We start from the raw sequence: 56,165 nt of genomic DNA, 5'->3' as shown, positions 1-56,165 counted from the left end.
CGGCCATCGCCGCGTTCATCCAGGGTCTCGACCAGGAGACCGTCGCCCGGATCTCGGCGCTCTCCGGCCCGGAGCCGGACGGCATCGTCTCGGTCACCGAGCACCTCTCGGAGAGCCGCGAGGAAGGGTCCGAACTCGACTACTACCACGCGGTGGTGGCGTCCTCGGAGGCCGTCGTCCCGGACGACCTGGACGTCCGGGTGGTGCCGGCCGGCAGCTGGGCCGTGTTCACCAGCACCGGCCCGTTCCCGCAGGCCCTGCAGGAGATGTGGCGGGACGTCTACACCCAGTGGTTCCCGTCCAACCCGTACGAATCCTGCTCGGGACCGGAGATCCTGCGCACCCGCTTCCTGCCGGACGGCGGCGGGGCGCAGGCCCAGCTCTGGGTCCCGGTCGAGCGGGCGGCTCGCTGAACAGCCCTGGGCCGGTGGGAGGTTGGATCTCCCACCGGCCCAGGGTCGGTGGGGGTCCGCCCGGCCCGGGGGCCTGTTAGGGTCCGCGCATGACGAAGCGTGTGCCCTTCCGGGGCGGGGAGAAGGAGAGCCTGTTCACGGCTCTCGACCGGCATCGCGACGCGGTGCTGTGGAAGCTGGAGGGGCTGGACGACGAGCAGTTGCGGCGGCCGGTGACGGCGTCGGGGACGAATCTGCTGGGCCTGGTGAAGCACCTGGGCGGGGTCGAACTCGGCTGGTTCTGCGAGACGTTCGGCCGTGCGACCGGGCCGCTGCCGTTCGACCTGACCGAGGACGAGGAGTCCGATCTCCGGGTGCGGCCGGACGAGTCCACCGCGGACGTGCTGACCTTCTACGCCCGTGCCCGGGCGGCGGCCGATCTCGTCATCGGGGAGCTGGAGTTGGACGACGTCGGCCGGGCCTGGTTCGGGGACGAGGTGTCGCTGCGCTGGGTGCTGATCCACATGACGACGGAGACCGCCCGGCACACGGGCCACATGGACATCCTGCGGGAGCTGATCGACGGGCGGACCGGAGACCACAGCCGGGGGTGACCGGGCCGGGGCGGCCGCCTTCCCCACCGGGCTGTCCGCCCCCTCGGCCACGTGTCTGCTCCGGCCGCGCGCCTGTTCCGGCCACGTGCCTGTTCCGGCCGCGGCCGGCTTTCGAGCGCGGTCAGCTTCCGAGCGCGCTGAGCGCGAAGGCCCGGGTGCCCGCGACGTGGCGGCGGGCGAGGTCGGCGGCGGCCTGCGGGTCGCGGGAGCGGATGGCGGCGAGCAACTGCTCGTGCTCGGTGCACATCGGGGTGGTGCTCTCGGGGCCGGAGGTGAGCCGGAAGAGGCGGCGCAGCCGGCCGTCGAGCGGGGCCATCATGTCCTGGAGCAGCGGGTTGCCGGAGAGCTCGACGATCGCCCGGTGGAAGTCGGCGTTGAGGCTCACGGTCTCGCGCAGCCGCCCCGCCTCGGCGGCCTTCCTGGTCCGGGTCAGGATGCGTTCGAGGGACTTGAGGCCCGCCGGGGTGGCGTGCTGGGCGGCCAGTTGGGCGGCGAGGGCCTCCAGGGACTCCCGTACGGCGAAGAAGTGCTCGGCCTCGGCGGGGCCGAACTCGGCGACCACCGCGCCCCGGCGGGCCTGGACGGTGAGGAAGCCCTCCTGCTCCAGCCGCTGCATGGCCTCGCGGACGGGGACACGGGAGACGTTCATCGTCTCCGCCAGCTCGCGCTCCACGAGCCGTCGGCCGGCCGGGTACTCGCCCTCGATGATCCGTTCGCGGAGCTGGACGTAGACGAGGTCCCGGAGCGACTGGTGGGCGTCGCCGGGGGTGTCGGGCATCGGGGCTCCAGTCGGGTGGGGGACCGCGCGGGCGGTGGGGGCAGTGCAGATCATTTCAGATCCGTTCGCCGGGCCCGGTGCCGGATCTGGTCCGCGGTGTCGGTGCGGTACCGGTGCGGATCCCGTGCTGGGGCCTGCTCGGGATCCGACCCGGGATGTCGGTCGGCAGCCGGCTCCGGCTGGCTCCATCTCGCTTCGGTCTCGCTTCCGGTCTCGTTTCGGATCCGTTGGCGGACACCTCTTGTTTGGTATTCGGTATACCAGCTAGCGTGCCCGTGTGACCCCCACCTCGCCCCTTCACCCCGCCCTCCTCCTGGACGCCACCCTGCCCGACGGCACCGCGGCCGACGTCCACCTCGCCGACGGCCGGATCGCCGCCCTGACCGCGCCCGCCCGGCGTGCGCCCGAGGCCGCCGGCCGGGGCCTGCGGCTGGACGGCGCGCTGCTGCTGCCCGCCCTGGTGGACGGGCACGCGCACCTGGACAAAACCTTCCTCGGTGCGCCCTGGCAGCCCCATCGTGCCACCGCCGGTCTCCGGACCCAGATCGCCTCCGAGCGGGAGCTGCGCCGCGAGGTCGCGGCGGCCGTGCCCGTCGCCGACCGGGCCGAGGCGCTGGCCCGGCGGATGGCGGCGCTCGGCACCGGATACGTCCGCTCGCACGTCGACGTGGATCCGGACACCGGGCTCGACCACCTGCACGCCCTGCTGGAGGTGCGCGAGCGCGTCCGGGACGTGATCGGCATCCAGCTCGTCGCCTTCCCGCAGAGCGGGGTGGTGACCGCCCCCGGCGTCGCCGACCTGCTGGACGCGGCACTGCGCGAGGGCGCCGAGCTGATCGGCGGCCTCGACCCGGCCGGTTTCGACGGCGACGTGGACGGCCAGCTCGACATCGTCTTCGGCCTCGCCGAGCGGCACGGCGCCGGCGTGGACATCCATCTGCACGACGGTGGCCCGGTCGGTGCCTCCCAGTTGCGTGACATCGCCGACCGGACGGCCGCCCTCGGGCTCGGCGGGCGGGTCGCGGTCAGCCACGCGTACGCGCTCGGGAGCGGTCTCGACTCCTCTGAACTCATGCTCACCGTACAGAAGCTGGCGGACGCCGGGGTGGCCGTGATGACCAACGGCCCGAGCCGCTCGATGCCGCCTGTGAAGCTGCTGCACGAGGCCGGCGTCCGGGTCTTCGCCGGCTCCGACAACATCCGTGACGCGTGGTGGCCGTACGGCACCGGGGACATGCTCGAACGCGCCACCGTCATCGGCCTCCAGGGTGAACTGATGACCGATCAGGAGCTTTTCCTCGCAGCGGACTTGGTGACGGAGAACGCCGCGGTGGCGCTCGGGCTGGCCGACTACGGGCTCGCCGTCGGCGCCCGTGCCGACCTGGTGGCGATCGCGGCCGGATCCGTCCCCGAGGCCGTCGCGGCGCACCCCGAGCGGCTGCTCGTCCTGCACGGCGGCCGGGTCGTCCTCGACCGCACGCCGCGGACCTGACCTTTCCTTTCTCGCCTTCCCCTCTTCCCCTCTTCCCCTCTTCCCCCTTCCCCCTTCCATCCGTTGGCCGGGCCCCACCCCGGTCGGCGGACCCCGCACCCCCCGCCCCTGCCGGAAGGACGCCCCCACCGTGAATGTCTCCGCAGAAAGATCCCAGGCCATCGCCCCGCCGGCCGGCCCGCAGTCGGCCCGGCAGTCGGCCTCGCAGTCGCCGCAACGGCTCGCGGGCGGCCTGATCGGCACCACCGACCTGGTCTTCTTCGTGGTCGCCGCCGCCGCGCCGCTCACCGTCCTCGCGGGCATCGCGCCCTTCGCGATCGGCGTAGGCGGTGCCTCTGCCCCCGCCGCCTACCTGATCTCGGGCGTGCTGCTGGTCCTGTTCGCGGCGGGCTTCACCGCGATGAGCCGCTACGTGCGCAACGCGGGCGCCTTCTACGCGTACGTCGCGCGCGGCCTGGGCCGGACGTTCGGCGTCGTCACCGCCTATGTGGCGGTGGTCTGTTACAACCTGATCACCCCGGGCGTGGCCGCCGCCTTCGGCTACTTCGCCGCCGGGCACATCGAACAGCGCACCGGCACGCACGTGCCGTGGTGGCTGCTCTCGGGCGGCTGCGTCGTGGTGGTCGGCGTGCTGGGCTGGCTGAAGGTGACGCTCAGCGCCAAGGTGCTCGGCGTCGCGCTGGTCCTGGAGGTGCTGGCGCTGCTGGTGATGGAGGGCGGGGTGCTCGCCGACCGGGGCACGGCCGCGTTCGACCCGGTCTCCTTCGACCCCTCGCTGCTCACCCAGGGCGGGGTCGCCGGGATGTTCGTGCTGGTCATCGGCGCCTTCACCGGCTTCGAGGCGACGGCGATCTACGCCGAGGAGGTGCGTGACCCGCGCCGGACGGTGCCCCGGGCGACGTTCATCGCGATCGGCTTCCTCGCCGTCTTCTACGCCCTCGGCACCTGGATCGTGATGGGCGCCTACGGGACGGACCAGGCCGTGGCGGCGGCCCGCGCCGCCGAGGGGCCGGACCTCACCTTCACCGCGGCCGAGCGCTTCGTCGGTGTCTGGCTCTCGGACTCGATGCACGTCCTGATCGTGGTCTCCGCCTTCGCCTCCGCGCTCGCCTTCCACAACGCGGCCGCCCGCTACCTGTACGCGCTCGGACGGGAGGGGCTGCTGCCGCGCCGGCTCGGGCGGGTGTCGGGCAGGTTCGGCTCGCCCGGTGCGGCGGTCGTGGTGCAGAGCTCGTTCAACGCGCTGGTGGTGCTGCTGGGCGCGGTGCTGGCGGCGGATCCGTATCTGGTGGTGCTGATGTGGTCCAACAGCATCGGTGTGCTCGGCATCATGGCGATGCAGGCACTGGCGGCGGTCGCCGTGTGGGCGTTCTTCCGGCGCGACCGGCGCGGGATGTCGGCGCTGCGGGTGGTCTGGGCGCCGCTGCTGGCGGCGGCCGGGCTGGCCGTGCTCACCGTCCTCGCCGTCTTCAACTTCGGTCTGCTGACCGGGGCTTCGGACTTGGTGAACGCGCTGCTGCTGGTGCCGCTGCCGTTGGTCGCGCTGGCCGGGTTCGCGGTGGCGCGGCACATCCGGCGGACCGATCCGGAGCGGTTCGCGCGGTTGACCGAGGTCGATGTCGAGCGTGGCTGACCCGGTGCGGTCCCCCTCCGCGCGGAGGGGGACCGCCGTCCGGTCTCAGCCCTCGAAGCGGCCGTCCCGGGCGACCACCCGTCCGGCGCGGACGACGAGTTCGCGCCTCGGCAGGTCCACCACCACCTGTGGCAGGCACTCGCCGTCGACCAGCATGAAGTCGGCCGGGGAGCCCGGCGTCAGGTCGGCGGCCGGCAGTCCGAGCAACTCGGCGCCCCCGGCGGCGGCGAGGGCGAAGCAGTCGGCCAGCTCCGCGTCCGTGCGGGCGTCGGTGGTCCAGCCGAGCAGATGCGCGCGGTGCAGCATGTCGGCGTTGCCGAACGGGCTCCAGGAGTCCCGCACGCCGTCCGAGCCTAGGCCCACCTTGACCCCGTGGGCCGCCAACTCCCGGAACGGCAGCACCTGGTGGGTGGAGGGCGCGACGGTGGTCAGGCCGATTCCGGCATCGGCCAGCAACTCGGCCAGCTCACTGAGCGCGCCGCCGGACAACTCCGGCACGCAGAACGCGTGGCTCACCACGACCCGGCCGCCCAGCCCGGCCGCCTTCGTCCGGGCGGCGATGTCACGCAGCGGGGCGAGGCCCCGGTCGCCGGTGTCGTGCAGGTGGACGTCCAGCTGGAGTCCGTGCTTCTCGGCGAGGCCGAAGACCTGGTCGAGCTGGGCCGGGCCTTCGCCGTCCTCGCCGACCCCGTCGAACCCGGCCGGGTCGATCCCGCCCACCGCGTCGATCAGCCCGCTCGCCGCCGCCTCGGCGAGCAGCGCCCCCGCCCCCGGCGTCCGCCGCACCCCGTGCTGCGGGAACGCCACCACCTGCACGTCCAGCGCCGGGCCCAGCCGCTCCCGTGCGGCGGCCAGCCCCGTCACGCCCGCCAGTCCGTACGCGGGCGCCACATCCACGTGCGCCCGCACCGCGCGCGTCCCCTGGGCCACCGCGTGCGCGAGCAGCCGGCCCGCGCGCTCGGTGAGCGGCGTCCGCTGGTGCTCGTACAGCTCCACATCGCCCCGTACGTACTCCGGCAGCCCGCCGGCCGGGCGCCGGCTGTACCAGGGCTCGCCCCACGCGGTCTTGTCCGGGTGGATGTGGGCGTCCACCAGCGTCGGCAGCGCGATCCGTCCGCGCCCCTCCACCACCTCCACCCGGGAGCCCTCCGGCACCGCGGCGACCAGCAGGCCGTCGACGGCGACCAGGTCGGCGACGGCGGCCGCGCCGAAGGGGCGGACGTCGCGGAAGACGGTAACGGTGGGTGGGGTCATGATTTCTCCTGATTTGGGGTGTTTTGCGGTCGGCACCAATCAACCCGACGGCGAGGTGGTTCGTCAACTCCCTTTTGCGATAGGGGAGATGGTGGTCGGCCCGGTCGCGCCCGGCCGGTGGGTGGCCGGGGGAGCCGGTCGACGGTCGGGCGACAAGTGACAACTAACAGATGACAGATAACGGATAACAGAATCTGAAATCTGTCATCCGTTATCTGTTCCCCGTTCCCCGCAGGCGCCCCCGTTCGGCGCAGCAGCGGCGGGCCGAGAGCTGCGGGCGGCCGCATGCTGGGGCGGGGAAGGGGGCCGGCAAGCTGAGGAACGGGATCAACGATGGTCAAGGCGTTGGGGTTCGTCGACTACGGCGGGCCGGAGAATCAGGAGTTCCTGGACCGACCGGTGCTGGAGCCCGGACCGGGCCAGTTGGGAATCACCGTGCGGGCGGCCGGGGTGAACCCGGTGGACTGGAAGATCCGCACCGGACGGCTGGGGAAGAACCGTACGCTCCCGGCCGTGCTGGGGCAGGAGGCGGCGGGGGTGGTGGAGCGGGTCGGTCCAGGGGTGGAGGGCTTCACCCCGGGAGACGAGGTGTTCGGTCTCGCGGCCGCCGGCGGCTACGCGGAGCAGACCCTGCTGCTCGCCGCGATGAGCGCGCTGCGGCCGCTCGGGGCCGGGTTCGATCAGGTGGCGGCACTGCCGGTGGCGGCCGCGACCGGGGACGACGGAGTGCGGGACGTCGGGCTCGGTTCCGGCCGGACGCTGCTGATCCTCGGCATCGCGGGCGGCGTCGGCAGCGCCGCCGCGCAGATCGCCCGCAGCCGGGGCCTGCGGGTGATCGGCACGGCGAGCGACACCAACCGGGAGTACGTGGAGTCACTGGGCGCGGTGCAGGTGCGGTACGGCGACGGGGTGGCCGAGCGGATCAGGGCCGCGGCGCCGGACGGCGTGGACGGCATCCTCGACCTGGTCGGCGGAGACGATCTGCGGGCCGCCGCCGAGACGCTGGCCGACCGCGCCAAGCTGGTCAGCACCGTGGACCCGGACACCGTCGCCGAGCTGGGCGGGCGGTACATCACCCGCTCCACCACCTCGGAGACTCTCGCCGCGCTGGCCGCCCTGGTGGCCGCCGGAGAACTGGACCCGCACATCACCGGGCGGTACCCGCTGAACCGCGCCGCCGAGGCACTGGCGCTGGTGGAGTCCGGGCACGCGCGCGGCAAGCTCGTCCTGGACATCGGATGAGGCCCCGGACCCCGGCCGAGGAGGAGAGCGGACGATGAAGATCAACGAGGTGACCGTCGGCGGTCCCTGCTGGGTGGAGCACGCCAGCGCCGACCCGGGCGCCGCCAAGCGGTTCTACGGCGAGCTGTTCGCCTGGCGGGCCGAGGCCGGCGAAAGCCACGGGACGGACGGCTACACCTTTATGACGCTGGACGGCGCGACCGTCGCCGCCGTGACCCCGCTGGAGGGGGAGGGGCAGCCGACGGCCTGGACGGTCTCCTTCGCCGTCACCGACGCGGACGCCTCCGCCGCCAAGGTGGCCGCGGCCGGCGGGAGCGTCCTCGCCGGACCGGCGGACGTGTCGGACCTCGGGCGGTTCGTCGTGGCCGCCGATCCCTCCGGCGCGGTCTTCGCGCTCTGGCAGGCGCGCGGCCTGCCGGGCGTCGGCCTGCTCAACGCCCCCGGCGCGCTGGGCTGGGTCGAACTGCTCACCAGGGACACCGCGGGCGCGACCGCTTTCTACCCGGCCGTGTTCGGCTGGACGGTCAACCCGTCCGACACCTACACCCAGTGGGGCCTGGCTGGCCTGGACTTCGGCGGGATGATGGCGATGGGCGAGAACTTCCCGCCGCAACTGCCGCCGTACTGGCTGCCCTACTTCGCGGTCGCGGACGTCGACGGGACGGCCTTCCGGGCCGGCAGCCTCGGCGCCGATGTGCTGATGCCGCCGACCTCGGTGCCGGACGGCCCGCGGATCGCGGTCCTGCGGGACCCGGTGGGTGCGGTGTTCGGCGTCTACCCGGCAGGCACCGAGGGCTGACCACCCGCGCCGCCCGTACCGTCCGTATCACCCGCGCCGCCCGCACGGCCTGCCCGGTCTGCTCGGTCCGGGCGGTTCGCCCGGCGCGCCCGGTCGCGCCAGAGGGCGACCACCGAACCCGCCGTCACCAGCAGCGCCGCGGCCGGCACCACGTCGCCGACCCGGTCGTACCAGGTCAGCGTGGTGGGCGCGGTCAGCGGCAGCCGCACCGTCAGCGCGCCGGTGCGGTCGGTGCCGAGCCGGGCCAGCTCGCGCCCCTGGGCGTCGAAGGCCGCCGAGACACCGGTGAGCGCGGCCTGGACGGCCGGACGCCCGGTCTCGGCGGCCCGGATCGCGGCCAGCGAGACATGCTGTTCGGGCGCCCAGGTGTGCTGGAAGGTCGAGGTCGACGACTGGTAGACCAGCACCCGTGCGCCGTCCCGGGCGGCCGTCCGGGACATGTCGGGGAAGGCCGACTCGAAACAGATCAGCGCGCCGACCGGCAGTGGGCCGCGGCCTCGGTCGGTGGCCGGCAGCAGACGGAAGGCGGTGCCGGGCGCCCGGTTCTCCCCCGCCGCCCGGCTGACACCGGCGATCCAGCCGAGCACCGGCCGCAGCGGGATGTACTCGCCGAACGGGACCAGCCGGATCTTGCGGTAGCGGTCCACGATGCCGGTCGGCGAGACCAGGACGGCGTCCTTGGAGATCCGTCCGTCGGCCTTGCGGGCGTCCTCGCCGGCCAGGATCCCGGCGCCGGTGTCGGCGGCGAGTCGGCGGAGCCGGGCCAGTGCGGCGGGGTCCCGGTCCAGGTCGGCGGTGGTGCTGCTCTCGCCCCAGACGATCAGGTCGACGGGTCGCCCGCCCAGGGCGGCGGTGGCCTCGGCACTGGCCTCGAACCGGGCCTGCGGATCGTCGACGATGCCGGGCTGGACGAGTGCGACCGTCACCGCCCCGGCACGGGCGGGCGCCGTGCGCAGCGCGAACAGCAGCGGCCCGGCCGCCAGTACCACGACGGTGGCCAGGGCGGCGAGGGCGCGCGGTCGCCACCCGGTGGCCGTCAGGACGATCAGCACCCCGGTGTTGACGGCCACGACGGCGGCGCTGACCAGCCAGATCCCGCCGGCCGAGGCCAGCGCGAGGACGGTCGGGTGCTGCCACTGGGTGGCACCGAGCAGTGCCCACGGGCCGCCGAGCGCGTGCCAGGACCGCGCGTACTCGGTGGTCAGCCAGACCGCCGGGACGACCACCAGTGCGAGCATCGCCCGACGGGCGGTCAGCGGCGGGTGCAGCAGCCGGTGGACGGCCAGGCCCACCCCGGCCTGCAGGGTGCCGAACAGCACCGCGAGCACCGGCAGCGCCGGTCCGACGGACGGGATCAGCCAGTACATCGTGGTGAGGATGAACCCGGCCCCGAACCACCACCCGCGCACCGCGGCCTCCCGAGCCCCGGGCGCCCGCTGCATCAGCAGCAGCCCGGGCACCAGCGCGACCCAGGCCAGCGAGGCCAGTCCGGGGGCCGGAAACGCCAGCACCGGCACCGCCCCGGCCGCGAGCGCCGCCACCCGGGCCCGGTACCGCCGCCCCCGGCCCGAACGGTCCGAACGGCCCGCCGTGTCAGGCCTGCTGGGGACGGGCCTGCTGGGGACGGGCCCGGCAAGGGCGGGACGACTGGCGGCGGGGCGGCGCGACATGTCCCGCATTGTCCACTTCGGAGCCGATCGCTGCCAGATGTCGGTCCACGGCGACACGTGTAGGCCCAGCCCGCTACCACGAGGAATGAAAGGGCGAAAGGGGCGAATCGGCAAGATCGTAAGCTGATCAGGAAAGCAGATGAATTGAGGTCAGTCGAGGTGTCCCGCCATGCGGGTGATTGTTTCTGGCGAACGGGGCAACCGCAGTCAAATTCGTGTACGGATTGGGAAGTGAAAGCGCGAGGTGCAGCCGCACGGGGGATTTGCTCGCCACGGAAGGAAGCGGTACGTGAGCCCGAAAATCGACCCCTACTCCAAGACCGTCGAGGACTTTCTCAAGAACGTCAGAAAGCGCTACGACGACGAAGCAGATTATTTCAAGGCCGATTTCGAAGCGGCGATCGAGGGCGTTCAGCCGCGTCCGGATGGCACGTCGGACGACGTCTGGAAAGACTGGGCGGACGCGAATGTCGACACCCTGTGCGACTTCTTCCAGGAGTGGTACGACTGGGGGCTGAAGCAGTACTTCCAGGACGGGCTGAACTATATCGAGAAGTTCAGCTGGATCAATTACAATAATTGCGCCGGAATGTATTTCGTGACCGAAGGGTCGGGGCGCGAGATGCTGGCCGACTTTACGCATCTACAAGGCATGCAGATGGATGACCCGTCATCGAAGAGCCTCGTTGACAAGTGGAAGGAGGACCTCGGTCCGAAGGTCATGGCCAACTACAAGGAAGGAGACTGGTCGACCTTCAATAAGTTCTTCATCAGGGAACTGGCGCCTGGTGTGCGGCCGATCGACGGCGAGGACGACCCCAGTGTGGTGGTTGCCCCGACCGACTGTGTCATCAACATGATTGTTGATGAGCTGACGGAGTCGACGCGGATCCCGTGCAAGGGGGTGACCATGAACGTCCGGCAGCTGCTCGACGGCTCCGAGTACGCGACGTACTTCACCCGCGGCAGGCCGGCGAACCCGGGCGGCGGCACGGCCGTGTCGTGCATCCTGATGCCCGACACCTACCACTGGTATCACGCCCCGGTGAGCGGCCAGGTGGTGGAGGCCCGCGATGACATCGGCGGCGACTACTACGGGATGCGGGACTTCCCGGAACTGCTCAACAAGGGAAACGTCGGATACGGGTACGACTACAGCATGTTCGATTACTTCCGCCGTGGGTACGTCATCATCAAAACGCCGTATTTTGATCACAAGGGGAATCCGGACGGTGACGGCTATGTCGCCCTGGTGCCCGTAGGCCTCAACTCGATCGGCTCCGTGAAGTTCCTCGACAAGTTCAGGGACATCACAAAGGAGTCGACTCCGGTAGAGGTGCAAAAGGGCAATCAGATCGGCTACTTCCAGTACGGCGGGTCGTTGAACATCCTGCTGTTCGAGAAGGGGCGGTTCCCCGCACTGCAACTGCTCATGGGGCAGCGCATCGGGGTCCTGGAGGAATCGAGGCGGACCGAGCGTCTCTTCGAAAACTTCCGCCGCACTCGGCCGCGGCGTGTTCCGCCGACTTCCTGACCCTGATTCCGAACGGAAGGTGAACCATGTCTCGCAGCCCCGTGTACAAGATCCCCGCCAACGTCTCCAGCACGCAGACGATCCACTTCTACCCAGACCCCGAAAATCCCGATGATGCCGACGTCCAGAAGAAGGTCCGCTCCTACGCCGGATATGCGGACGTCGACGGCCCGGGCGCAGCGCAGAGTCATTTGTTCTACTGGTTCTTCGAAAGCCAGACCTGCGACCCCAACCTCGACCCCAAGGACCAGCAGGACCTGATCGAAAAAACGCCGCTGCTGATCTGGCTCAACGGCGGGCCCGGCGCCTCCTCCTTGGCGGGACTGTTCATTGAGAACGGGCCGCTGCGCATCGGTGACGACGCCGCCGGGACAGTGTCGGTGAGCCCCGACACCTGGAACCAGGAAGCGCACGTCGTCTTCTGGGACCAGCCCATCGGCGCGGGATACAGCTACTGTGACGACCCGAAGAAGTATGTCGAGGACGAGGAAACCCTCAGCCAGATGTTCTGGCAGGCCCTGCAGGAGTTCTTCACGACGTACCCGGAGTACGTGAAGTGCCCCCTGTATGTCTGCGGTGAGAGCTACGCGGGCAAGTACGTGCCGGCGATCGCCCTGAAGATCGACGAACAGAACAACAAGCAGGCCGGAAAACACATCGAACTGAAAGGGATCGCCGTAGGCAACGGATGGATCAAGCCGGAACTGTCGATCCGCATCATGATCGACTACGCCTACGTGTCCGGATTCATCGGCAAGAACCAGAAGAAGATCCTGGACGACCACTACGCCACATTCCAGAGCGTCCTCGAGGACGGCGAGAAGACCAAGGACGCCAAAAAGCTGAAGCAGGCCACCGACCTCGGCAACGGCCTGGTGAACGCGGTCCTGGCCTACGGGGGCAACTTCGACGTCTACGACGTACGGCGCTGGGACGACCTGTCCATGGGAGCGCTGCACCCCTACCTCGACAGCGCAGAGGTCCAGAAAGCCCTGCACGTCAACAGGAAATGGCTGTGCCAGGACAATGCCGGCCCGGTGGCCACGGCGCTGAAGTGCGACAACATGGCCGACGCCTCCCCCTTGTACGCCAAGCTCATCGGCAAGGGCTACAAGACCCTCCTCTACACCGGGAACTTCGACACCGCCTGCGGATATCAGAGCACCGAGGAGATCCTGGACGGCATCCTGACGCCGCCCGACGACTGGCGCAAGGCCAAGCGGCTGATCTGGAAGCAGGCACAGGGGAACCCGAAGGGGTTCGTCCGTACCCTCAAAAACGTGACGCAGGTCTCTCTGCCCGACTCCGGACACGAAGTGCCGGCCTACCAGCCGCAGATCTGCCGGGAAATGCTCTACACCTGGCTCTCCGACCTTCCCTTCCACGGCCAGAACCCCGAGAGCGTGGCCCAGGACATCCTTGACCGGGCCCAGAAGGACGCCGACAACGAAACGGGATGAGCAACACCTGGGCGCAGCCGGGGGCCACGAGAACCCGCGCCGGTCCACCAGGGAATGAAGGCGTGCGGTCCGTGTTCGTGAGCCGGATCACCGGCGGATCCTGACTCGATATCAGCACCGTCCGCGGAGATGGCCGGCCCCTCGCAGTCGAATCACGAGGGGCCGGCCATCAACGTACGGACCGGGCCCAGAGCCCGGGAGCCACGCGGTCAGGCCTCACCGAGGCGGGTCACCGGACGCCCGTCAGCCCTCGTCGCCGCCCTCCAGGTCGCCCTCGGTCTCCAGGAACGCGGCCTGGAGCTGCTCGATCAGCGCCGGGTCGGGCTGCTCCCAGAGGCCGCGGCTGGCCGCCTCCAGCAGACGCTCGCTGATGCCGTGCAGGGCCCAGGGGTTGGCGCCGGCCAGGAACTCGCGGTTGACCGGGTCCAGGACGTACTCCTGGGTCAGCTTCTCGTACATCCAGTCGGCGACCACGCCGGTGGTGGCGTCGTAGCCGAACAGGTAGTCCACCGTCGCGGCCATCTCGAAGGCGCCCTTGTAGCCGTGGCGGCGCATCGCCTCCATCCAGCGCGGGTTGACCACCCGGGCGCGGAAGACCCGGGCGGCCTCCTCGGTCAGGGTGCGGGTGCGGACCGTCTCCGGGCGGGTCGAGTCGCCGATGTAGGCGGTCGGGGCCTTGCCGGTGAGCGCGCGGACGGTGGCGACCATGCCGCCGTGGTACTGGAAGTAGTCGTCCGAGTCGGCGATGTCGTGCTCGCGGGTGTCGGTGTTCTTCGCGGCGACGGTGATCCGCTTGTACGCGGTCTCCATCTCCTCGCGCGCCGGGCGCCCGTCCAGCCCGCGCCCGTACGCGTAGCCGCCCCAGACCGTGTACACCTCGGCGAGGTCGGCGTCGGTGCGCCAGTCGCGGCTGTCGATCAGCTGGAGCAGGCCCGCGCCGTACGTGCCCGGGCGGGAGCCGAAGACGCGGACGGTGGCCTTGCGCTCGTCTCCGTGCACGGCGAGGTCGGCCTGGACGTGGGCACGGACGTAGTTGTCCACGTCCGGCTCCTCCTGGGCGGCGGCGAGGCGCACCGCGTCGTCCAGCAGGGCGACCACGTGCGGGAAGGCGTCCCGGAAGAAGCCGGAGATGCGCAGGGTGACGTCGATGCGCGGGCGGCCCAGCTCCTCCAGGGAGATCGCCTCCAGGCCGGTGACCCGGCGCGAGGCGTCGTCCCAGACCGGGCGGACGCCGAGCAGCGCGAAGGCCTCGGCGATGTCGTCGCCGGCGGTGCGCATCGCGCTGGTGCCCCAGAGCGAGAGCCCGACCGAGGGCGGGCAGGCGCCGTCGTTGTCGGCCCGGTACCGCTCGACCAGCGAGGCGGCGAGCGCCTGCCCGGTCTCCCAGGCGAGCTTGCTCGGCACGGCCTTGGGGTCGACGGAGTAGAAGTTGCGCCCGGTCGGCAGCACGTTGACCAGACCGCGCAGCGGCGAGCCGGACGGTCCGGCCGGGACGAAACCGCCGCCGAGCGCGTGCAGGACGGCGTCCAGCTCGTCGGTGGTGGCGGCCAGGCGTGGCACGACCTGGGTGGCGGCGAAGGCGAGCACCTCGTGCACGGCCTCCGGCAGCCCGGCGGCGACCTTCTCGACCGCCTCGGGCGACCAGTCCTCGGCCTCCATCGCCTCGACCAGGGCGCGGGCCTGCGCCTCGGCCGCGTCGGTGGCGCCGAGGGTGAGCGCGGCCTCGTCCAGGCCGAGCGCCTCACGCAGGCCGGGCAGCGCGCTGACCCCGCCCCAGATCTGCCGGGCACGCAGGATGGCGAGCACGATGTTGACCCGGTCGGTGCCGGCCGGGGCCTGGCCGAGGACGTGCAGGCCGTCGCGGATCTGGGCGTCCTTGATCTCGCAGAGCCAGCCGTCGACGTGCAGCAGGAAGTCGTCGAAGCCGTCGTCCTCGGGGCGCTCGTCCAGCCCGAGGTCGTGGTCGAGCTTGGCGGCCTGGATCAGGGTCCAGATCTGCGCGCGGATGGCGGGCAGCTTGGCCGGGTCCATCGCGGCGATGTTGGAGTGCTCGTCCAGCAGCTGCTCCAGCCGCGCGATGTCGCCGTAGGAGTCGGCGCGGGCCATCGGCGGGACGAGGTGGTCGACCAGGGTGGCGTGGGCGCGGCGCTTGGCCTGGGTGCCCTCGCCCGGGTCGTTGACCAGGAACGGGTAGACGAGGGGCAGGTCGCCGAGGACGGCGTCCGGGCCGCACTCGGCCGACAGCGCGGCGGTCTTGCCGGGCAGCCACTCCAGGTTGCCGTGCTTGCCGAGGTGGATCACCGCGTCGGCGCCGAAGCCGCCGTCCGCCTGGGCGGCCGCGATCCAGCGGTAGGCGGCCAGGTAGTGGTGCGACGGCGGGAGGTCCGGGTCGTGGTAGATCGCGACCGGGTTCTCGCCGAAACCGCGCGGCGGCTGGATCAGGACCAGCAGGTTGCCGGAGCGGATGGCGGCGAGCACGATGTCGCCGTCCGGGTTCTGCGAGCGGTCGACGTACAGCTCGCCGGGGGCCGGGCCCCAGTGCTCCTCGACGGTGTCGCGCAGGCCCTGGGGGAGCGTGGCGTACCAGCGGCGGTAGTCGGCGGCGGGGATCCGGACCGGGTTGCGGGCCAGCTGCTCCTCGGTGAGCCAGTCCTGGTCGTAGCCGCCGGCCGCGATCAGGGCGTGGATCAGGGCGTCACCCTCGTGGAGCGCTGCCTGTCCGGTCGTCTCCGAGCCGGCTCGGGCCGGGACGTCATCGGCGTCGGTGTCCAGACCCGGCAGGTCGTGGCCGAGGTCCATGCCCTCCGCGCGGAGCCGGTGCAGCAGCCGGATCGCACTGGCCGGGGTGTCCAGGCCGACCGCGTTGCCGACCCGGGCGTGCTTGGTCGGGTAGGCGGAGAGGACCAGCGCGAGCCGGCGCTCGGCGGCCGGGATGTGCCGCAGCCGGGCGTGCTTGACCGCCGTCCCGGCGACCCTGGCGGCGCGCTCGGGGTCGGCGGCATAGACGGTGAGGCCGTCCTCGTCCAGCTCCTTGAAGGAGAACGGGACGGTGATCAGCCGGCCGTCGAACTCGGGCACGGCGATCTGGGTGGCGGTGTCCAGCGGGGAGAGGCCGTCGTCGCTGGCCTCCCACTGTGCCCGCGACCAGGTCAGGCAGAGCGCCTGCAGGATCGGCCGGTCCAGCGCCGCCAGCGCGCCCGCGTCCCAGGCCTCCTCGTCGCCGCCGGCCTGCGCGTCGGCCGGGCGGGTGCCGCCGGCGGCCAGCACGGTGGTGACGAGGACGTCGGCCGTGCCGAGCGCGGCCAGCAGCTCGGGCTCGGCGCCGCGCAGCGAGGCGCAGTAGTAGGCCTTCGCCTGCGCACCCTGGTCCTCGATGGCCCGGCAGAGGGTCTCGACGAACGCGGTGTTGCCGCTCATGTGGTGGGCGCGGTAGTAGAGCACGGCGACGGTCGGGCCCTCGCTCGTCCGGGCCTCGCGCTCCAGCGGGCCCCAGGCCGGCGCGGAGGCGGGCGGCGCGAAGCCGTGACCGGTGAGCAGCACGGTGTCGGAGAGGAACGCGCCCAGCTCGGCCAGGTTGGCCGCGCCACCGTGGGCGAGGTAGGCGTGCGCCTCGGCGGCGATGCCGGCCGGGACGGTGGACAGCTCCATCAGCTGGGCGTCGGGCGCCTGCTCGCCGGTCAGCACGACGACCGGGCGGGGGCCGGCGAGCAGTGCGTCCAGGCCCTCCTGCCAGGCGCGTCGGCCGCCGAGCAGGCGGACCACGACCAGGTCGGTGCCCTCCAGCAGGGCGGGCAGCTCCTCGGCGGAGAGCCGGGCCGGGTTGCCGAGGCGGTAGCGGACCGGGCCCTCGGAGGCGCGGGCACTGAGCAGGTCGGTGTCGGACGTCGACAGCAGCAGGATCATGCGAAGGCCCTCCCGGCCTCGATGGCGGGCACGGGGACGCGCAGGGGCGCGGGCATGCGGCAGCGCAAAGCTTCAAGCCTTCCTCGGGGTCCGCGCCCCGGGCCGGTGGAGGACGGCAGGAGTTCCTGGCTTCCACGGCGGTTGAACCGTGGTCACAGTGGCGGGACCGCACCGGGCTTGCACCGGTTTCCTCCCCTGCGCCGTCGCTGGCGTGCGGGCGGTCCGCGGGGACCGCCCGCCAGCATCGTACGGGGTGCGGCCGACCCGGGGGAGAGTGATCCGGACCGCAGCCGGGGTCACGGCCGGGCGGGAGGCGTGGATCCGGCCTGGGGGGGAGCGGCGGGTGCGGTCGGGCGGCAGCCCGTGGACGCGGCCGGGGGAAACCGGCGGAGTGACCGGACGGAGGCCGTGGGCGTGACCCGGCGATGTGACCCGGCGGAGGCCGTGGGCGTGACCCGACGGACGGAGGCAACCGATCGGATCATCTGTATGCTCGCGGCCATGCCACCGACACCCGACGCCACCGTGCCGGGCGCCGCGGTGCCCGACCGGGGGCGCGCGGACGCCTGTCCAGGAGCCCTTCGTCTGCACACCGCCGATGACGGAGCTCTGGCCCGGGTGCGCATACCCGGCGGTCTGCTGACGGTGCGTCAGGCGCTCGCGCTGGCCGACGCCGCCGACGCGCTCGGCGACGGCGACCTGGAGACCACCTCGCGCGGCAACGTCCAGTTGCGCGGCCTCGCTTCGGACTGCGGACGCGAGCTCGCCGACCGGCTGCGCGCCGTCGGCCTGCTGCCCTCCGAGACCCATGAACGGGTCCGGAACATCGTCGCCTCCCCGCTCGCCGGGCTGGACCGGGCGGGCTTCGCCGATATGCGGGCCTGGGTGCGGGAACTGGACGGCCGGCTCTGCGCGAGCGCCTGGGCGGCCGGTCTCTCCGGCAAGTTCCTCTTCGCGCTGGACGACGGGCGGGGCGATGTCGCCGCGCTCGACGCCGATGTGACATTGATCGCAGGCCCGGGCGGTACGGCGCTGCTGCGCCTCGGCCGGGCCCCCGTCGCGCGGCCCGTGCCGGCCGGGCGGGCGGTGGACGCGGTGCTGGCCGCGGCCCGCGGCTTCCTGGACGCGCTGCGGGCGCACGGCCGCAAGGCCTGGCACCTGCGCGAGGTGCCCGATCTCCTGCTGGACCTGCTGGCCGGGCTGCCCGACCTGTCCGGCCTGCCCGATGCGCCGGACCTGCCGGACGCCCCCGCGGGTGTCGTGCCGCTCCCCCCGGTGGGCGGGGCACATCCCGAGGTGGGCGTGGTGCCCGGCGGCCTGTCGGTCGGGATGCGCTTCGGCAGGGTCGGCTCCGACCAGTGGCGGACCCTGGCCGACGCCGCCGAGGGCGAGCTCAGACTGACTCCCTGGCGCGGCGCCGTCCTGCCGGGCGCCCCGCCCGGGCGACTGCCCGCGCTGGCCGCGGCCGGCTTCCGTACCGAGCCGGGATCGCCGTGGGCGCGGGCCACCGCCTGCACCGGACTGCCGGGCTGCGCCCGGTCGGTGGCCGATGTCCGGGCTGACGCGGCGCGGGCGCTGGACGTGATGAGCGGCGCCGGCCTGCCCGTGCACTGGTCCGGCTGCGAACGGCGCTGCGGGCACCCCGCCGGCCGATGGGTGGACGTGCTGGCGACCGGGCAGGGCTACCGGGTGACGGTGACCGACGGAACGTCGGGCGTGAAGAGCGGCGAAACGAGTGACGTGACGAGCCATCTGACGACACACCCGACGAGTCACCTGACGAGCGGCGTGACGAACGTGACGAACGACGTGACGAACGAGGAGATGGCCGAGGCGGTCGCCGAGGCCAGGAGGACCACGAAGTGATCGAGTACGAGAAGGACGGCGCGTCCATCTACCGCCAGTCCTTTGCCACCATCCGCGCCGAGGCCGACCTGGCCGCCCTGCCCGCGGACGTCTCCCAGGTCGCGGTGCGGATGATCCACGCCTGCGGCATGGTCGACCTGGTCGAGGACCTGGTGTACTCGCCGGGCGTGGTCGCCTCCGCCCGCCGGGCACTGCGCGCCGGGGCGCCGATCCTCTGCGACGTGAACATGGTGGCCAGCGGTGTCACCCGCAAGCGGCTGCCCGCCGACAACGAGGTGATCTGCACCCTGACCGACCCGTCGGTGCCCGAGCTGGCCCGGAAGGCGGGCAACACCCGCAGCGCCGCCGCGATGGAACTGTGGCTGCCCCGGCTTGAGGGCGCGGTGGTGGCCGTCGGCAACGCGCCCACCTCGCTGTTCCGGCTGCTGGAGCTGATCGAGGCGGGTGCCCCGCGCCCGGCCGCGGTGATCGGCGTCCCGGTCGGCTTCATCGGTGCCGCCGAATCGAAGGACGCACTGGCCGGGCATCCGTCCGGGCTGGAGCACCTGGTGGTGCGCGGCCGTCGCGGCGGCAGCGCGATCGCCGCCGCCGCCATCAACGCGATTGCGAGCGAAGAAGAGTGACGGAGCAGCAGAACGCCACCGGCCGGCTCTACGGGGTGGGTCTCGGCCCCGGCGACCCGTCCCTGGTGACGGTTCGCGCCGCCGAACTCATCGGCAAGGCCGACGTGGTGGCGTACCACAGTGCCCGGCACGGCCGCTCGATCGCCCGCTCCATCGCCGAGCGATACCTGACGGGTGGTCAGATCGAGGAGAAGCTGGTCTACCCGATCACGGTCGAGACCACCGACCACCCCGGCGGCTACCGGGGGGCGTTGGACGACTTCTACGAGGAGGCGGCCGTCCGCCTCGCCGCCCACCTGGACGCCGGGCGCGACGTCGTCGTGCTCGCGGAGGGCGACCCGCTGTTCTACGGCTCGTACCAGCACATGCACAAGCGCCTCGCGCACCGCTACCCGACCGAGGTGGTCCCCGGCGTGACGTCGGTCAGCGCGGCCGCCGCCCGGCTCGGGCAGGCGCTCACCGAGGCCGAGGAGACGCTCACCATCATCCCGGGCACCCTGCCCGAGGAGGAGCTGACCGCGCGGATCGCCTCCGCCGACTCCGCCGTGATCATGAAGCTGGGCCGCACCTTCCCGGCCGTCCGTCGCGCCCTGGAGCGGGCCGGGCGGCTCGACGACGCGCAGTACGTGGAGCGCGCCTTCATGGACGGCGAGCGCACCGCGCCGCTGGCGGACGTCGACGCCGAGACCGTGCCGTACTTCTCGGTAGCCGTGCTGCCGAGCAAGGTCGCGCCGTTGGAGGCCGTGGTCTCCGTTCCCGCGGCCTCCGTGCCCGAGGCTTCGGAGTCCGAGGCTTCGGAGCCCGAGGGTGTGGGTGCCGGCAGTGTCACCGTCATCGGTACCGGCCCGGCCGGCCCGCTCTGGCTCACCCCCGAGGCACGCGGTGCGCTCGCGGCCGCCACCGACCTGGTCGGCTACACCACCTACCTGGACCGGGTGCCCGTCCGGCCCGGTCAGCAGCGGCACGGCTCGGACAACAAGGTCGAGTCCGAGCGCGCCGAGTTCGCGCTCGACCTGGCCCGGCGAGGACACCGCGTCGCCGTGGTGTCCTCCGGTGACCCGGGTGTCTTCGCGATGGCCACCGCCGTGCTGGAGGTCGCCTGCGAGGAGACGTACCGGGACGTCCCGGTGCGGATCGTCCCCGGCATGACCGCCGCGCACGCGGCCGCCTCCCGGGCCGGCGCCCCGCTCGGCCACGACTACGCCGTGGTCTCGCTGTCCGACCGGCTCAAGCCCTGGGACGTCGTGGCCAAGCGCCTGCGTGCCGCGGCCGAGGCCGACCTGGTGCTCGCCCTCTACAACCCCGGTTCGCAGTCCCGCACCACTCAGGTCGGCCGCGCGCGCGACCTGCTGCTGGAGTACCGGGCGCCCGGGACGCCCGTGGTGATGGCCCGCGATGTCGGCGGTCCGACCGAGCGCGTCCGGACGGTGCGGCTGGGGGAGCTGGACCCCACGCAGGTCGACATGCGGACCATCCTGCTCATCGGCTCCTCGCAGACCCGGGCCGTCGAGCGTGGCAACGGCACCGAGGTCGTCTGGACCCCGCGCCGGTACCCGGAGTAGCGGGCGGACAGCGAACGGCAAACGACAAACGGCGAACAACTAACAGATAACAGATTTCGAAATCTGTTATCTGTTAGTTGTCGGCTGTCACCCGCACTCCGTCAGCCGTCAGCCCGCCGGCTTGGCCAGCACCAGCTCGGTGTTGTGGTCCCCGGCGGCGCCGAGCAGCTTCGTCGGGTTGGCGTACGGGTCGTTGTACGACAACTCCCGGTACAGGGCGGCCAGTCCGGCGTCCGAGGTGTTGCCGAAGTCGGTCGCGTACGGTGCGGCGGACTCGATCAGCGTGGTGAACAGGGAGAGCGTGCCGTCCCCGTTGTCGGCGATCTCGATGATCCGGGCGTGTTGCGGGTAGTCGATGTGGGAGGCGGTGTTGATCTCCCAGAAGGCGCGCTCCGGCACCCCGTGGCCGTGCGCGGTGATCTTGTTCATGTGGGTGTGGCCGTTCACCCAGGCGACCACGTTCGGGTAGCGCTGCAGCAGGGCCACCAACTCGTTGCCGTCGTGCCGCTTCTCGAAGATGTTGCGCGGGTCCGGCAGCAGGTTGCCCATGGTGTCGCTGGTGTGGTGGCTGAAGACCACGATCAGCTGGTCGCTGCCGCCGCCGCGCACCCTGCGGCCGTCCGCGTCGTACCAGTGGCCGCTGTTCGCCTTGAGCCGGCTCTCCAGCCAGCGCAGTTGGGCGGTGCCGAGCGAACCGTCCGCGAAACCGGCCTGGTTGGTGGTGTCCAGGCTGATGCCCAGCACCTTCTCCGAGATCCGGAAGGTGTAGTACAGCTTGCCGCTGCCCACCGCGTCCGAGGTGAAGCCGTGGCCGTGCGGGCCCGCGCCGGTGTAGGCGGGGTCGAGGTGCGCCTTGGCGAACTCCTTGAGCGTGAACGGCCGGCGGCGCTCGTCCGGGGTGATCCGGCGCACCGCGTCGCCGTCCGACAGCAGCCGGCCCAGCAGCAGCGCGGCACCGGCCGGATCGCGTCGCAGCGCCTCCATCAGCTTGGCCGCGTCCGCGTCGTTGCAGCCCTCCAGCTTGTACTCGCCGGTGTAGAGCGAGTCCAGCAGCCCGAAGTCGGGCAGCGAGCCCTCAAGGCTGTCGTCGTGGTTGCCGACCGTGGTGTACCAGGGCGTCCGCAGGCCGGGCGCGTCGAACGGGCGGCCGGCGGCGGCGAGCAGCCCGGGCACCTGCGGGAACCCCTTGGCCTTGTAGCCGTCCTGGAACGTCGACTCGGGGTTCCAGTAGGCGGCGCTGCCGGAGTTCTGCACGCCCTCGTAGCGGGAGGTGTCACCGGTGTTCTGGGCCAGCCGGCCGCCGGCCATCACGGTCAGGTACCAGTCGAGCTCGATGTGCTCGTGGTTGTCGGTGTTGTCGCCGGTGGCCATCACCAGGCTGAACGGCATCCCCGTGTACGGGCCGCCGGCCAGCGAGTTGACCCGCTCGACGAGCGCGGAGACGCCGCGCGCGTTCAGGGTCTCCTGCGGACGGTGCGCACTGTCGTTGAACCGGGCCAGGTACTCGAACCGTACCGGGGACTCGGTGTCCACCAGGTGCAGGTCGGTGAACTGGACGAAGCTGGCCAGGCCGGTGCGGCGGTCGTCCCGTCCGGCGCCGGGGGCGGCCACGTCGCCGCGGACCACCAGCGGCCGGCCCGGCCCCGCGGTGAGCCGCTTGTACGCGGCGCTGCCGACCGGAGTGGCGACCTGGTCGAGCGTCGTCCCCTTCACCTGGACGGCGCGCGCCGCGGTGGCCGCCAGCGCGCGGTCCCGCTCCGCCGCCGACGCGAACCGCGCGCCGCCCACCGACAGCGCCGTCCACGCCGCGGCCACCGACGTGCCCGTGACGAACGTGCGCCGACTCATCCCAGCCACAACAACCCCCACGCTTCTGACGGTCCGGTTGGGCGGATCGTCATGTCATGAACCCGACTTCTGGCGGAGCGACAGATTACTCACTGGTAGGGGTGCGGTGCGAGGCCCGGGCGGAGAACTCTTCGGGAACGCGTGGGGACAGGGTGGGAGCGAGCGACCCCGCCGGGGCTCCGCCAGGCGAATGGGGGAAAATCGACCCCGGCGGCCGACCCGGCCGTGCAGTGGCGGACGGCCCGGTTCCGGTGGCACCGGCGGGCGGTCCCGAGACAAAGGGGCGCACGTGGCCGAATCGGGAGGCCGGGCCGGGCAGCTGAAGAGCAGCGGCCTGCGGCACGGCTGGACGACGGGCGCCTGTGCCACGGCGGCCACCAAGGCCGCCTACACCGCCCTGCTCGACGGCGGCTTCCCCGACCCCGTGACGATCACGCTCCCCAAGGGCCAGCGGCCCGCGTTCGCCCTGGCCGTCGAGGAACTGGCCGTCGAGGAACTGACCGCCGAGGAGCCGGCAGCCGAGGACCTGGCGGCCGGGGGCCCGGCGGCCGGAGAGCCGCTGGGCCCCCGGGCGATGGCCGGGGTGGTCAAGGACGCCGGCGACGACCCCGACGTCACGCACGGCGCGCTGATCCGTTCGACCGTGTGGGCGGGGGAGCCCGGCAGCGGGGTGGTGTTCCGGGCCGGACCGGGGGTGGGGACGGTCACCAAGGCGGGGCTGCCGCTGGCGGTGGGGGAGCCGGCCGTCAATCCGGTGCCCCGACAGATGATCCGGGACGCCGTCGCCGAGGTGGCGGCCGAGTTCGGCGGCACCGGGGACGTGGTGGTGGAGATCTCCGTCGACCACGGCGAGGAGATCGCCCGCTCCACCTGGAACCCCCGGCTGGGAATCCTCGGTGGGCTGTCCATCCTCGGCACGACCGGGATCGTCGTCCCCTACTCCTGCTCCGCCTGGATCGACTCCATCCGGCGCGGGGTGGACGTGGCCCGGGCCGCCGGGCGGACCCATGTCGCGGGCTGCACCGGTTCGACGTCCGAGAAGGTGGCCGTCGCGGTGCACGGGCTGCCCGAGGACGCGCTGCTCGACATGGGCGACTTCGCCGGCGCCGTCCTCAAGTACCTCAAGCGCCACCCGGTGCCCCGGCTGACCATCGCGGGCGGCTTCGCCAAGCTCTCCAAGCTGGCCGCGGGCCACCTCGACCTGCACTCGGCGCGTTCCCAGGTCGACAAGGGGTACCTGGCCGGGCTGGCCCGCAAGGGCGGTGCGGACGCGGCGCTCGCCGAGGCGGTGGCCGCGGCCAACACGGGCCTGGAGGCGGTCCAGCTCTGCCGGGCGGCCGGCGTCCCGCTCGGCGACCTGGTGGCCGAGGCCGCCCGCGCCACCGCGCTCGGCGTGCTGGTCGGTTCGCCGGTCGCGGTGGACGTCATCTGCATCGACCGCGCGGGCACCCTCGTCGGCCGGGCGGAGCCGCTCGGGCCGGCCGCCGGCTGAGCGAACGGGCACCCGGTTCTCCGGGGCAGGAGCCGAGGGCGCCTGCCCTTCCATATCGTGGATGAGATTGCCACCGTCCTGCCCGAGGCGTCCGCCACCTGGCAGTGCGTCACCCTCGACGGGCCGGAGGACGACTGGGCGGAGGCGTGCTGCCGTGCTGCCGGACGGGTCTGCGCCCGAAGGAGGCGACGCCCTTGCTGGCGTCATGTACTGACGCAGATAAGCCCTGTAAAAGGACAAATAGTTCGCCACGCCCACCCCGGATTCTGGTGATATCTCAAGCATGAGATATGGTCTGGCGGGTGACAGGCGACTACCTCACCCGTATCGGCACCCTCATCCGTACCGCGCGTCAGCACCGTGGTTGGTCCCAGGCCCAGCTCGGCGAAGCCCTCGGCACCAGCCAGAGCGCGGTCAACCGCATCGAACAGGGCAAGCAGAACGTCAGCCTTGAGATGATCGCCCGCATCGGCGAAGCCCTCGACAGCGAGATCGTCTCCCTCGGCTACGCCGGCCCGATGCACCTGCGCGTCGCCGGCGGCACCCGGCTCTCCGGCGCCATCGACGTGCGCAGCAGCAAGAACGCCTGCGTGGCGATCCTCTGCGCCTCGCTGCTGACCACCGGCCGCACCACGCTGCGCCAGGTGGCCCGGATCGAGGAGGTCTACCGGATCCTCGAGGTGCTCACCAGCATCGGCGTCAAGAGCCGCTGGATCAACGACGGCCGCGACCTCGAACTCACCCCGCCCGCCGAGCTCGACCTCGCCGCCATGGACGTCGCGGCCGCCCGCCGCACCCGCAGCGTGCTGATGTTCCTCGGGCCGCTGATGCACCGCGCCGACCGCTTCGCCATCCCGTACGCGGGCGGCTGCGACCTCGGCACCCGGACCGTCCAGCCGCACCTGGCCGCGTTGCGCCGCTTCGGTCTGGAGGTCGCCACCACCTCCGGCGCGTATCACGCCTCGGTCGAGCCGGGCGTCTCGCTGGACCGCCCGATCGTGCTGACCGAGCGCGGCGACACCGTCACCGAGAACGCCCTGCTCGCCGCCGCCCGGCACAACGGCGTCAGCGTCATCCGCAACGCCTCCTCCAACTACATGGTCCAGGACCTCTGCTTCTTCCTGGAACTGCTGGGCGTGAAGATCGAGGGCATCGGCACCACCACCCTCACCGTGCACGGTCTGCCCGAGATCGGTTGCGACGTCGACTACACCCCCGCCGAGGACCCGGTGGAGGCGATGAGCCTGCTGGCGGCCGCGGTGGTGACCGGCTCCGAGCTGACGATCCGCCGGGTGCCGATCGAGTTCCTGGAGATCGAGCTCGCGGTGCTGGAGGAGATGGGCCTCGACTACGACCGGACCCCCGAGTACCCGGCCCACAACGGCCGTACCCGGCTCACCGACCTCACCGTGCGGCCGTCCAAGCTGACCGCGCCGATCGACAAGATCCACCCGATGCCGTTCCCCGGCATCAACATCGACAACGTGCCGTTCTTCGCCGCGATCGCCGCGGCCGCCCACGGCACCACGATGATCCACGACTGGGTCTACGACAACCGCGCCATCTACCTCACCGAACTCACCCGCCTCGGTGCGGACATCAAGCTGCTCGACCCGCACCGCGTCCTGGTCCAGGGCCCGACCCGCTGGCGCGCCGCCGAGATGGTCTGCCCGCCCGCGCTGCGTCCCGCCGTGGTCATCCTGCTCGCCATGCTCGCCGCCCAGGGCACCTCGGTGCTGCGCAACGTCTATGTCATCAACCGCGGTTACGAGGACCTGGCCGAGCGCCTCAACTCGGTCGGCGCCCAGATCGAGACCTTCCGCGACATCTGACGCCCGCCCGGGAACCGCCTGTCGACCGGCCTCAGCCACCGAGGCCGGTCAACAGCCAGGCGACATCCAGCCGACAGCCGGACGACATCCGGTCCGGCTACTCCCCGGTTTCGCCGTCGAGGTGCTCGCGCAGGAGGTCGGCGTGGCCGTTGTGGCGGGCGTACTCCTCGATCATGTGGGTGAGGATCCAGCGCAGCGAGAAGACCTCCTCGCCGTAGTGCCCGAGTACGTCCAACGACTCGGCGGCGGCGACGAGTTCCCGGGCGTGGTCGCACTCGCGGCGCCAGACGGTGAAGGCCTCGTCGGGGTCGGCGGTGTCGGTGTCGAACTCGGCGAAGGTGCCGTCGGGGTGCTTCCAGAAGCCGTTCCGGGCCTCGTTGTTGAGGACGTTGCGGAACCAGCTCCGCTCGACCTCGGCGAGGTGCCGGACCAGGCCGAGCAGCGAGAGCCCCGACGGCGCGAGTGCCCGGGTCCGGAGCTGCTCGGCGGTCAGCCCGGCGCACTTCATGGCGAGGGTGTCCCGCTGATAGTCCAGAAAACCGGTCAGGGTGGACCGTTCGTCGCCCGTCCGCGGGGTCTCGGTGCGCTGATCGCTCTTCATGCGCCCATTCTGCCGAAGGGGCCGGACGCCCGCCCGGTGATTTCCGAGGGCGGTGGCGTCAGCCGCCAACCGTCGTGATCCCCAGGCCGAGCAGCCGCTCCAGCCGGCCGACGGCTGCCGGGACGTCCGGTGCGACCGGTACGCCGGCCGGTACCGCCGGGCGCTCCACGATCACCACGGGCAGGCCGAGTTCGCGGGCGGCGGTCAGTTTGGGGGCGGTGGCGGCGCCACCGCTGTCCTTGGTGACCAGCACGTCGATGCGGTGCGCGCGCAGCAGCTCCCGCTCACCGTCGAGGGTGAACGGGCCCCGGTCGAGCAGGACTTCGGTGGCGGCCGGCATCGGCGGCTCCGGCGGTTCGACCGAGCGGGCCAGGAAGTGCAGGCCGTCGAGGCGGGCGAAGGCGCCGATGCCCTGGCGGCCGGTGGTCAGGAAGACGCGCCGGCCGAGGGAGGGCAGCAGCGCGGCGGCGGAGGCGAGCGAGGCCACCGGGTGCCAGCGGTCCCCGGCCACCGGTGTCCAGCCCGGGCGGCGCAGGGCCAGCAGCGGTACGCCGGTGGCGGCGGCCGCGAGGGCCGCGTTGTGCGACATGGCGGCGGCGAACGGATGGGTGGCGTCCACGAGCGCGTCCACCCGCTCGGCCCGGAGCCAGTCGGCGAGTCCGTCCGGCCCGCCGAAGCCGCCGATCCGGACCTCCCCGGCGGGCAGCCGGGGTTCGGCGACCCGGCCGGCCAGCGAGCTGGTGACCCGCAGCGCGGGGGCACCGGTCAGTGCGGAGGCCAGCGCGCGGGCCTCCGTGGTGCCGCCGAGGATCAGGACGTGTGCCATCAGGCCCCGCAGGGCTCGTGCGGGCGCTCGCGGTCCGCCGAGTAGAGGTGGCTGTCGCGGAACTGCTCGGCGGCCAGCGTCCGTCCGACGATGATCACCGCCGTCCGGACCACGCCCGCCGCCTTCAGCTGCCCGGCGATGTCGGCCAGGGTGCCGCGCAGCACCAGCTCGTCGGGGCGGCTGGCCATCGCGACCACGGCGGCCGGGCAGTCGGCGCCGTAGTGCGGCAGCAGCTGCTCGACCACGTCGTCCACGTACCCGGCGGCCAGGTGCAGCACCAGCAGGGCGCCGCTGCGGCCGAGGGTGGCCAGGTCCTCGCCCTCGGGCATCGGGGTGGCGCGCTTGGCGATCCGGGTGAGGATGACGGTCTGGCCGACGGTCGGCACCGTCAGTTCCCGCTTCAGCGCGGCCGCCGCGGCGGCGAAGGCGGGCACGCCGGGTACGACCTCGTACGGGACGCCGGCCGCGTCCAGCCGGCGCATCTGTTCGGCGACGGCGCTGAAGACGGACGGGTCGCCGGAGTGCAGCCGGGCCACGTCCTGCCCGGCCTCGTGCGCGCGGACCAGCTCGGCGATGATCTGGTCCAGGTTGAGCTGCGCGGTGTCGACCAGCCGGGCGCCGGGCGGGCACTCGTCCAGCAGCTCGCGCGGCACCAGGCTGCCGGCGTAGAGGCAGACCTCGGCGCGGGCCAGGATCCGCTGGCCGCGCAGGGTGATCAGGTCGGCGGCGCCCGGGCCGGCTCCGATGAAGTGGACGGTCACGAGGAGTCTCCTAAACGGCAGAGGGCTTGGCGGCGGGCTGCGCGGGCTCACCGGCGGGCGGTACGCGCTCGACGGCCGGCCGTGCGGGCTTGACGGCGGACCACTGGGTGACGGGCATCGCCTGCCGCCAGCCGGTGAAGCCGCCCACCGGGACGGCGTGCGCGACGGAGAGCCGCAGCAACTCGCCGCCGTGGCGCCGGTACCACTCGGTGAGCAGGGCCTCGGACTCCAGCGTCACGGTGTTGGCGACCAGTCGCCCGCCCGGTGGCAGCGCCGCCCAGCAGGCGTCCAGCAGGCCGGGCGCGGTGAGCCCGCCGCCGATGAACACGGCGTCGGGGGTGGGCAGTCCGGCGAGCGCGGCGGGTGCGGGCCCGGTGACCACGCGTAGCCGGGGCACGCCGAGCGCGGCGGCGTTGCGGGCGATGCGCCCGGCCCGGACGGCGTCCCGCTCGATGCTGACGGCCTGGCAGTCACGGTGCGCGCGCAGCCACTCGACGGCGATCGAGCCGGAGCCGCCGCCGACGTCCCAGAGCAGTTCGCCGGGGGCGGGGGCCAGCGTGGCGAGGGTGGCGGCGCGGACGTGCCGCTTGGTGAGCTGGCCGTCGCTCTCGTAGGAGTCGTCGGGCAGACCGGGGACGAGGGACGTCCGGGGGCCGTCGGCCAGTTCGACGGCGATGACGTTCAGCGGGTCGCCGGCCGGGTGGGGCCAGCCGTCCGCCGGACCGTCCAGCCGCCGTTCGCCCGGTCCGCCGAGCTGCTCCAGCACGCTCAGCCGGGCGGCGCCGTGGCCGCGCGCGGTGAGCAGCCCGGCGACGGCGGCCGGGGTGGCGGCGTCGGCGCTGAGCACCAGCAGGCGGCGGCCGGGGTGGAGGGCGAGGGCGAGGGCGTCCAGGGGGCGGCCGACCAGGCTCACCACCTCGGTGGCTTCGAGCGGCCAGCCGAGCCGGGCGCAGGCGTAGGAGACGGAGGAGGGGTGCGGCAGTACACGCAGCCGTTCGGCTCCGACGGTCTCGGCGAGGGTGCGGCCGATGCCGTAGAACATCGGGTCCCCGCTGGCGAGGACGGCCACCGCGCGCGAGGCGTGCTCGGCCAGCAGCCCGGGGACGGCCGGGCGCAGCGGTGAGGGCCACGGCACCCGTTCGGCGGCCACCTCGTCGGCGGGCAGCAGGGCGAGCTGCCGGGGCCCGCCGATCACCACCTCGGCGGTCCGCAGCGCCGCCCGGGAGGTGCCGGCGAGGCCGGGCCAGCCGTCGGCCCCGATCCCGACGACGGTGATCGGGGGTGGCAGCTCGGGCACCGGTGGCTCCTCGTCGATCCGTTTGGCGTGGTCGGGGCAGCCTACCTGGCGGTTCGCCCGCCTCTCCCGGCCAGGGTGCGGGCCTTCCCGGCCGTCGGGATACGGGTCTTTCCCGCTGGGGTGCGGGGCTTCCCGGCCGTCGGGGTGCAGGTCTTCCGGGACCGGGCTAGCGTCGTCAGGGGGGACCTCAGCACGCAACGGAGGACACCATGTCCGAGTCAGCGGTCCCGTACTCCACCAACAACGTGGGCATCCCGGTGCCGAGTGACGAGAACTCACTCACGGTGGGCCGGGACGGCCCGATTCTGCTGCACGACCACTATCTGATCGAGAAGATGGCCCAGTTCAACCGGGAGCGGGTGCCCGAGCGGGTGGTGCACGCCAAGGGAGCCGGGGCGTACGGCGTCTTCGAGACGACGGAGGACGTCAGCCGGTACACGAAGGCGACCCTGTTCCAGCCGGGCAAGCGGACCGAGATGCTGGCCCGCTTCTCGACCGTGGCCGGGGAGCAGGGCAGCCCGGACACCTGGCGCGACCCCCGCGGGTTCGCGTTGAAGTTCTACACCGAGGACGGCAACTACGACCTGGTCGGCAACAACACGCCGGTCTTCTTCGTCCGCGACACGATCAAGTTCCAGGACTTCATCCGCTCGCAGAAGCGCCGCCCCGACAACGGGCTGCGCGACCACGACATGCAGTGGGACTTCTGGACGCTGTCGCCGGAGTCCGCGCACATGGTCACCTGGCTGATGGGCGACCGCGGCATCCCGAAGTCGTACCGGCATATGAACGGCTATGGCTCGCACACCTATCTGTGGATCAACGCGAGCGGCGAGCGGCACTGGGTCAAGTACCACTTCAAGACCGACCAGGGCATCGACTTCCTCACCGCGGAGGAGGCCGACCGGCTGGCCGGCACCGACCCGGACCTGCACCGCCAGGACCTCTGGCACGCCATCGAGCACGGCAACCACCCGTCCTGGACGCTGTACGTCCAGGTCATGCCGTTCGACCAGGCGCCCGGCTACCGGTTCAACCCCTTCGACCTGACCAAGGTGTGGCCGCACGGCGACTACCCGCTGATCAAGGTCGGGACGATGACCCTGAACCGCAACCCCGAGGACTACTTCATCCACATCGAGCAGGCCGCCTTCGAGCCCTCCAACCTGGTCCCCGGCGTCAGCGTCTCGCCGGACAAGATGCTGCTCGGCCGGATCTTCTCCTACCCCGACACCCACCGCTACCGGATCGGCCCCAACTACGCCCAGCTGCCGCCGAACCGGCCGCACGTCCCGGTGCACTCGTACGCCAAGGACGGTCCGATGCGCTTCGACCCGGCGCGCACGGCCGCACCGTACGCGCCCAACTCCAAGGGCGGCCCGGCGGCGGACCCGCAGCGGTACGACGACCCGGCCGCCGGGTGGCAGAGCTCCGGCGAGATGGTGCGTGAGGCGTACTCGCTGCACGCCGAGGACGACGACTGGGGGCAGGCCGGCACGATGGTGCGCAAGGTGCTGAACGACGCGCAGCGCGACCGGCTGGTCTCGAACATCGTCGGCCACCTCAAGGACGGGGTCACCGACCCGGTGCTGGAGCGGGCGGTGCAGTACTGGCGCAATGTCGACAAGAACCTCGGCGACCGCGTCGCCGCGGGTGTCGGCAAGTCCTGACCGGCTGTTGTCGCAGTCGCAGTGGCTGGTGGTGGTGAGGGCGCGGGCCGCGGGCGGGCCCGCGCCCTCACCGCTGCGTCCAGTCCCCGGACGGGATGAGCGCGGGGTGGGCGCGCAGCCGGGCGGCGACGGCCGGGCCGGCCAGGTAGACCCAGGCGTCCAGGGTCTCGCCGGTCTCGGTGCGCACGGCCAGCCGGCGCCGGACGTAGTGGCCGGTGCCGTCCGCCCGGCAGCCCTCCAGAGCGTCGAGCCCGGCGAGCGCGGGGGCGTACGCGTCGGCGTGCACGGTGATCAGCTCGCCCACGATCCGCCGGCCCGGTGCCTGGTCCGGCAGGGCGTACGGGAAGCCGGGGCCGTCGTGCAGCGCGGCGCCGTCCAGGACGGCCGGCCGGATGTCCGCGCAGTGGCCGGCCAGGTGGGCGGCGTGGTTGCCACCGTCGCTGCGGAGCGTGCCGTAGACGAAGAACGGCAGGCCGGCCGACGAATCGGCGGACGAACCAGCGGGCGAACCGGTGGGCACGGGGTCGCCACCTCCTGGCTGGGGAGCGCCCACGGTACGTCGCGGTGGCCGCCTGGCGATACCCACTGGCGCGACGGGCCGCCGATGCGCTCTCATAGCGGGTGTTTCGTCAGCACCGTCCAAGGGGGACACCCATGACAGCACCCGTCTCACCCAAGTCCGCGACGGACTCAGCCGCCCCCGGGGCCGCCCGGCTGGGCGGGGCGGTCTGGGGAGCGCTCGCCCTGGTGTACGTGGTGTGGGGGTCGACCTATCTGGCGATCCGGATCGCGCTGGAGACGATGCCCTCCTTTCTCTCCGCCTCGGCGCGCTTCCTCTGTGCCGGACTGCTGCTGGCCGTCTTCGTCCTGGTCCGCCACGGGCGGGCCGGCCTGCGGGTGAACCTGCGGCAGCTGGGCTCGTCCGCGCTGGTCGGCGGCCTGCTGCTGACCGGGGGCAACGGGCTGGTGGTGCTCGGCGAGAACTCCGTCCCGTCCGGACTGGCCGCCCTGCTGGTCGCCGCCGTCCCGCTCTGGATGGTGCTGCTGACGGCGGCGAGCGGCGACCGTCCGAAGCCCGCCGAACTGGCCGGTGTGCTGGTCGGCCTGGCCGGGCTGGCGGTGCTCTCCGCGCCCGCGATCGGCGGGGACATCGCGCCCGCCGGGGTGATCGTGGTCATCTGCGCCACGCTGGCCTGGGCGGCCGGCTCGTTCGCCGCCAAACGGATCGCGATGCCGGGCAACGTCCTCGCCGCGAGCGCGTACCAGATGCTCGCGGGCGGCCTGGGCAACCTGCTGATCGCCCTGGTCCGCGGCGAGCAGCGCGGCTTCGACCCGGGCGCCGTCTCCGGCCGCTCCTGGCTGGCGCTCGGCTACCTGGTGGTGGCCGGTTCGCTGGTCGCCTTCACCGCGTACGCCTGGCTGCTGCGGTCCGCGCCACTGACGCTGGTCGCCACCTACGCGTACGTGAACCCGGTGGTGGCGGTGCTGCTCGGCTGGCTGATCCTGGCCGAGCCGCTGACCGGCCCCACCCTGCTGGGCGGGGCGATCGTGGTCGCGGGCGTCTGCCTGGTGGTGAGCGTCAGCCGGGCGCCTTCTCCCCGCAGGCCGTCCCGCCGGACGCCCGCCGATCCCGCCGACCGGATGCCTACCGGTCGGACGCCTGGCCGCCGGCGGTGAGCTCCACCGCCGGGTCCGGGCCGGTGGTGAGGGAGCGGGAGGAGACGATCTGCCGCAGGTGGGCGTAGGGGCTGGTCAGGTCGACCACCGGCCCCGGGTCGTAGGTGTCGCGGCCCATCGCGACGGTGCCGAAGCAGTCGTTCGCGGCCTCTCAGCCGGAATCAGCCGAACCGGATCTGCCGGACCCCCGTCCACGCCCGGCGCAGCCTGCCACGGAGCTCGCCGTCCGTGTTGGGCGCGAGCGTCAGCCCGGCCGAGGCGGCGATGCGGTCGGCGACCCGCGCGACGGGGAGGTGGTCGGTGTGGAGGTGCTCGCCGAACGCGTCGCCGTTGAGCCGCTCCAGACAGTGGTCCAGCTTGGCGACGGCGAAACTCTCCCGGCGCAGCGGCGCGTCCTTGCCTCCGACCAGCCGGACGGCATGCCCGAAGTCGCGCTCGCGCAGCCGCCGCAGCACCGTCTCCCGCTCGGCCGGCAGGGCGAAGTGTCGTACGTCATGGCCGCGTTCGCGCAGCCGTCCGACGGTGTCGGCGAAGTACGCAGGCTCGACGACGGTCATCGGCACGATCACCGCCCCTCGGTACTCGGTCAGCGTGCGGTCCAGCACCTCGTACACGCCCTGCCGCCAGGCCGGCAGGTCCTGGAAGTCGCCCCGCAGCGGCTTCGGCAGCATCCGGTGCAGCCCGAACCCGACCTCCTCCGGGTCGCAGATCACGCTGCCGGGGAGCCGGCGCCGGAGCTCGTGCGCCGTCTGTGTCTTGCCGCCGCCGAAGGGCCCGTTGATCCACAGGAGCATGCCCGGCACCCTACGGGAGCCCGCCGGGTGGCGCCGGGGGGATTCCCGGCTGTCGTCTGCGCGGGCCAATTCCTTTGATTCGGCCGGGTTCGGCGTATCCGCGCAGACGGGATAGCGTCCGTATTCCGGAACATTCGGTCCGGTCCCGGCCAGAACGAAGCTATTCGGTCATTGTCCCAATTCATGGCATGAGCATGCAGGGTGTGGGATATTCCTAGTAGCTGTTCGGTTGACTCCAAGTAACGCCATGGTGCACGCGTCATGGCAAGACGTTCCCAGGGCCTCTCCGGGCAGCGGTCGCGGTCGCGGCCGACGGGGAGGTCGAACGGCACCGACAACCCTCTGGAGCCTGGAGAATGGACAACCACGGCACCACCATCGCGCTCGACACCGCACAGGTCACGCGGTTCTTCGAGCTCGGCTATCTCGTGTTCCCCGCCTTCCTGCCGTCGGATCTCGTCGCCCGACTGGAAACCGAGGTCGACCGCTGGGTCGACACCGGTCTCCGGGACCGCTCGATCGCGGCCTGCCTCGACCCGGAATCGGCCGGAACCCCCGCCGTCCTGGAGATCGAGCTGGCCGCCCACGGCGAACTGGTCGGCCACCCGCCGCTGCTCTCGACAATCTCCCGGCTGATCGGCCCGGATTTCGTCTTCCACCACATGCACAGCAATCGCCAGGCCCCGGGATCGGCCGGCAAGGAATGGCACCACGACTACGAGCAGGGCCCGCACGCCGACCGTTCGAAAGTCATGGTCCACGCGCTGCACTATCTCGGCGGACTCGACCCGACGGTGGGCGCGCTCGCGGTACTTCCCGGCTCGCACCGGGAACTGGCGGGAAAACGCGCCAGAGCCCATCTCGGCACCGCGGAACTCCCCGGCGAGGCGGTGATCGACGACCTGCCGCCGGGCTCCACCGTGCTCCTCCACTCGGCGCTCTTCCACGCCCGCCGTCCCTCACCCGCAGGTCAGCGCCGTGAGCGGTACATGGTGGACAGCTCGTACTGTCAGTGTGGTGTCAGCTGGCCGCCGGTCAAGCCCTACTGGCGCCACCTGCTCGCCCGGGGCAGGGCACTCGGGCTGGACGGCGGCCGGTGGCCCGAGCTGTTCGCCGAGCGGCACTTCACCGAGTACGTCAGGCCGAACTGAACCGGGCCGCCCCCGAAGCGGGCCACCCCCGCATCCGAAGGGAGCCACCACGAAACCGAACCGCTGCGCCCCGACCCCGAAGGGACCCGCCCGATGAGAATCGTCTCCAGGCTCGACTTCGAGACCGTGCTGCGCCTCTACCGGCAGGAGCACCCGGCGGACCGGGTACACGAGGAGAACTCCAACAGCGACGGCGACGCCCATCTGCTCAGCGCCGAGAAGCTGTTCGGCAGCTGGGGGAAGGTCCGGCTCGACCGGGCGGAGGTGCTGGACACCGTGCTGCCGTGGCACCTCGGCGAAGGCGGCGAGCTGGAGCTGGTCTCCCCGGCCGGGCTGACCGTCGCCGAGACCGTGGCCCGGCTGCGCGAGCTGGGCGACGGTTACGCCCGGTCGAACCCGTGCTGCTGGCGCAAGCTGCTCCGCCAGGCCGAGCAGCCCTTCACCCCGGTCTTCCTGAGCACCTCGGCCATCGGCAGCACCGACTACCAGGGACTGCTGCGACCGGACGGGCTCACTCATCTGGACGGACTGCACCGCATGATCGCCTGGGAGCTGTCCGGCCGGCTCGGCCCGGGCGTCGAGATCGAGGCGTACGTCGCGGGCCTGCCGGCCCCGGCCCCGGACCGGACCTCGCCCCTGGCCCCGGCCCGACCGGAGTCGGCCGAGGCCGGGTACGGCGCCCGACAGGGTCCGTAGGAGACGCCCTACCCCCGGCCGACGTACGGCATGGCGCTCGGCATCACGGTGACCGAGGGGATGTTCACCCCCAGGGGCAGGGCCGCCATCGCCACCACCGTCTCCGCGACGTGCCGCACGTCCATCGTCGGCTCGACCCGGAGGCTGCCGTCGGGCTGGCGGGCGGCGGGCTGCTCCCGGCCGACGGGCGTCACATTGCCGATGTCGATCTGGCCGCAGGCGATGTCGTGGCGGCGCCCGTCCAGGGAGAGCGACTTCGTCAGCCCGGTCACCGCGTGCTTGGCGGCGGTGAAGGCGATCGAGTCGGGGCGGGGGACATGGGCCGAGGGCGCGCCGTTGTTGATGATCCGGCCGCCGCGCGGCGACTGCTCCTTCATCATCCGGTACGCGGCCTGGGCGCAGAGGAAGCTGCCGGTGGCGATGGAGCCGAGGACGCGGTTCCAGTCCTCGACGGCGACGTCCTCGGTGGGGATGTACGCCATGGTGTCGGCCGCGTTGTTGAACAGCAGGTCGATCCGGCCGAAGCGGAGCGCGACCTCGCCGAACAGCTCACGCACGGCCGCCGGGTCGGTGATGTCCGTGGGCACCGGCACCAGCCGGTCCGCGAGGGAGGGGTCGGCGAGCCGGGCGGTCTCCTCCAGCGCGTCCTTGCGGCGGCCGGCCAGGACGACCGACCAGCCGTCCGCCGCCAGTGCCAGTGCGCAGGCCCGGCCCACACCACTGCCGGCTCCGGTCACCACGGAGATCTTCGCGACCACGGAATCAACCCCTTGTACATTCCAGGTGCATGACGAGAGATCAGTTTTTGGACGGCGGCCTTCGCCGTCAAGAGCGCCCATCAGGTCAACGAAACGCCGCACCGCCGAGTGGTCCGGACCCTCCGGGCCACGGGATCCGGGCCACCGGACCGAACCACATGGACAGGAACAGCGGATGACCACTCAGCACACCTTCGACGCCACCGACCCCGGCATGCCGGCGGGTCCGCGGACCGGCACCAGCCGCGCCCTGTTCGAGCGGGCGAACAAGTCCCTGGCAGGCGGGGTGAGTTCCTCCTCGCGGATCACCTCCACCGGCCCGCATCCGTATCCCCTGTACATCGAGCGCGGCGCCGGGGCGCACATCTGGGACGCCGACGGCAACGAGTACGTGGACTTCCTGATCTCCTACGGCAGTGCCGTCCTCGGTCACGCCGACCCGGCCCTGGCCCGGGTGCTCGGCGGGGTTCTGGCCACCGGCACGATGTTCGGCACCTGCAATCTTCCGGAGATCGAACTGGCCGAGCAGATCCAGAAGATGGTCCCCTGTGCGGACCTGGTGCGCTACGCCAACTCGGGCTCGGAGGCGATCCAGGGAGCGGTCCGGGCGGCCCGCGGTTTCACCGGGCGGTCCAGGATCCTGAAGTTCGAGGGGCACTACCACGGGTGGACGGACGTGCTCGCGATCTCCAACCGGCCCACCGCCGCCGAGGTGGGCCCCTACGACGCGCCGTCGGCCCTCCCGCACTCTCCCGGCATCCCGGCGGGCGTCGTGGACGACGTGGTGGTCTGCCCGTGGAACGACCCGGCGGCGCTCCGTGCGGTACTGGACGCGCACCGGGACGAGATCGCGGCGGTGATCTGCGAGCCGATCGTCGCCAACAACGCCTGTACCATGCCGGATCCGGGCTTCCTGGAGACCCTGCGGGAGGAGTGCACCCGGCGCGGGCTCGTCCTGGTCTTCGACGAGGTCTGCACGGGCTTTCGCACCGGTCCCGGCGGCGCGCAGTCCCTGTTCGGTGTCGTCCCCGACCTGGCCGTCTACTCCAAGGCGCTGGGCGGCGGACTGCCCATCGCCGCCTTCGCCGGGCGCGCGGACATCATGGGCGAGGTCGCCGCCAACCGGGTCAAGCACGGGGGCACCTACAACGGTTCACCGCTCTGCGCCACCGCCGCCCTGGCCACGCTCACCCGGCTCGCCGACCCGGCGGTCACCGAGCGGATCGACTCGGCCGGCCGGCGCATCATGGAGGCGGTCCGCAGGGCCGCGCACGACCACCGCGTCCCGTGCGCGGTGCAGGGCGTCGGCGCGATGTTCCAGGTGGTGTTCACCGCCGACGGCTCGCCGACCCGGCAGTACCGCGACACCCTCGCGCTGGACCAGCGGCGCTACGACGCCTTCCGGCACGCCCTGTTGGTGCGCGGTATCCACGTCAACGCGTACGGGCTGGCCTGCTGGTTCGTCTCGGCCGCGGTGACCGACGAGGACGTCGAGGCCACCTGCGCGGCGATCGACGAGGCGTTCGCGACGATCCGCTGAGACCTGGCCGGCCCCCGCTCGTCCGCCCGGCACGGCCCGCGGACGCCCGGGACTACCCGGGGAACGGGGGCCGGCCCGCCCACCAGTTGCCGGGGGCCTGCGGGTCGCGGCCGGACCAGTACTCGATGATGCCGTCGGTGAACTCCGCCGCCGACAGGCTCCCGTCGCCGTCCCGGTCGAGCCGGCGGAACGCCTCGTCCGCGTCCTGGCGGTCGAGGCCGGGGAAGTGGCCGCGCTGGAAGAGGAAGAACTCGTCCGCGTCGACCGTGCCGCTGCCGTCGGTGTCGGCGATCGCGAGGAAGGCCTCGGCCAGCGCCCCGAGGCTCGCCCGCGCGGCGGCGGGGTCGTCGGCGAGCGTCCGGGTCGACTCGATGAACTGCGTCCGGGTGATGGCGGTCGTCCCCGCCGGCAGCTGCGCGAGGTGCAGGTCGTGCCAGATCGAGAGGTACGCGGCGACGATTCGCTGTTCGGCCTCCGACCTCTCCGGATACCCGAGCGACAGTGCCACGGACCGGCCCATCAGGATGTGGTCGTGCGCCGTCAACTGTCCGTCGCCGTCCGCGTCGAGATGGTCGAACCCGTGGCCGATCTTCGCGATGAGCAGTTCCTCGGACAACGTTCCCCCTTGCCTGCGGTAACACGACGCCTGCACGCTAACCCCTCCGGCGGGACGGGCGCAGCCGAACATCCGGCCCCGGGGCGCCGGGGAACCGCCGCTGACCGGCGCGGAGGCAGGCCCGGTTCCCCGCCGAATACCCCTGAAAGGATGAATGTCGAACACCTCCACCGCCGGTGGGGCGTTCACCCTTCAACGCATCCGGGAGCGGCCGCTCGGCACGGCGAGCGGCTGGCTCGACATCGCGTTCGAGCGGCGGGCGCCTTTCCGGACGGGAGGCCTCTTTCGTGTTCAAGTAGGAGTCGTGTCAAGCGCGCTGATGGTCAATCAACAGTTGGCGCCCTGGTACGTTCAGGAAACCTGTGCCAGATGTCCCATTACGGAAGAGGCCATGACCAGCGAGCCATATGTCCCGCCCAGGTTCCCGATCTCGATCAAGGGTGTTGTGCTCGACGACGAGGGGCGCGTCCTCCTGCTGAAGAACGAGCGGGCCGAGTGGGAACTGCCCGGCGGAAAAATGGAGTCCGGCGAGGCGGCACCGGACCGCGTCGCCCAGGAGATCCTCGAAGGGAGCGGGTGGCGGGCCGAGGCCGGCCCGGTCCTCGACGTGTGCACCTACCAACCCCTGCCCGGGCGCTACGTTTTCATCGTGACGTACGGATGCCATCGGCTCGACGGCGCCAGTGCCCCGCCGGTCGTCAGCGGCGAGCGCAGGGAGGCCAGGCTCTTCCGGCGGGACGAAGTGCCGAGCCTGGTCATGTCGGACGGCTACAAGGCGAGCATCGAGCGGTGGTACGAGCACTCCGACCGAAGGTGACGCGGGGATCCCGGTACCGTCCGCGCCCTGGTGTGGCCCCGCCCCGGGGCGGGGCCACGGAGGAGTCGGTGGCCGCCCCGGAGCGGGAGCGCGCTACGCGCTAGGCCTGGTGGTCCGCCCAGATGTACGCCTCGGGGAGCAGGTCGAGGACGGGGACGGTGCGCAGCGCGTCGTTCGGGCCGACGATGACGTTGATGGTGGGGAAGTAGTCGAGCAGCACCTGGCGGCAGCGCCCGCACGGGGAGATGACGCCCCGCTCCCCGTCGGCGACGGCGACGATCTCCGTCAGGTCGTACGCGCCCTGGGCCGCCGCCGCTCCGATGAGGACGAGTTCGGCGCAGGGGCCGCCGGTGAAGTGGTAGGCGTTCAGGGCGGTGACGATCCGGCCGTCGGCGTTGCGGGCGGCAGCCGCGACGGTGTGGTTGTCGGCCCGGGCGTAGGACCGGACCACCTGGGTGGCGGCGTCGACGAGTTCGTGGTAGGGGGCGGTCATGGCGGTCGGCTCTCCTCGGCGGTCGGGGGTGCGGCGGGATACGAGCATGACCCTTCAGCCCTTTGACGTGCCAACGATTAACGCCGGTGCCACCTTCGTTCTGCGTCCGTGACGGTTCGCCGGCCTCGGTCTGGTGGAGGAGGTGTCCGCGGACGCCTGCATTCCGCTGCCGGCCACCGACCCGCTGCCGTAGGCGTGGCTCAGCCCGCGTTCCGTAGTGCCGCCTGGGCGAGCCGTTCCGCCAGTTCGCCGAAGGCGGCGCCCAGTTCCTCGTCGGCGACGCCGGTCGCGTAGCCCTGGAAGGCCAGCGCCGCCTGGGCCTGGACGGCGGGGGTGGCGTAACCGGGGTCGATCGGGTAGGGCGCGTCGGGCTGCCAGGGGAGCGGCCAGTACTTGGGCCAGGGGATCGCCCGCTCGGGCGGGGTGGGGCACCAGTCGTCCCCGGCCTCGGTGAGGATGGCACGGGCGTTGCCGCCCGAAAGCCGGGCGGTGATGGCGGCGTTGGCCACCGCGCCGACGGTGGCGGCGACGGCGAACCGCAGCTCGGTCGCGCCGGGCGGGATCGGTTGCGGGTTGAGCGCCGGCTGGTGGTGTCCGGCCGGGTGGACGTGCCAGGTGGGGCCGAGGACGGGCAGGTGCGGGCGGATGCCGTCCAGGGCCTCCGGGTGGAGGCGGCCCAACAGCTGGATCAGGGTGGCGGATTGGCTGACGAGGGTCATCGGGAACCCCTTCCTTCCGGACGGACGACCACCCCGGAGGAGTGATCACTGCCGGTAGCCGATCGTAGGCGCAGCGGATCGGGGAAGGGGTGGCGACACACCCTCAGTGCGCGGCGGCCAGCAGCTCCCTGGTGTAGTCGGTGTGCGGGGCGGTGAACAGCTGGTCGCGGTCGGTGCTCTCGACCAGGCGGCCGCCGTGCATCACGGCCACCCGGTCGCAGAAGTGCCGGACCACGGCGAGGTCGTGGGAGACGAACAGGAAGGCGACGTCGAGGCGTTCGCGCAGCTCCATCAGCAGGTTGAGCACCTGGGCCTGCACCGAGACGTCCAGTGCGGAGACCGGCTCGTCGGCGATGATCAGGCGCGGCTCGGGGGCGAGCGCGCGGGCGATGCCGATCCGCTGGCGCTGGCCGCCGGAGAACTCGTGCGGGTAGCGGTCCAGATGGGCGGCCGGCAGGCCGACCTGCTCCAGCAGTTCGGCGGACCGCTCGCGGCGCTCGGGCGCGGACAGGGCGGTGTGCAGACGCAGTGGGGTGTCGAGGGTCTGGGCGACGGTGCGGCGCGGGTTGAGCGAGGCGTACGGGTCCTGGAAGACCAGCTGGATCTCCCGGCTGAGGCGCCGGCGCAGCGCCCGTTCGGGGGTGGTGGCGTCCACGCCGTCGTACCGCACCCGCCCGCCGGTGGGGTGCTGCAGTCCGGCCAGGACGCGGGAGGTGGTGGACTTGCCGGAGCCGGACTCGCCGACCAGGCCGACCGTCTCGCCGGGGGCGATCCGCAGGCTGACGCCCTCCACGGCCCGGACGGGCTCGCCCGGGCGGATGCCGGGGAAGCGGCGGCGGCCGGGGAAGTGGACGCTGAGGTCCTCCACCTCGACCAGCCAGCGACCCGTTCCCGTCGGCCCTGCCGGCTCCACCGCCCCGGCAGGCCGCCGACCGGCGAACGAGAACGACGGTGACGGATCGTCAACCGTCGGCAGCGGCGTGCCCGGTACCGTCTCCAGCGTGAGCGCCGCGCCGACCAGGGCGCGGGTGTACGGCTGCCGCGGGGCGGCCAGCAGTTCGGCGGTCGGCGCGGACTCCACCTGCTCGCCGCCGCGCAGCACCAGCGTGCGGTCGGTGGTGCCCGCCACCACGCCCAGGTCGTGGCTGACCAGCAGCACGGCCGTGCCGTGCTCGCGCTGCAACTCGCCCAGCAGGTCGAGGACCTGCCGTTGGACCCGGGCGTCCAGCGCGGTGGTCGGCTCGTCGGCGATCAGCACGTCCGGGTCGTTCATCAGGGCCATCGCGATCATCACGCGCTGGCGCATGCCGCCGGAGAACTGGTGCGGGTAGTCGCGGGCCCGGCCGGCCGCGATGCCGACCCGGTCGAGCATCGCGGCCGCCCGCCGCCGGGCCTCGGCGCGGTCGGCGCCGGGGTGGTGCAGCCGGTACATCTCGGCGAGTTGGGCGCCGACGCCGTGGAACGGGCTGAGCGAGGTGAGCGCGTCCTGGAAGACCAGTGCCGCCCGGCCGCCCCGTACGCCGCGCAGGACGGACTCGTCGGCGTCCACCAACTCGGTGCCGCCCAGCCGGACGGAGCCGGTGACGGTGGTGGTGCGCGGGTCGTGCAGGCCGAGCACGGCGAGCCCGGTCGCGGACTTGCCGGAGCCGGACTCGCCCACCAGGCCCAGGACTTCACCCCGGGCGAGGTCGAAGGAGAGCCCGCGGACGGCCTGCACGGGGGCGCCGCCGCGCGGATCGGCGAAGGTGACGGACAGGTCGCGGACGCTGAGCACCGGGTCGGGGGAGGAAGGGGCGTTCACGGTCGGGGACTCCACAACGTATGGGCGGGTCAGCTGAGGCGGATGCGGGGGTCGAGCCAGGCCACCACCAGGTCGGCCAGCGCGACGAACAGCACCACGAAGCAGGCGGCCAGCAGGACGGCGCCGACCACGGCGGGCAGGTCCTGCCCGGAGACGGCCTCCGCCGCGAAGGTGCCGACGCCGTTCAGGCCGAACACCGTCTCGGTGATCACCGCACCGCCCAGCAGCGCGCCGGCCTCCAGACCGAGCAACTGCACCAGCGGTCCGGCGGCGCCGCGCGAGGTGTACTTGAGGTGGGCGCGCAGCCGGCCGAGGCCCTTGCCGCGCGCGGTGCGGACGTACTCCTCGTTCATCGTCTCCAGCAGCTGGGAGCGGGAGAGCCGGGCGAACACGGCGGAGTTGACGAAGCCGAGGACCAGCCAGGGCAGCAGCATCCCGCCCGCCCAGGCGGCCAGGTCCTTCGCCGGCGGGGTGTAGGAGGGCAGTGGCAGCAGGCCGGTCGAGTAGACCAGCGCCCACTGGGCGACGTACCCGAGGAAGTAGATCTGCACGCTCGCGCCGACCAGGGTGAAGCCGGAGAGCAGCCGGTCGGTGCGGGTGCCGTGGCGCAGCGCGGAGACGAAGCCGGTGCCGAGACCGAGCACCATCAGGACGACGAGTGCGCCGGCGGTGAGCGAGAAGGTGACCGGCAGGTGGTCGGCCAGCGCCTCGGTGACGGGCTGGTGGAGCCGGTAGGAGTAGCCGAGGCACGGCGCGTCGCAGTGGATGACGGAGCCGTCGACATCGCTGATGTCCCGTCCGGCGACCACCCCGGCCAGGTAGTCGGTGTACTGGGTCAGCAGCGGCTGGTCCAGTCCCATGCTCTGGCGGACCGCCGCGACCTGGCCGGTGTCGCAGCGCGGGCCGCAGGCGGCGCGGGCCGGGTCGGCGGGGGCGGCGTAGAAGAGGGCGAAGGCGGCGGCGGAGACCGCGACCAGCACGGCGAGGGCCTGGAGGGTCCGCCGCAGGGCGAAGGAGAGCATGGCCGGTCCGGGGTCGAGGAGGAGGGAAACAGAGGGGGCAGGGGAGACGACGGAGACAGGGAGCGGGGAGGGGCCCCGCCCCGGCCCCCGCGCGGACGGCGGGGGCCGGGGCGGGCGAGGCTCAGGACTTCAGGTAGAGCCAGGCCAGGCTGACCGACCCGTAGATCGGGTGGATGAACGCCCCGCCGATGTTGCTGCCGCGCAGCTGGTTCATGTTGGGGTAGGCGAAGGGCAGCACCGGCAGGTCCTTCATCACGGTCTGCTCCAGCGCGTACAGCTCCTTGGCCTTCTGCCGGGGCTCGCCGATCTGGTTGATCCGGTCGATCTCCTTGTCCACCTCGGCGTTGTGGTACCGGGCGGCGTTGAGGTCGCTGTTGGCGCGGCCGTCGAAGGAGAACGGGATCAGCGTGGACGGGGTCGGCCAGTCCACCGAACTGGTCTCCTCGAACAGGTCGTACGGGGAGTCGGCGCGGTGTGCCTCGTCCAGCAGGGCCTTCGGGTCGACCGGCTTGGGCACGATGGTGATGCCGGCCTTGCCGAAGCCCTCGACCAGCACCTGGGCGACCCGCTGCCCGGTGGGCGTGTTGGCGTACGCGTAGGTCAGGCCGGCCGGCGGCTGCTTGGCCTCGGCGAGCGCCTGCTTGGCGGCCTCCGGGTCGCCCTCCGGCTTGGCCGGGTACAGGTCGTAGGTCTGCCAGTCGACCAGCGCGGGCGAGCTGAGCGTGCTGGCCAGCTCGCCGATCCGGGTGCCGCCCTGGACCTGGCGGGCCTGCTGGCGAGGGTAGGCGAGGTGGAGGGCCTTGCGGACCGCGACGTCCGGCACCCGCTCGTTGTTGATCATCAGCTGGGTGACGAAGGCGCCCTGGCGGCCGGAGACGACCAGTTCCTTCGCCTTCGGGTCGGTGTCGACGGTCTGGTACAGCTCGGGGGAGAGCTGGGTGGCGACCGTGGTGGCGTCGGCGCCGCCGTCGCGGCCGGAGAGGATCTCCTGGTTGAGGTTGAGCGCCTCCTTGCCGAAGGTGAAGACGAACTTCTCCGGGTACTGGTTGCGGATCGGGTCGGTCTCCGCCTTCCAGTGCGGGTTGCGCTCCAGCACCAGCCGGGTGTTCTGGACGTGCTCGGCGATCCGGTACGGGCCGCTGGCGAACGGCAGCCGGTCGTAGTCCGTACCGGTGTCCTTGTCCTTGCGCACCGGCGAGGAGGAGGACTGCGCGGCCATGTACGGGACGTCGGCCTGCGGCTGCGGGAAGTGGAAGACGACGGTGCGCTCGTCCGGGGTCTCGATCGCGGCGAGGTCGCCGTCCTGCGGGCCGGAGTACTTCTTGCGGGCGTCCTCGTAGCTGGCCTCGCCGGTCAGCCACTGCGGCCAGTACGGCGGGCCGACCTCGTAGCCCTTGCCGAAGCTGCGCTCGATGCCGTACCTGACCTGCTGGGAGGTGATCGGCTGGCCGTCCTCCCAGGCCAGGCCCTCCTTGAGCTTGTACGTCCAGGTGCGGCCGCCGTCGGCGGAGGTGCCGGTGTCGGTGGCGAGGTCGCCGACCAGCCTGGCCTTGCCGTCCACCACCTGGTACTGGGTCAGCTGGCGGCCCCAGAGCAGCGAGGTGTTGTAGGTGGCGCCCGCGTACACCTTCTGCGGGTCGAGGTGGCGGAAGTCGGTGGTGTTGTAGACGTTCACCGTGCCGCCCTGGCGGGCACCGGGGACGGCGGGGGCCGGGCCGGCGCTCTCCTTCTCGGTGCCGAGCGCGGCGGTCAGCGGGGAGGCGTCCTTGGCGGCCGGACCGCCGGCGGCGGCACCGGAGCCCGCGCCCGCCCCGGCCGAGCAGGAGGTCGCCAGCAGCGCGGTGGCGACGACGGCGAGGGACGGTTTGATCCAGCGCATGGCGAATCTCTCCTTGCCCCGGTGGCCGGGGCTGGTAGGTGACATGAGGAGCGGCGGGAAGAAGAAGACGGAGAAGGCCGGCGGGCCGGGTCTCAGCGGGCGGCGCGCGGATCCAGGGCGTCCCGGACGGCGTCCCCGAGCAGGTTGAAGGCCAGCACGAAGAGCAGCAGCGCCACGCCCGGGAAGAACATGTAGGTCGGGTCGGCCTGGAAGACCTCGGAGCCGCGGGCGATCATCCGGCCCCAGTCCGGGATCGGCTCGGTGATGCCGACACCGAGGAACGAGAGCACCGCCTCGGAGGCGACGAAGGTCGGCACCGCCATCGTGGCGTGCACCAGAAGCTGCGCCCGGACATTCGGCAGGAGTTCGCGGACGACGATATGGAATCCGCCGGCGCCGAGCGCCCGGGCGGACTGCACGAAATCCCTTTCCCGAAGCGACCGGACGGAGGCGCGCAGGGAAAGCGCGAGCGGAATCCAGCCGAACGCGGAGAAGACCAGGATCAGCACCAGGAACTGCATCCACTCCGGTTCCGCGGTGCCGGGATCGACCAGCCGGGACTGGATGATCGGGCTGAGCGCGAGCAGCAGGAGCAGGGTGGGGAAGGCCAGCAGCACATGGGAGAGGAAGCCGAAGAGCCGGTCGGTGACCCCGCCCAGGTAGCCCACGGCGACGCCGACCAGCACCCCGAGGGTGGTGGTGATGACCGCCGAGGCGAAGGCGATCAGCAGCGAGGTGCGGATGCCGTACAGCAGCTGGGTGAACACGTCCCGGCCGAGGCCCGGCTCCAGGCCGAACCAGAAGTCGCCGGAGATACCGCCGTTGGGCAGCATCGGCAGCCCGCCGTCGCTGAGCAGGCCGGGCGTGTTCTGGCCGTAGTGCTCGACCGGGTTCTTGCCGTACAGGGCGGCGATCAGCGGCGCGGCGAGCGCGAGCAGCAGGAAGAGCAGGACGACGGCGAGGGCGGCGGCGCCGACCCGGTCGCGGCGGATCCGGCGCAGCGCGGCGCGCAGCGGGCGGTCCTGCGGAGCGGGGGGCCGGGCCCGCGGCGCGTCCGGGGCGCCCGGAGCGTCGGGCGTGCCTGCGACTGTCTCGACCACTGCCATGAGAGGCGTACTCCCCGAATTCTCCGCCGCCCCGTGGGTGAGGGTGCGCTGGTGTGCATTTCCGGACCGGCCTGCGGGGGTTTCCCGGCGGCCTGCCGAACGCCATCAGATCGGACACCACCGGACTTCCGCAAATCATTCCCGGCGGAACTCCGGGGCAATGTTTCGGGAATTGTGACGGCTTCATTCCGCTGCAATACTGCCGTTGCACTAGAACGCCCGTAAGGGGGCAAACCGGGCGATGCGCAGGGTGTCGTCCCGCATTCTGAGATCTCCGCCACACCCGCTGGGGCGTTGATACGATCCCAGGGAGCCGCGACTGGCGCGCACGGATGGAATCGACCATCGGGAAGCGGCTCCGTGCCGACGCACGTCAGTTGCCGAGCGCCTGGGCCGTCCGTACTCGTCCGTCTGCCACGAGGAGACCGCCTTGGCCACCCCTGCCACCCCCGCGACGCCGCACACCACCGCGAGCGCCGCCGCCAACACCGCGTTCCGCAGCGCCCTCGACGTCGTCCGCGACGTGGAGCCGCAGATCGCCGCCGCGATCGGCCAGGAGATCGAGGACCAGCGCGCCTCGCTCAAGCTGATCGCCAGCGAGAACTACGCCTCCCCGGCCGTCCTGCTCGCCATGGGCAACTGGCTCAGCGACAAGTACGCCGAGGGCACCGCCGGCCGCCGCTTCTACGCCGGCTGCCGCAACGTCGACACCGTCGAGACGATCGCCGCCGAGCACGCCCGCGCGCTCTTCGGCGCCGACCACGCCTACGTCCAGCCGCACTCCGGCATCGACGCCAACCTGACCGCCTTCTGGGCGGTGCTCTCCCAGCGGGTCGAGAGCCCGGCCCTCCGGCGGGCCGACGTCCGCAACGTCAACGACCTCACCGAGCAGGACTGGGCCGAACTCCGCCACGAGCTCGGCAACCAGCGGATGCTCGGCATGTCCCTGGACACCGGCGGCCACCTCACCCACGGCTTCCGCCCCAACATCTCGGGCAAGATGTTCGAGCAGCGCAGCTACGGCACCGACCCGGCCACCGGCCTGATCGACTACGACGCGCTGCGCGCCACCGCCCGGGAGTTCCGCCCGCTGATCCTGGTGGCCGGCTACTCGGCGTACCCGCGGCTGGTGAACTTCCGGACGATGCGCGAGATCGCGGACGAGGTCGGCGCGACCCTGATGGTCGACATGGCGCACTTCGCCGGGCTGGTCGCCGGCAAGGTGCTCACCGGTGACTTCGACCCCGTCCCGCACGCCCACATCGTCACCACCACCACCCACAAGTCGCTGCGCGGCCCGCGCGGCGGCATGGTGCTCTGCACCTCCGAGCTGGCCGAGCACGTCGACCGCGGCTGCCCGCTGGTGCTCGGCGGCCCGCTGTCGCACGTGATGGCCGCCAAGGCGGTCGCCTTCGCCGAGGCCCGCCGCCCGGAGTTCCAGCTGTACGCCCGCCGGGTGGTGGACAACGCCCACGCCCTCGCCGAGGGCCTGCTGCGCCGTGGCGGCAAGCTGGTCACCGGCGGCACCGACAACCACCTCGTCCTCGCGGACGTCTCCGGCTACGGCCTGACGGGCCGTCAGGCCGAGGCGGCGCTGCTGGACTCGGGCATCGTCACCAACCGCAACTCCGTCCCGCAGGACCCGAACGGCGCCTGGTACACCTCGGGCGTCCGGCTCGGCACACCCGCGCTCACCACCCGGGGTCTGGGCGTCGCCGAGATGGACGAGATCGCCGGCCTGATCGACACCGTGCTGCGCGGCACCACCCCGGCCGTCGGCCGCACCGGCGCCTCCTCCAAGGCCCAGTACACCCTGGACGAGTCGCTGCGCGACGGCGTCGCCAAGCGCGCCGCCGATCTGCTCGCCGGCTTCCCGCTCTACCCGGGCGTCGACCTGTCCTGATGGGCGCGCGGGGGTGCGGGCCCGGCCGGGCCCGCACCCCACAACTCGGCTAGTACTGAAGCGACTTGTACTGCAGGAACTCCTCCAGCCCGTGTCGCCCCAGCTCCCGGCCGAGCCCCGAGTTCTTGTAACCGCCGAACGGCGCCAGCGGGTTGAAGCGCCCGCCGTTGAGGTCCACCTGCCCGGTGTCCAGGCGGCGGGCGAACGCGGCGGCGGTGTCGGTGTCCGCGGCCCAGACGCCGCCGGCCAGTCCGTACTCGGTGCCGTTGGCCAGTTCGGCGGCGTGCTCCTCGTCACGGTAGGCGAGCACGGCCAGTACCGGGCCGAACACCTCCTCCTGGGCGACCGTCATGTCGGCGGTCACATCGGCGAGTACCGTCGGCCGGACGTAGAAGCCGGTGGCCAGGCCCTCGGGGGCGTCGGCGCCGCCCGCGACGAGCCGGGCGCCCTCGGCGAGCGCGCCGGTGATGTAGCCGCGCACCCGCTCCCGCTGGCGGGCGTTGACCACCGGCCCGATCCGGGTCTGCGGGTCCGCCGGGTCGCCCGGGGTGTACTTGGCGGCGGCCCGCTCGGCGATCGCCACCGCCTCCTCGTACTGGTCCTGGTGGACCAGCAGCCTGGTCCACGCGCTGCACGTCTGGCCGGAGTTGGCGAAGACGTTGGCCACGTTGACGTTGACCGCCCGGGTGAGGTCGGCGCCGGGCAGCACCACATTGGCGGACTTGCCGCCCAACTCCAGTGCCACCCGCTTGATTCCGCGCCCCGCGGTCTCGGCGACCGCCCGGCCGACGGCGGTCGACCCGGTGAACGAGACCACGTCCACGCCCGGGTGCCCGGCGAGCGCCGCCCCCGCGACCGCGCCGGTGCCGGTCACCAGGTTGAACACCCCCGCCGGGAAGCCCGCCCCGTGGACGAGCCGCGCGAACAGCCGGGCCACCAGCGGGGTGTCCTCGGCCGGCTTGAGCACCACCGGACAGCCGGCGGCCAGCGCGGGGACGACCTTGGCCACGATCTGGTGCAGCGGGTAGTTCCACGGCGTGATCGCCGCGACCACGCCGGCCGGTTCGGCGAGCACCACGGAGTTGCCGATCCGCTCCTCGAACGGGTACTCCGCGAGCAGCGTGAGGTAGGAGCCGGTGACGGCCAGCGGCAGCCCGGCGTGCACGGCGGTGGCGAAGCCGACCGGCGCGCCCAGCTCGGCGACCACCGTCTCGGCGATCTCCTCCTGCGCGGCGGCCAGGCCGTCCCGCAGCCGGGTCAGCGGCGCCAGCCGCTCCTCACGGGTGGTGGCGGCCCAGGCCCGGGCCGCCCGTCGGGCCGCGGCGACGGCGGCGTCCACATCGGCCGCGCCGCCGGCCGGGACGGCGGCGAGCGGCTGCTCGGTCGCCGGGTTCAGCACCGGGATCGACCCGGCGTCGAGGGAGGGCCGCCAGGCGCCGTCGATGTACTGGTCGCCGTACTCCGCGTACTGCTGCACCGGTTGGGTCCTCTCGTCTTCTCGGCCGCTCGATGGGCGGCGCTGGTCAGGTGCCAGTCAAGGCGGACCGGGTGCGTCGGCGCAAGAGTCGATCATGTGACCGACCGGCGTGCGGGCGGTGTTCGCACGCCGGCCGGGCGCCGTTCGTACCGTGGCCGGGCAGGGTTCGCACCCGGACCGGCCGCGGTGGTGTCCTCCCTGGTCGGGCCAGGTGTCGGCGCGGCCGTCGGGGGCGCCCCCGGCCGGGTGCTCAGCGCGGTGCGAACCGCGCGGTGTACTCCTCGAACGGCTCGATCCCGACCTCCGCGCGCCGCTCGTCCAGCCGCTCCGGGTCCTCGCACGGCCAGGGCACCGGCCGGCCGTCCGCCACCGCGCCGATCTGGGTGCCGTACCGCTGCTCGCGGCCCTCGTTGACGGCCAGCCGGTCGGCCAGGAAGGCGAGGTCCCGCGCGCTCGCCGCGCCGGCCGCGACCGCCTCCGTCATCAGCGCCACGGCCCGCCGCTGCACGTCGAGCTGGCGGTCCGCGTGCTGTGCGACCAGCCAGGCGGCGCGGGCGGCGTCCGTGCCGACCAGCGGTTCGGACGGCCAGCCGTGCTCCGTCATGATCTCGTTCAGCCGGTCGCCGTGCCGGGCGGTCAGCCGCCGCCAGACCGCCTGCTCGGCGAGGTCCGGGCTGTTGGCGAGGTGGGCGGCGCCCTGGTCCTCGGCCGCCATCCGCAGCAACTCCTCGGCCAGTGCCCGCTCCGGTGCCTTCATCCGCTCCGCTCCCAGCTCTCCGGGCCCCTTCCGGCGGGGCCGCCCGCCACCACCGTAGGCGCGGCCGGCGCGACGAAGATCGTTCCCGTTGATGGTGACAGCCCGGGCACCGGGGCGGCAGGATGGAGGAACCGGTCCCGCCGGATGATGCGTTCACCACGCGGCCATGAAGTGGCGAGTTGCGAAACTCTTCTGTCCGAAACCTCCTCACGGCTGATCAGTCGGCGGTAGATTGCAGCGAACTCGGGCGCGCGGGAATACCGTTGGCAACCGGTCCGAGCGGTGTGCCCGTGTCGGGCCGGAGGCTGCCCCGGACGGCCGGCGGGGAGAGCCTCCCCGCCGACCCGTGGATCCGCGTCAGAGAGATCGTTTTCAAGGGTCGTCCGTACCGCGTAAGGAGCATCCCATGACCGACGCCGCGTTGACCGCCGAGCAGCAACGGCCCGCAGAGCCGGCCTCGCTCGATGACGTGCCCGGCTGGTTCTGGGAGCACGACCGACACCTCTTCGAGTGGTTCCTGAACCGGCAGGAGAAGGCCGGGGTCACCGGCGACCTGCTGGAGATGGGCGCCTACCTGGGGCGCAGCGCGATCGTGGTCGGCTCGCACCTCCAGCCCGGGGAGACTTTCACGGTCTGTGACCTGTTCGACTCGGACGCCCCGGACGACGAGAACGCGGCCGAGATGGACGCGTCCTACCGGAAGACGCTGACCCGCTCCGCGTTCGAGAACAACTACCTCGCCTTCCACGACCGGCTGCCGGAGATCATCCAGGCGCCCACCTCGACCCTGGCCGGCGGCCGCATCCCGGCCGGGGCGTTCCGTTTCATCCACATCGACGCCTCGCACCTGTACGAGCACGTGGTCGGCGACCTCCAGGTGGCCCGGACGGTGCTCCGGTCGGACGGCGTGGTGGTCCTGGACGACTACCGCTCGCAGCACACCCCGGGGGTCGCCGCCGCCACCTGGGAGGCGGTGTTCAACCACGGCCTCAAGCCGATCGTGCTGACCGAGTGCAAGTTCTACGGCACCTGGGGCGACCCTGAGCCGGCCCAGCGCGACCTGCTGGACCGGATCGGCCTCGCCAAGGGCTGCGAGCTCGCCAACGAGGCGCTGAACGGGCAGCGGGTGCTGCGGATCTTCGGCACCTCGGAGGGCATCGGGTCGGCCCAGACCTCCCGCCACCACGACCGGCTGGCCGCCGAGGCCGCCCGCCGCGAGGCCGAGCGGACCGCCGACGAGGCCCGCCGCGAGCTGCGGCGCGAGCAGGAGCAGGCGGCCAGGGACCTCGCCGACCGCCGGGCCCGCGCCGCCGAGCGCCGCCGCCCGGCCAACGTGGCCAAGCGCGTCGCGGGTGACCTGCTCCCGCCGGTGGTCACCTCCGTGATCCGCCGCGCCCGCCAGGGCTGACGGCCGGGCTTCAGTACCTGCCGTTTCGCACACAGCCGCGTGGCCCACCCGGGCCGCGCGGCTGTTGCGCGTTCCTGCCCGCCGATCGGTCAGTGGGGTCCGTTGGCGATGCTGTCCCGCAGCCGCTGCCTGATCCGTTCCGAGGCCTCGGGCAGCCACTGAGCCAGTTCGGCTTCGAAGCGGCGGCGTTCGGCACGCAGGAGGCGGGCGAGCGGCGACCGTGAGCAGTGGAGGAACCACCGGTTGCCCGGTTCGTGGCGGAGCCAGGAGTGCACGCGGCGGATCACCGGTCAACTCCCGGGACGGTCCAGCGGATGCGCAGGTGGTGGGCGCTTTCGGGGAGGATCACCGGCAGGGACAACGGGCCGGTGTGGTCGAGGTGTTCGACGATGAACCGTTCGGCGCTGGGGCCGGTGAGGTAGCGCTCGAACCACTCCCACTGGGGTCTGCCGAGGGGGCGGAACTGGAGGGAGAACCAGAGCGAGGAGAGGGCTTTGGGGAGGAGGAAGTAGGTCGTCGGCGGCATGATGCCGGTGATCTCGGCGGTGACCAGGCGGTTGTCCCTCACGCGGCACTCTCCTCGGAGCCGGCCGCGGACTCCGGGGTGATCTCAGCCCAGATGATCTTTCCCGCGTGTTCGCGCGGGCAGCAACCCCACTGCTGGGAGAGCGACTTGACGAGCAGGAGACCACGCCCCGACTCGTCCTCTCCGGAAGTCGTGCGGAGGATCGGCCCGCGTTCGGCCCGGGCGTCGTGCACCTCGATGCGGAGGCGGGAGCCGTCGACGGAGAGCGCCAGCCAGATGCGGTTGCCGGGCGGCGTGCCGTGGACCACGGCATTGGTGACGAGCTCCGAGACCAGCAACAGCCCGGCGTCGGCGAAGCGCTGACCGTGGGGCAGGCCGGCGAGCAGCTTTTCGAGCGCTCGCCGGGCCTCCTCCGGCGAGCGCTTGCTGCGCGGCAGCCAGCAGCTGGTGGAGGCGGAGGGCGGGGGAGGGCAGTTGAGGGCTTCGGGCATGGCGGAGCCACCTTCAGGGAGTGGGGTAATAGGTGACGGCGACGGCCGGGCGGTGCTTCAGGGCGCCAAGTGCACTGGCATGGGGGTGCTGGCGAGCATGGCGCAGACTCCGGCATGATGTGACCGTCTGTCAGCTTTCCGTTACGGACAGCATGGAGCATGGCTCGGGGCATTCGCAAGCCATGTCGAGCAAATATGAAAACTTTCACTCCACCGGGCAAGGTGCCACCTCTAGGCTCACGGTGGTGGTGGCGGAGCATCACCAAAGCCATGCACACTGGTCCATGGACAGCTCTGGAGGGTTTACGTAGATGGCAGTTGCAGTGCCGGCCGTGCGCTACCGGCGCATCGCGGCCGAGCTGAGAAGGCTCCGCGAGCTCAAGAACCTGTCAGCCGAAGAGGTGGCAGCCCAGGTCGACGGCGTCAACCTGGTGAAGCTCAGTAGGTATGAGAACGCTCGCGTCCAGCTGAAGCCGGACGTCGTCCGTTCGCTCCTCGACTTCTACCAGTGCGACGAGGAGTTGAAGGAAGTCCTCGTCGAGATCCTCCGGGACAAGCGTCGACCGGGGTGGGTGGCCGGCTATGAACAACTGAACCCGCTCTACACAGACCTGATTCGGCTGGAAGAGACCGCAGTCGGCAGTAAGTCCTACGAGTCGGCCTATATTCCGGGTCTGCTCCAGACCCGCCAATACGCCCACGCCATCATCTCCAGCGGCGTTCTCGCGAAGCCCAGTGTTGAAGAGCGGGTTGAAGTCCGAATCAACCGGCAATCCGTCCTCACCCGGTCGGAGAGCCCACTGAAGTTGTGGGCGGTGATCCACGAGTCCGCGCTGACCATGGGCGCGGCAGAGGGGGTGATGGTTGACCAGCTCGACAAGCTGCTTCAGTTCAGCAGGCTCCCGAATGTCAACATTCAGATCATGCCGGCGATGGCTCCGCCGCACCCTGGCATGGCTGGTCCCTTCGCCTTGCTCGAGTTCCGGCAGCGGGATCTCGACCTCGTCCTACTCAGCGGAATGCTGAGCAGTGACTGGGTGGAGGACCCGGACCATGTGGATATCTACAGAGCGGCCTTCGACGAGATCATGGCGACCGCCTTGGATCTCGACCAGTCGCTCAACCTCATCACAGAGAAGAGAGACAAGCTCAAGTGACCCACTTCCCCGTTGCCTCCGCCCTTCCCGTGAAGTGGAAGAAGGCGGCCGCCAGTAACCCGAACGACAACTGCGTCGAGTGCGGCACTTTGCAAGGCGCAGTCATGGTCCGCGACAGCAAGGACGCCAGCGGCCCCGCCCTCGCCTTCCCCACCGACACGTGGCGGGCGTTCGTGGCCGGCGTCCGTGTCGGTGACTTCCCGGCCGACTGCTGACCCGCCCGGCTTCAACAGCCCCTGCGCCGAACTGGGCGCAGGGGCTGTTGTGTTGCTTCGGCGTGGGGTGCGACGCTGTATCGACGTTGGCAGTCGACGCGGCTCTCGTTCAACCGCGTGCTCTGAGAACTCCTCCGTGGAGAAGGAAAGAGACAGGGAGAGTGAGCATGATCGAGCTGGTAAGCCCGTTCAAGAAGTCTTCGTACTCCACCCAGGCAGGGGAGTGCGTGGAGGTGGCAGGCCTCGCCGACGGTGGCCGGGCCGTCCGCGACAGCAAGGACGCCAGCGGCCCCGCTCTCGCCTTCCCCGCCGACGCCTGGCGGGCGTTCGTGGTCGGCGTCCGAGCCGGGGACTTCCCCGCCGAGCACTGACCCACCCCGCCCCTCCCCCCGAGCATCGAAATCGGTACGGCTCAGGGGTCGAAGAATCCGCTTTCCCGGTCCCTCCCCGCCCCCCGAGGATGGCAGGTGAACCAGCCTGCCCGGGAGGAATCGTGTCGCCACTGTCGCCAGCCCAATCAGCCCTCGGCCCGGGGCTGTTGCCGCTCACCGCCGAGGCCGGACCCGATGGGCTGGCCGTCGGCGGGCTCCTGCTCGACGATCTCGCCGAGCAGTACGGGACCCCGCTCTTCGTCTACGACGAGGAACACCTGCGCCGGCGCTGCCGCGAGGCCGTCGCCGCCTTCGGGCCCGGCAACGTCGCGTACGCGTCCAAGGCGTTCCTCTGCACGGCTATGGCCCGCCTCGCCCATGAGGAGGGCATGCTGCTGGACGTCGCCTCGGGCGGCGAACTGCGGGTCGCCCTGCACGCCGAGGTGCCGCCGGACCGGATCGTGCTGCACGGGAACAACAAGAGCGACGCCGAGCTGCGCACCGCGATGGCCGTCGGCCTGCGCCACATCGTCGTGGACAGCTTCGACGAGCTGGACCGGATCGAGCGGCTGCACGCCGAGGAGGGCCTGCCGCCCGCCCGGGTACAGCTGCGGGTGGCGCCCGGGGTGGCGGCCGGCGCCCATGCGGCGATCCAGACCGGCGGGCACGACTCCAAGTTCGGCTTCGGCCTCGCCGACGGCACCGCCGACGCCGCCGTGCTCCGGGCCACGAACTCCCCGGCCGTCGTCCTGGAGGGCGTCCACGCGCACGTCGGCTCCCAGGTGCTGAACGCCGCCGAGCTGGCCAACGGCGCCGCCGCCCTCGCCCGCTTCGCCGTCGCCCGTGGTGTGCGCCGGCTGACCGTCGGCGGCGGGCTGGGCGTGGCCTACCTGGGCGGGCAGAGCGCGCCCTCGTTCGCGGCCTGGGCCGAGCGGGTGCACGCGGCCGTGCGCGGCGCGGGCTGGACGGGAGAGGTGGGCGTGGAGCCGGGCCGTTCGATCGCCGCGCGGGCCGGGCTGACCCTGTACCGGGTCGGCACGATCAAGGACATCAAGGACGTCCGGACGTACGTCAGCGTGGACGGCGGCATGAGCGACAACATGCGCCCCGCACTGTACGGCGCCTGCTACGAGGCGTTCCTGCCGCGCTGCCCCGAGGCGCCCCGCCCGCTGCGGGCCCGGCTGGTCGGCAAGCACTGCGAGAGCGGCGACGTCATCATCGACAACGCGGCGCTCCCGGCCGACCTGAGCGTGGGGGACCTGCTGGCCACCCCCGTCACCGGCGCCTACGGCTACGCGATGGCGTCCAACTACAACAAGCTGCCCCGCCCGGCGGTGGTCTTCGTCCGCGACGGCGCGGCCCGCCTCGTCGTACGGCGCGAGACCGAGGAGGATCTGCTGCGCCTGGACGTCGAAAACGGACCGGATGATTCCGAAAACCTGGCCCTGGTGGCTGCGCGACGGTCGCATGCGTCCTAATCTGGCCCGATGCTGAACAGCGCCCGTCTGCTCGTCCTGCTGGAGATCGCCCGCCGGGGCACCATCGTGGCCGCCGCGCAGGCCCTGCACCTGAGCCCGTCCGCCATCTCGCACCAGCTCGCCCGCCTGGAGCAGGAGCTGGGGGTCGCGCTGGTGGAACGGGC

51 protein-coding genes and 2 riboswitches (2 of these 53 only partly in view) are annotated in these 56,165 nt (G+C 72.3%); of the genes, 26 read left to right on the top strand and 25 right to left on the bottom strand.

The genetic code is table 11. The annotated features are described in order from the left end of the window. A protein-coding gene (locus tag ACIO5D_RS03525; protein WP_400649370.1) for a GyrI-like domain-containing protein crosses the window boundary here: on the top strand, positions 1-413 show its 3' portion. Its footprint begins 460 nt before the window's first position; 413 of the gene's 873 nt are visible here — the last part of the coding sequence; its start codon lies off the left edge, out of view; it ends in the stop codon at positions 411-413. A gap of 89 nt (positions 414-502) precedes the next feature. Then, on the top strand, positions 503-1,006 hold the full coding sequence (locus ACIO5D_RS03520; protein WP_363606534.1) for a DinB family protein: 504 nt from the start codon (positions 503-505) through the stop codon (positions 1,004-1,006). A 121-nt stretch (positions 1,007-1,127) separates the two neighbouring features. Here the strand turns inward: ACIO5D_RS03520 and ACIO5D_RS03515 are convergent, their stop codons facing one another. Further along, positions 1,128-1,784 (bottom strand): GntR family transcriptional regulator, encoded by a 657-nt coding sequence (locus tag ACIO5D_RS03515; RefSeq protein ID WP_400649366.1) that lies wholly within the window; start codon positions 1,782-1,784, stop codon positions 1,128-1,130. 277 nt (positions 1,785-2,061) lie between these two features. Here ACIO5D_RS03515 and ACIO5D_RS03510 point away from each other — a divergent pair, with 277 nt between their 5' ends. Together ACIO5D_RS03510 and ACIO5D_RS03505 are read left to right on the top strand one after the other, a co-directional pair. Continuing rightward, positions 2,062-3,276, top strand: a complete 1,215-nt coding sequence (locus ACIO5D_RS03510) for an amidohydrolase family protein (protein ID WP_400793777.1) — start codon at positions 2,062-2,064, stop codon at positions 3,274-3,276. 130 nt (positions 3,277-3,406) lie between these two features. After that, complete coding sequence (locus ACIO5D_RS03505) at positions 3,407-4,909, top strand: APC family permease (RefSeq protein WP_400793776.1); 1,503 nt, start codon at positions 3,407-3,409, stop codon at positions 4,907-4,909. A gap of 45 nt (positions 4,910-4,954) precedes the next feature. Here ACIO5D_RS03505 and ACIO5D_RS03500 read toward each other — a convergent pair whose 3' ends face one another. After that, a complete protein-coding gene (locus ACIO5D_RS03500; protein WP_400793775.1) occupies positions 4,955-6,163 on the bottom strand; it encodes an amidohydrolase in 1,209 nt (402 codons plus the stop codon). A gap of 333 nt (positions 6,164-6,496) precedes the next feature. Here ACIO5D_RS03500 and ACIO5D_RS03495 point away from each other — a divergent pair, with 333 nt between their 5' ends. Both ACIO5D_RS03495 and ACIO5D_RS03490 read left to right on the top strand, forming a co-directional pair. Next, complete coding sequence (locus ACIO5D_RS03495; protein ID WP_363606544.1) at positions 6,497-7,405, top strand: NADP-dependent oxidoreductase; 909 nt, start codon at positions 6,497-6,499, stop codon at positions 7,403-7,405. Positions 7,406-7,439: 34 nt separating this feature from the next. Continuing rightward, complete coding sequence (locus ACIO5D_RS03490) at positions 7,440-8,204, top strand: VOC family protein (RefSeq protein WP_400649355.1); 765 nt, start codon at positions 7,440-7,442, stop codon at positions 8,202-8,204. Here the strand turns inward: ACIO5D_RS03490 and lnt are convergent. Further along, positions 8,180-9,745: an apolipoprotein N-acyltransferase gene (gene lnt, locus ACIO5D_RS03485; RefSeq protein WP_400649352.1), complete on the bottom strand. Its 1,566-nt coding sequence runs from the start codon at positions 9,743-9,745 to the stop codon at positions 8,180-8,182. The two genes, ACIO5D_RS03490 and lnt, sit on opposite strands and share 25 nt — an antisense overlap. A 418-nt stretch (positions 9,746-10,163) precedes the next feature. Between lnt and ACIO5D_RS03480 the strand changes: the two genes are divergently transcribed. Beyond that, positions 10,164-11,408 carry a phosphatidylserine decarboxylase gene (locus ACIO5D_RS03480; protein WP_400649350.1) on the top strand — a complete coding sequence of 415 codons (1,245 nt, stop codon included), beginning with the start codon at positions 10,164-10,166 and terminating at the stop codon, positions 11,406-11,408. 41 nt (positions 11,409-11,449) lie between these two features. Then, a complete protein-coding gene (locus tag ACIO5D_RS03475) occupies positions 11,450-12,868 on the top strand; it encodes a hypothetical protein (RefSeq protein ID WP_400649347.1) in 1,419 nt (472 codons plus the stop codon). A 243-nt stretch (positions 12,869-13,111) separates the two neighbouring features. Here ACIO5D_RS03475 and cobN read toward each other — a convergent pair whose 3' ends face one another. Continuing rightward, the gene (gene cobN, locus ACIO5D_RS03470; protein ID WP_400649344.1) at positions 13,112-16,771 is read right to left on the bottom strand and encodes a cobaltochelatase subunit CobN; all 3,660 of its coding nucleotides are present in this window, start codon (positions 16,769-16,771) and stop codon (positions 13,112-13,114) included. A 119-nt stretch (positions 16,772-16,890) separates the two neighbouring features. Further along, positions 16,891-16,964: riboswitch (cobalamin riboswitch) on the bottom strand. A gap of 308 nt (positions 16,965-17,272) precedes the next feature. On the opposite strand from cobN, the gene cobG reads away from it, so the two are divergent. From cobG to ACIO5D_RS03455, 3 genes are read left to right on the top strand one after another with little or no spacing between them, the layout of a single operon-like run. Beyond that, complete coding sequence (gene cobG / locus ACIO5D_RS03465; RefSeq protein WP_400793773.1) at positions 17,273-18,637, top strand: precorrin-3B synthase; 1,365 nt, start codon at positions 17,273-17,275, stop codon at positions 18,635-18,637. Further along, complete coding sequence (locus ACIO5D_RS03460; protein WP_363606552.1) at positions 18,634-19,260, top strand: precorrin-8X methylmutase; 627 nt, start codon at positions 18,634-18,636, stop codon at positions 19,258-19,260. Before cobG ends, ACIO5D_RS03460 begins: the two co-directional genes overlap by 4 nt. Continuing rightward, entirely contained in the window at positions 19,257-20,822 is a 1,566-nt protein-coding gene (locus ACIO5D_RS03455; protein WP_400793771.1) for a precorrin-2 C(20)-methyltransferase, read from the top strand. The genes ACIO5D_RS03460 and ACIO5D_RS03455 overlap by 4 nt, the downstream gene beginning before the upstream one ends. A 108-nt stretch (positions 20,823-20,930) precedes the next feature. On the opposite strand, the gene ACIO5D_RS03450 is transcribed toward ACIO5D_RS03455, so the two are convergent. After that, positions 20,931-22,670, bottom strand: coding sequence for a TIGR03767 family metallophosphoesterase (locus tag ACIO5D_RS03450; protein ID WP_400793770.1), 1,740 nt, complete (start codon positions 22,668-22,670; stop codon positions 20,931-20,933). Positions 22,671-22,860: 190 nt separating this feature from the next. Here ACIO5D_RS03450 and ACIO5D_RS03445 point away from each other — a divergent pair, with 190 nt between their 5' ends. Further along, positions 22,861-24,162 (top strand): cobalt-precorrin-5B (C(1))-methyltransferase, encoded by a 1,302-nt coding sequence (locus tag ACIO5D_RS03445; RefSeq protein WP_400756525.1) that lies wholly within the window; start codon positions 22,861-22,863, stop codon positions 24,160-24,162. Positions 24,163-24,464: 302 nt separating this feature from the next. Next, positions 24,465-25,994: a UDP-N-acetylglucosamine 1-carboxyvinyltransferase gene (locus ACIO5D_RS03440; protein WP_400649333.1), complete on the top strand. Its 1,530-nt coding sequence runs from the start codon at positions 24,465-24,467 to the stop codon at positions 25,992-25,994. Between the two features lie 97 nt (positions 25,995-26,091). Here the strand turns inward: ACIO5D_RS03440 and ACIO5D_RS03435 are convergent, their stop codons facing one another. Genes ACIO5D_RS03435 through cbiE form a run of 4 tightly spaced genes read right to left on the bottom strand, consistent with a single transcriptional unit; the run spans position 26,092 to position 29,479 of the window. Continuing rightward, positions 26,092-26,595: a DinB family protein gene (locus ACIO5D_RS03435; protein ID WP_363606558.1), complete on the bottom strand. Its 504-nt coding sequence runs from the start codon at positions 26,593-26,595 to the stop codon at positions 26,092-26,094. 58 nt (positions 26,596-26,653) lie between these two features. Continuing rightward, positions 26,654-27,421, bottom strand: a complete 768-nt coding sequence (locus tag ACIO5D_RS03430; protein ID WP_363606560.1) for a cobalt-precorrin-6A reductase — start codon at positions 27,419-27,421, stop codon at positions 26,654-26,656. Beyond that, entirely contained in the window at positions 27,421-28,182 is a 762-nt protein-coding gene (gene cobM, locus ACIO5D_RS03425) for a precorrin-4 C(11)-methyltransferase (RefSeq protein WP_363606561.1), read from the bottom strand. The genes ACIO5D_RS03430 and cobM overlap by 1 nt, the downstream gene beginning before the upstream one ends. 10 nt (positions 28,183-28,192) lie before the next feature. Continuing rightward, on the bottom strand, positions 28,193-29,479 hold the full coding sequence (cbiE, locus tag ACIO5D_RS03420) for a precorrin-6y C5,15-methyltransferase (decarboxylating) subunit CbiE (RefSeq protein ID WP_400793769.1): 1,287 nt from the start codon (positions 29,477-29,479) through the stop codon (positions 28,193-28,195). 209 nt (positions 29,480-29,688) lie between these two features. Here cbiE and ACIO5D_RS03415 point away from each other — a divergent pair, with 209 nt between their 5' ends. Beyond that, on the top strand, positions 29,689-31,149 hold the full coding sequence (locus ACIO5D_RS03415; RefSeq protein ID WP_363606564.1) for a catalase: 1,461 nt from the start codon (positions 29,689-29,691) through the stop codon (positions 31,147-31,149). Positions 31,150-31,216: 67 nt separating this feature from the next. Here ACIO5D_RS03415 and ACIO5D_RS03410 read toward each other — a convergent pair whose 3' ends face one another. Next, positions 31,217-31,669 carry a gamma-glutamylcyclotransferase family protein gene (locus tag ACIO5D_RS03410; RefSeq protein ID WP_363606566.1) on the bottom strand — a complete coding sequence of 151 codons (453 nt, stop codon included), beginning with the start codon at positions 31,667-31,669 and terminating at the stop codon, positions 31,217-31,219. Positions 31,670-31,803: 134 nt separating this feature from the next. On the opposite strand from ACIO5D_RS03410, the gene ACIO5D_RS03405 reads away from it, so the two are divergent. Beyond that, positions 31,804-32,826: an EamA family transporter gene (locus ACIO5D_RS03405; protein WP_400649320.1), complete on the top strand. Its 1,023-nt coding sequence runs from the start codon at positions 31,804-31,806 to the stop codon at positions 32,824-32,826. Here the strand turns inward: ACIO5D_RS03405 and ACIO5D_RS03400 are convergent. Together ACIO5D_RS03400 and ACIO5D_RS03395 are read right to left on the bottom strand one after the other, a co-directional pair. Then, positions 32,795-32,944, bottom strand: coding sequence for a hypothetical protein (locus tag ACIO5D_RS03400; RefSeq protein ID WP_363606569.1), 150 nt, complete (start codon positions 32,942-32,944; stop codon positions 32,795-32,797). The two genes, ACIO5D_RS03405 and ACIO5D_RS03400, sit on opposite strands and share 32 nt — an antisense overlap. A 43-nt stretch (positions 32,945-32,987) precedes the next feature. Continuing rightward, positions 32,988-33,620: an AAA family ATPase gene (locus ACIO5D_RS03395; protein ID WP_400793768.1), complete on the bottom strand. Its 633-nt coding sequence runs from the start codon at positions 33,618-33,620 to the stop codon at positions 32,988-32,990. 356 nt (positions 33,621-33,976) lie between these two features. Between ACIO5D_RS03395 and ACIO5D_RS03390 the strand changes: the two genes are divergently transcribed. Together ACIO5D_RS03390 and ACIO5D_RS03385 are read left to right on the top strand one after the other, a co-directional pair. Continuing rightward, complete coding sequence (locus tag ACIO5D_RS03390) at positions 33,977-34,771, top strand: phytanoyl-CoA dioxygenase family protein (protein WP_400793767.1); 795 nt, start codon at positions 33,977-33,979, stop codon at positions 34,769-34,771. Between the two features lie 93 nt (positions 34,772-34,864). After that, positions 34,865-35,467 carry a DUF6309 family protein gene (locus ACIO5D_RS03385; protein WP_400649313.1) on the top strand — a complete coding sequence of 201 codons (603 nt, stop codon included), beginning with the start codon at positions 34,865-34,867 and terminating at the stop codon, positions 35,465-35,467. Positions 35,468-35,475: 8 nt separating this feature from the next. On the opposite strand, the gene ACIO5D_RS03380 is transcribed toward ACIO5D_RS03385, so the two are convergent. Then, complete coding sequence (locus ACIO5D_RS03380) at positions 35,476-36,225, bottom strand: SDR family oxidoreductase (RefSeq protein ID WP_400793766.1); 750 nt, start codon at positions 36,223-36,225, stop codon at positions 35,476-35,478. Between the two features lie 175 nt (positions 36,226-36,400). On the opposite strand from ACIO5D_RS03380, the gene ACIO5D_RS03375 reads away from it, so the two are divergent. Continuing rightward, positions 36,401-37,765, top strand: a complete 1,365-nt coding sequence (locus tag ACIO5D_RS03375; RefSeq protein WP_400793765.1) for an aspartate aminotransferase family protein — start codon at positions 36,401-36,403, stop codon at positions 37,763-37,765. A gap of 52 nt (positions 37,766-37,817) precedes the next feature. Here the strand turns inward: ACIO5D_RS03375 and ACIO5D_RS03370 are convergent, their stop codons facing one another. After that, entirely contained in the window at positions 37,818-38,381 is a 564-nt protein-coding gene (locus tag ACIO5D_RS03370; RefSeq protein ID WP_363606576.1) for an EF-hand domain-containing protein, read from the bottom strand. A gap of 154 nt (positions 38,382-38,535) precedes the next feature. Between ACIO5D_RS03370 and ACIO5D_RS03365 the strand changes: the two genes are divergently transcribed. Further along, positions 38,536-39,198, top strand: a complete 663-nt coding sequence (locus ACIO5D_RS03365) for an NUDIX domain-containing protein (RefSeq protein ID WP_363606577.1) — start codon at positions 38,536-38,538, stop codon at positions 39,196-39,198. Positions 39,199-39,298: 100 nt separating this feature from the next. Here the strand turns inward: ACIO5D_RS03365 and ACIO5D_RS03360 are convergent, their stop codons facing one another. The 6 genes from ACIO5D_RS03360 to ACIO5D_RS03335 form a co-directional block, all read right to left on the bottom strand. After that, entirely contained in the window at positions 39,299-39,691 is a 393-nt protein-coding gene (locus tag ACIO5D_RS03360; RefSeq protein ID WP_400649305.1) for a cytidine deaminase family protein, read from the bottom strand. A gap of 200 nt (positions 39,692-39,891) precedes the next feature. Then, entirely contained in the window at positions 39,892-40,410 is a 519-nt protein-coding gene (locus tag ACIO5D_RS03355) for a hypothetical protein (RefSeq protein WP_363606580.1), read from the bottom strand. Positions 40,411-40,513: 103 nt separating this feature from the next. Continuing rightward, entirely contained in the window at positions 40,514-42,211 is a 1,698-nt protein-coding gene (locus ACIO5D_RS03350) for a dipeptide ABC transporter ATP-binding protein (protein WP_400793764.1), read from the bottom strand. A gap of 29 nt (positions 42,212-42,240) precedes the next feature. Next, on the bottom strand, positions 42,241-43,233 hold the full coding sequence (locus tag ACIO5D_RS03345) for an ABC transporter permease (protein WP_363606582.1): 993 nt from the start codon (positions 43,231-43,233) through the stop codon (positions 42,241-42,243). 121 nt (positions 43,234-43,354) lie between these two features. Beyond that, on the bottom strand, positions 43,355-45,112 hold the full coding sequence (locus ACIO5D_RS03340) for an ABC transporter substrate-binding protein (protein ID WP_400756542.1): 1,758 nt from the start codon (positions 45,110-45,112) through the stop codon (positions 43,355-43,357). A 92-nt stretch (positions 45,113-45,204) separates the two neighbouring features. Continuing rightward, positions 45,205-46,218, bottom strand: coding sequence for an ABC transporter permease (locus ACIO5D_RS03335; protein WP_400649297.1), 1,014 nt, complete (start codon positions 46,216-46,218; stop codon positions 45,205-45,207). Between the two features lie 305 nt (positions 46,219-46,523). Further along, positions 46,524-46,619, top strand: a riboswitch (ZMP/ZTP riboswitch). 29 nt (positions 46,620-46,648) lie between these two features. On the opposite strand from ACIO5D_RS03335, the gene ACIO5D_RS03330 reads away from it, so the two are divergent. Continuing rightward, positions 46,649-48,121: a glycine hydroxymethyltransferase gene (locus tag ACIO5D_RS03330; protein WP_400793763.1), complete on the top strand. Its 1,473-nt coding sequence runs from the start codon at positions 46,649-46,651 to the stop codon at positions 48,119-48,121. 49 nt (positions 48,122-48,170) lie between these two features. Here the strand turns inward: ACIO5D_RS03330 and ACIO5D_RS03325 are convergent, their stop codons facing one another. Together ACIO5D_RS03325 and ACIO5D_RS03320 are read right to left on the bottom strand one after the other, a co-directional pair. Next, positions 48,171-49,598, bottom strand: coding sequence for an aldehyde dehydrogenase family protein (locus tag ACIO5D_RS03325; RefSeq protein WP_400649293.1), 1,428 nt, complete (start codon positions 49,596-49,598; stop codon positions 48,171-48,173). A gap of 250 nt (positions 49,599-49,848) precedes the next feature. Beyond that, positions 49,849-50,355, bottom strand: a complete 507-nt coding sequence (locus ACIO5D_RS03320) for a DUF6624 domain-containing protein (RefSeq protein ID WP_400649291.1) — start codon at positions 50,353-50,355, stop codon at positions 49,849-49,851. Positions 50,356-50,761: 406 nt separating this feature from the next. Between ACIO5D_RS03320 and ACIO5D_RS03315 the strand changes: the two genes are divergently transcribed. Continuing rightward, entirely contained in the window at positions 50,762-51,763 is a 1,002-nt protein-coding gene (locus ACIO5D_RS03315) for a class I SAM-dependent methyltransferase (RefSeq protein ID WP_400793762.1), read from the top strand. A gap of 89 nt (positions 51,764-51,852) precedes the next feature. Here the strand turns inward: ACIO5D_RS03315 and ACIO5D_RS03310 are convergent, their stop codons facing one another. Genes ACIO5D_RS03310 through ACIO5D_RS03300 form a run of 3 tightly spaced genes read right to left on the bottom strand, consistent with a single transcriptional unit; the run spans position 51,853 to position 52,780 of the window. Then, positions 51,853-52,050 carry a hypothetical protein gene (locus tag ACIO5D_RS03310; protein ID WP_400649286.1) on the bottom strand — a complete coding sequence of 66 codons (198 nt, stop codon included), beginning with the start codon at positions 52,048-52,050 and terminating at the stop codon, positions 51,853-51,855. Continuing rightward, positions 52,047-52,331 (bottom strand): hypothetical protein, encoded by a 285-nt coding sequence (locus tag ACIO5D_RS03305; RefSeq protein WP_400649283.1) that lies wholly within the window; start codon positions 52,329-52,331, stop codon positions 52,047-52,049. Before ACIO5D_RS03305 ends, ACIO5D_RS03310 begins: the two co-directional genes overlap by 4 nt. Continuing rightward, positions 52,328-52,780, bottom strand: a complete 453-nt coding sequence (locus ACIO5D_RS03300) for an ATP-binding protein (RefSeq protein ID WP_400793761.1) — start codon at positions 52,778-52,780, stop codon at positions 52,328-52,330. Before ACIO5D_RS03300 ends, ACIO5D_RS03305 begins: the two co-directional genes overlap by 4 nt. Positions 52,781-53,091: 311 nt before the next feature. Between ACIO5D_RS03300 and ACIO5D_RS03295 the strand changes: the two genes are divergently transcribed. The 5 genes from ACIO5D_RS03295 to ACIO5D_RS03275 all read left to right on the top strand — a co-directional run. Continuing rightward, positions 53,092-53,937 carry a helix-turn-helix domain-containing protein gene (locus ACIO5D_RS03295; RefSeq protein ID WP_400649280.1) on the top strand — a complete coding sequence of 282 codons (846 nt, stop codon included), beginning with the start codon at positions 53,092-53,094 and terminating at the stop codon, positions 53,935-53,937. Then, the gene (locus ACIO5D_RS03290) at positions 53,934-54,152 is read left to right on the top strand and encodes a DUF397 domain-containing protein (RefSeq protein ID WP_400793760.1); all 219 of its coding nucleotides are present in this window, start codon (positions 53,934-53,936) and stop codon (positions 54,150-54,152) included. The genes ACIO5D_RS03295 and ACIO5D_RS03290 overlap by 4 nt, the downstream gene beginning before the upstream one ends. A 167-nt stretch (positions 54,153-54,319) precedes the next feature. Next, the gene (locus ACIO5D_RS03285) at positions 54,320-54,523 is read left to right on the top strand and encodes a DUF397 domain-containing protein (RefSeq protein WP_400793759.1); all 204 of its coding nucleotides are present in this window, start codon (positions 54,320-54,322) and stop codon (positions 54,521-54,523) included. A 122-nt stretch (positions 54,524-54,645) separates the two neighbouring features. After that, positions 54,646-56,001, top strand: coding sequence for a diaminopimelate decarboxylase (lysA, locus tag ACIO5D_RS03280; RefSeq protein WP_400649272.1), 1,356 nt, complete (start codon positions 54,646-54,648; stop codon positions 55,999-56,001). Positions 56,002-56,010: 9 nt separating this feature from the next. Continuing rightward, positions 56,011-56,165 carry the start of a LysR family transcriptional regulator gene (locus tag ACIO5D_RS03275; protein ID WP_400793757.1) on the top strand. 769 nt of this gene lie beyond the right edge of the window, so 155 of the gene's 924 nt are visible here — the first part of the coding sequence; it begins with the start codon at positions 56,011-56,013; its stop codon lies off the right edge, out of view.

It is taken from the genome of Kitasatospora sp. NPDC087315, assembly GCF_044744345.1.
GTDB lineage: Bacteria > Actinomycetota > Actinomycetes > Streptomycetales > Streptomycetaceae > Kitasatospora.
Note: the sequence above shows the minus strand (reverse complement) of the source record. Positions and strands in the feature narration are given on the sequence as shown.

Coding starts and splice junctions, on each gene's coding strand:
- ACIO5D_RS03335 (WP_400649297.1), bottom strand. CDS start 46,218: ATGGCAGTGGTCGAGACAGTCGCAGGCACGCCCGACGCTCCGGGCGCC.
- ACIO5D_RS03450 (WP_400793770.1), bottom strand. CDS start 22,670: ATGAGTCGGCGCACGTTCGTCACGGGCACGTCGGTGGCCGCGGCGTGG.
- ACIO5D_RS03400 (WP_363606569.1), bottom strand. CDS start 32,944: ATGGGCCGCGACACCTACGACCCGGGGCCGGTGGTCGACCTGACCAGC.
- ACIO5D_RS03430 (WP_363606560.1), bottom strand. CDS start 27,421: ATGGCACACGTCCTGATCCTCGGCGGCACCACGGAGGCCCGCGCGCTG.
- ACIO5D_RS03360 (WP_400649305.1), bottom strand. CDS start 39,691: ATGACCGCCCCCTACCACGAACTCGTCGACGCCGCCACCCAGGTGGTC.
- cobG (WP_400793773.1), top strand. CDS start 17,273: ATGCCACCGACACCCGACGCCACCGTGCCGGGCGCCGCGGTGCCCGAC.
- ACIO5D_RS03495 (WP_363606544.1), top strand. CDS start 6,497: ATGGTCAAGGCGTTGGGGTTCGTCGACTACGGCGGGCCGGAGAATCAG.
- ACIO5D_RS03300 (WP_400793761.1), bottom strand. CDS start 52,780: ATGCCCGAAGCCCTCAACTGCCCTCCCCCGCCCTCCGCCTCCACCAGC.
- ACIO5D_RS03385 (WP_400649313.1), top strand. CDS start 34,865: ATGAGAATCGTCTCCAGGCTCGACTTCGAGACCGTGCTGCGCCTCTAC.
- ACIO5D_RS03390 (WP_400793767.1), top strand. CDS start 33,977: ATGGACAACCACGGCACCACCATCGCGCTCGACACCGCACAGGTCACG.
- ACIO5D_RS03365 (WP_363606577.1), top strand. CDS start 38,536: ATGTCGAACACCTCCACCGCCGGTGGGGCGTTCACCCTTCAACGCATC.
- ACIO5D_RS03515 (WP_400649366.1), bottom strand. CDS start 1,784: ATGCCCGACACCCCCGGCGACGCCCACCAGTCGCTCCGGGACCTCGTC.
- cobN (WP_400649344.1), bottom strand. CDS start 16,771: ATGATCCTGCTGCTGTCGACGTCCGACACCGACCTGCTCAGTGCCCGC.
- ACIO5D_RS03295 (WP_400649280.1), top strand. CDS start 53,092: ATGGCAGTTGCAGTGCCGGCCGTGCGCTACCGGCGCATCGCGGCCGAG.
- ACIO5D_RS03375 (WP_400793765.1), top strand. CDS start 36,401: ATGACCACTCAGCACACCTTCGACGCCACCGACCCCGGCATGCCGGCG.
- ACIO5D_RS03315 (WP_400793762.1), top strand. CDS start 50,762: ATGACCGACGCCGCGTTGACCGCCGAGCAGCAACGGCCCGCAGAGCCG.
- ACIO5D_RS03490 (WP_400649355.1), top strand. CDS start 7,440: ATGAAGATCAACGAGGTGACCGTCGGCGGTCCCTGCTGGGTGGAGCAC.
- ACIO5D_RS03415 (WP_363606564.1), top strand. CDS start 29,689: ATGTCCGAGTCAGCGGTCCCGTACTCCACCAACAACGTGGGCATCCCG.
- ACIO5D_RS03355 (WP_363606580.1), bottom strand. CDS start 40,410: ATGACCCTCGTCAGCCAATCCGCCACCCTGATCCAGCTGTTGGGCCGC.
- ACIO5D_RS03340 (WP_400756542.1), bottom strand. CDS start 45,112: ATGCGCTGGATCAAACCGTCCCTCGCCGTCGTCGCCACCGCGCTGCTG.
- ACIO5D_RS03320 (WP_400649291.1), bottom strand. CDS start 50,355: ATGAAGGCACCGGAGCGGGCACTGGCCGAGGAGTTGCTGCGGATGGCG.
- ACIO5D_RS03345 (WP_363606582.1), bottom strand. CDS start 43,233: ATGCTCTCCTTCGCCCTGCGGCGGACCCTCCAGGCCCTCGCCGTGCTG.
- ACIO5D_RS03405 (WP_400649320.1), top strand. CDS start 31,804: ATGACAGCACCCGTCTCACCCAAGTCCGCGACGGACTCAGCCGCCCCC.
- ACIO5D_RS03395 (WP_400793768.1), bottom strand. CDS start 33,620: ATGCTCCTGTGGATCAACGGGCCCTTCGGCGGCGGCAAGACACAGACG.
- ACIO5D_RS03500 (WP_400793775.1), bottom strand. CDS start 6,163: ATGACCCCACCCACCGTTACCGTCTTCCGCGACGTCCGCCCCTTCGGC.
- ACIO5D_RS03445 (WP_400756525.1), top strand. CDS start 22,861: ATGGGGGAAAATCGACCCCGGCGGCCGACCCGGCCGTGCAGTGGCGGA.
- ACIO5D_RS03435 (WP_363606558.1), bottom strand. CDS start 26,595: ATGAAGAGCGATCAGCGCACCGAGACCCCGCGGACGGGCGACGAACGG.
- ACIO5D_RS03520 (WP_363606534.1), top strand. CDS start 503: ATGACGAAGCGTGTGCCCTTCCGGGGCGGGGAGAAGGAGAGCCTGTTC.
- ACIO5D_RS03285 (WP_400793759.1), top strand. CDS start 54,320: ATGATCGAGCTGGTAAGCCCGTTCAAGAAGTCTTCGTACTCCACCCAG.